Raw genomic sequence first — 57,671 nt, 5'->3', positions numbered from 1 at the left:
GGTCAGAGCGTCAGCTCTGGCCGCCGGCCAGCTTCTCGCGGAGCGCGGCCAGGGCCTCGTCCGACGCCAGGGCGCCGGAGTTGTCCGCCGACTCCGAGGAGTAGGAGCCGCCGCCACCGCTGCCGCCGGAGGCAGCCGGGGTGCTGCCGGCCGGGGCGGCAGCGCCCTCGGCAGCAGCGGCCTCGTCGGCCTCGCGGGACTTGATGACCTGGGCCTGGTGCTGCTCGAAGCGCTGCTGCGCCTCGGCGTACTGGGTCTCCCAGGCCTCGCGCTGGGTCTCGTAGCCCTCGAGCCAGTCGTTGGTCTCGGGGTCGAAGCCCTCGGGGTAGATGTAGTTCCCCTGGTCGTCGTACGACGCGGCCATGCCGTACAGCGTCGGGTCGAACTCGACCGAGGCCGGGTCGGTACCGAAGGACTCGTTGGCCTGCTTCAGCGAGAGGCTGATGCGACGGCGCTCGAGGTCGATGTCGATGACCTTGACGAAGATCTCGTCGTTGACCTGGACGACCTGCTCCGGGATCTCCACGTGGCGCTCGGCCAGCTCGGAGATGTGGACCAGACCCTCGATGCCCTCGTCGACGCGCACGAACGCACCGAACGGAACGAGCTTCGTGACCTTACCGGGAACGACCTGCCCGATCTGGTGCGTGCGGGCGAACTGCTGCCACGGGTCTTCCTGCGTCGCCTTGAGCGACAGCGAGACGCGCTCGCGGTCCATGTCGACGTCGAGGACCTCGACGGTGACTTCCTGGCCGACCTCGACAACCTCGGAGGGGTGGTCGATGTGCTTCCAGGAGAGCTCGGAGACGTGCACGAGACCGTCGACGCCACCGAGGTCCACGAACGCACCGAAGTTGACGATCGAGGAAACGACGCCGGAGCGGACCTGGCCCTTCTGCAGGGTCGTGAGGAAGGTCTGACGGACCTCGCTCTGGGTCTGCTCGAGCCAGGCACGGCGGGACAGGACCACGTTGTTGCGGTTCTTGTCCAGCTCGATGATCTTGGCTTCGAGCTCCTTGCCCACGTAGGGCTGGAGGTCGCGGACGCGGCGCATCTCGACGAGGGACGCCGGCAGGAAGCCACGGAGGCCGATGTCGAGGATGAGACCACCCTTGACCACCTCGATGACGGTGCCGGTGACGATGCCGTCCTCTTCCTTGATCTTCTCGATCGTGCCCCAGGCGCGCTCGTACTGTGCGCGCTTCTTGGACAGGATGAGACGACCTTCCTTGTCCTCCTTCTGGAGAACCAGGGCCTCGATCTCGTCGCCGACCTTGACGACCTCATTGGGGTCGACGTCGTGCTTGATCGAAAGCTCGCGGGAAGGGATGACGCCTTCGGTCTTGTAACCGATGTCGAGCAGGACCTCGTCCCGGTCGACCTTCACGATGACGCCGTCGACGATGTCGCCGTCGTTGAAGTACTTGATCGTCTCGTCGATCGCGGCGAGGAAGGCTTCCTCGTTACCGATGTCGTTGACCGCTACCTGCGGGGTGGTGGAAGCGGTGGTCTCGGTGCTGCTCGTCATGTGGGTAAGGGCTCCGGTACGGACAGTAAGTCGTAGGTACTGCTACGCCGGGAGCCCGTATCGGCACCTGCTGACGCCGGGCAGCCTAGGAGGCGCGATTCCGCGTGACGGAAACGCCTCGACAACCGAGGGGACATACAACCGGTGCAAGCGCAGCCTGCTCTGTCTGAGGTGCGCAGGCTCGCAGCGCAACTTGTAGCATACGGGGGCAGCCGGGCAGGGTCAATGCGCGAAGGCGCACACCCGGGGCGGAACGACCCATACCTGGCACAACTAAGGTTCGGCGAGGCCACAACGGCCGCACCGCACTCTGCAGCTACCGGTTCGACGGAGCCTACGCAGACGAGACAGACGGGCGCAATGAGCCACAGCAAAGACGCCACAGACGCTTTCGAGGCCCTCGACACCTACGTCCCGGACGGTGCGGACGAGGGGGAGGCGACCCGTCGCGAGGCATCGGAGGCGGAGAGCAGCCGGGCCAGCCGGGGCTGGTGGGACCGCAACGCCGACGCGTACCAGAGCGAACACGGGGCGTTCCTCGGTGACGACCGTTTCGTATGGGGCCCCGAAGGGCTCGACGAGGCCGAGGCGGGTCTCCTGGGGCCCTCGGCGTCCCTGAAGGGACTCGACGTCCTGGAGATCGGCGCGGGCGCGGCGCAGTGCTCGCGCTGGCTCGCCGCGCAGGGCGCGCGTCCGGTGGCCCTGGACCTCTCGCACCGCCAGCTCCAGCACGCCCTGCGGATCGGCGGCGGCGTTCCCGGCGTACCCCTGGTGCAGGCGGACGCCGCGACGCTGCCCTTCAGGGACGCGTCCTTCGACCTCGCGTGCTCGGCGTACGGAGCGGTGCCCTTCGTCGCCGATCCGGTGGAGGTCTTCCGCGAGGTACGGCGTGTCCTGCGGCCCGGCGGGCGGTGGGTCTTCTCCGTCACGCACCCCATCCGCTGGGCCTTCCCCGACGAGCCCGGCCCCGAGGGCCTGTCGGTCGCCGCCTCCTACTTCGACCGCACGCCCTACGTCGAGCAGGACGACCAGGGGCGCGCGGTCTACGTGGAGCACCACAGAACGATCGGTGACCGGGTACGGGACGTGGTGGCGGCCGGCTTCCGTCTGGCCGATCTCGTCGAGCCGGAGTGGCCCTCCTGGAACAGCCAGGAGTGGGGCGGCTGGTCCCCGCTGCGGGGAAACCTGATCCCGGGAACGGCGATTTTCGTGTGCGTACGAGACTAGGGGCGTGATCCGCACCGACGCTCTGGGGCAGCTGCCCGTACGTACCGTTGTGCCCGACCTGGAGCGTGCTCTGGACGCGCACGGGACGGCGGTGCTGTGCGCGCCGCCGGGGACGGGCAAGACGACACTGGTGCCGCTGGTGCTGGCCGGGCTGCTCGACGGGGGCCGGCCCGTGCGGAGGGTCGTCGTCGCGGAGCCCCGGCGGATCGCGGCGCGGGCCGCGGCCCGGCGGATGGCCTGGCTGCTGGGCGAGAGCGTCGGGGGGCGCGTGGGCTTCACCGTGCGCGGGGAGCGCGTGGTGGGGCGCGACACGGTGGTGGAGGTCGTGACCACCGGCGTACTGCTCCAACGACTCCAGCGCGACCAGGAGCTCGCCGGGGTCGATGTCGTCGTCCTGGACGAGTGCCACGAGCGGCACCTGGACGCGGACACCGTCGCCGCGTTCCTCCTCGACGTACGGGCCGCCCTGCGGCCGGAGCTGCGGCTCCTCGCCGCCTCCGCGACGACGGACGCCGAGGGCTGGGCGCGGCTGCTGGGCGACGCGCCGGTGGTGGAGGCGCAGGGGGTCTCCCACCCCGTGGAGACGGTGTGGGCGCCGCCCGCCCGTCCGGTGCGGCCGCCGCACGGCACGCGCGTGGATCCGGCGCTGCTGACGCATGTGGCCGCCGTGGTGCGCAGGGCGCTCGCCGAGCGGGAGGGCGACGTGCTGTGCTTCCTGCCCGGCGTGGGCGAGATCGCGCGGGTGGCCGGACAGCTGTCCGGGACCGGCGCCGAGGTGCTCCAGGTGCACGGGCGGGCTCCGGCCGCGGTGCAGGACGCCGTACTGGCCGGTTCCGCGGGTACGCGCAGGGTGGTGCTGGCGACCTCGGTGGCCGAGTCGAGCCTGACCGTGCCCGGTGTACGGGTCGTCGTGGACTCCGGGCTCGCGCGTGAGCCCCGGACGGACCATGCGCGGGGGCTGAGCGCGCTCACGACCGTACGGGCCTCGCAGGCGGCCTCGCGGCAGCGCGCGGGGCGGGCGGGGCGGGAGGCGCCGGGTGCGGTCTACCGGTGCTGGGACCGGGCCGACGACGTACGGCTGCCGCGCTTCCCCTCCCCCGAGATCAAGGTGGCGGACCTGACGGCGTTCGCCCTCCAGGCGGCGTGCTGGGGCGACCCCGACGCGAGCGGCCTCGCCCTGCTGGACCCGCCGCCGGGCGGGGCCATGGCGGCGGCCCGTGCGGTACTGGCCGCGATCGGCGCGGTGGACGGTGCCGGCCGCGCGACCGGACGGGGCGTGCGGATGGCCCGTCTCGGCCTGCACCCCCGGCTCGCGCGGGCCCTCGTCGACGGCGCGCGGGAGGTCGGCGCGCGCCGGGCGGCGGAGGTGGTCGCCCTGCTGAGCGAGGAGCCCCCGAGGGAGTACGGCGACGACCTGGCCGCGGCCTGGCGCGCGGCCCGCCGCGGCAACGACGCGTACGGGGCCCGGTGGCGCCAGGAGGCACGGCGGCTGGCTTCGGCGGCGGGTGGTTCTGGAGGTTCCGGGGGTTCTGGAGGTTCTGGGGGTTCTGGGAGGACGGGCGCAGCCGGGGCTTCCGGTACGTCCGGCGCGGAGGCAGGGAACCCCGGAGCCGGTGGTGACGACGCCGTTGCCGGGGTGGTGGCCGCCTTCGCGTTTCCCGAACGGGTCGCCAGGGGCCGGGGCGAGGGGACCTTCCTCATGGCCTCCGGAACCGGGGCCGAACTCGGCGACGGGTCCCGGCTGCGCACCGCTCCATGGCTGGCGGTCGCCGTCGCCGACCGTCCCGTCCACGCCGCCTCCGCGCGCGTACGCCTCGCCGCCGTCATCGACGAGGACACCGCGAAACTGGCCGCCGAGCATCTGCTCGTGTCCGGCGAGGAGGTGCGCTGGGAGGACGGGGACGTCGTCGCGCGGCACGTGGAGCGACTGGGTGCGGTCGAACTGACCGTACGGGCGCTCACAAGGCCGGATCCGGAGCGGGTACGGGAAGCGCTGCTCGACGGCCTGCGGCGCGAGGGCCTCGGCCTGCTGCGCTGGACACGGGACGCGCGGGGGCTGCGCGAGCGCCTCGCCTTCCTGCACCGGGTGCTGGGCGCTCCGTGGCCGGACGTCTCGGACGCGGCGCTCACGGACCGTGCCGACGCATGGCTGGAGCCGGAGCTGTCACGGGCGCGCAGGAGAGCCGACCTCGGCCGGATCGAGGCGGGGCAGGCGCTGAACCGGCTGCTGCCGTGGGCGTCCGGCGACGCGGCCCGGCTGGACGAGCTGGCGCCGGAGCGGATCGAGGTGCCGAGCGGGTCGCGGATCCGGGTGGAGTACGGCGGTGAGCAGCCCGTACTGGCGGTGAAGCTCCAGGAGATGTTCGGGCTGGCCGAGACGCCGCGGGTGGCCGGCGTGCCGGTGCTGGTGCACCTGCTGTCCCCGGCGGGGCGTCCGGCGGCCGTCACCGCCGATCTGGTGTCCTTCTGGCGGGACGGGTACCGCGCGGTGCGGGCCGAACTGCGCGGCCGCTACCCGAAGCACCCGTGGCCGGAGGACCCCGCGACGACGGCGCCTACGCGTCATACGAAGGCGCGGCCCGGGCGGAGCTGAGTCCGGGGAAGCCGAGGCAGAAGACCCCGGTGTCCGTGACGGCCGCGATGCGCCCGTCCGGCAGGGGGGTCAGGCACTGCACTGGTGAGCCCATGAAGATCCGGCACACCTCACGGTCGTCCCTCATGTCGAAGAGCGTCACGTAGTCGTCGAAGCCGACCGTCACAGCCACCGGACACGCGCCCACGTGGTGCAGCTGGAGCGTTCTGAAGTGCCGGGCGAGGGCCGGCCCGGGCTTCCAGCTCCACAGCAGTGCGCCGTCGCGGATCCGGTGCACCCTGATGCCGTCGCCCGAGAACAGGTGTCCGACGACCGGTTCGCCGTCCCAGTCGCCGAGAGCGAAACCGACGGCCTGTCCCCGCCACGACATCCCCGGATCGACAGTGAAACCGGGCCTCTGCTCCAGGTGCAGTGCTGTCGTTCCGGCCGGAAGTTCGAGGACGCGCAGCCCGTCCTCCCTGGTGCAGTACGCGGCGAAAAGGCGGTCCCCGACGGCTGCGCACACCAGATCGCGCACTTTCCCGACCGGACCGTCGGGGCCATCGGGACGGTCGGGGCGGTCGGGACGGTCCGGACCGCCCCGACCGTTCAGACCCACCGTGCACAGCTTCCGGCCGTGCCACGACCAGAGCACCAACTGCTGGTCGATCAGGGCGAGAACGGCGCCCCGTCCGGGCTCGCCGACCACATGCAGTACGGCCGGCTTGCCGGGCGGGCAGTTCCGCAGGCGCATACGACGCCGTGCCGCACCCAGCAGCCTCACCGGCCAGTGGTCACCACGGCGCGGCCGCCAGTCGTGCGTCACCAGCGGAAGGCCGCGCGCGCCCACGACGCGGTCGTCGCGCCGCTTCGGCGTCCACGTGATCACCTGTCCGGTGCCGGGGTCCAGCAGGCACAGGGCGTTGTCGTCGGCGAGCGCCAGTACTTCCCGCCGGGCCACCCGCGCCGGGCTCAGCGTCATGCCGAAGAGCGCGGAGAACCTCCGGGGTTTCGCCGTGCCCGCCCGGGAACCGTCGAGCCGGAAGACCCGCATCGACACCGGGCCCCGCAGGTGCGTTCCTGTCACGAGCAGCACCTCGTCCGTACCGACGGCCACCGCGTCGAAGTTGCCCAGCGTCTCCATCCGGCCGTGCAGGACCGTCTGCCGGTGCCCCTGAGCGTCCACCACTTCGGCGGAGTCCACGCCGATGGCGAGGCGGACCATTCCCCGGCCGCAGAGGACGAAGCGGTCCTCGTCCACCAGCCCCGTGCTCGAACGGCAGGTCCACTCCTGATAGCCCCCGTCGTACTCGACCAGGGTGTCCACCGGCGTCGGCGGGTGCTCCGGCCGGGGATCCAGGGTCGCGGCGAGCACCTGCCCCCGGTGGGCGACGAGGTCCATGACGTACTTGCCCCGCACGCACCAGGAGCGCGCGTCCGCCGGACGCCATCCGTCGTCCGGGCGCACAGTCCACTTCCACACCCTGCCGTCGGACTCCCGGCCGCCCACGAATTCGCCGAACACGGCGGCGACCACCAGGTCGCCCTCGTGCACGTCCAGGGCGACCCAGCTGCGGAGCTGGATGCGCGGCTGCGTCTCCTCGGGGGCCGGTGGCTGCTCCGCCTGTTCCACGGTCAGCCTGCACAGCTCGGTCCCGTCCCGCATGTCGACGAGCAGGACGACCCCCTCGAGGGTCACCAGCGCTGCCACCAGGGTGTCGCCGACGCCCGCCAGGGCGATGGCCTCGGCGGCGGTCTCCACCGTGCTTCCCCAGGGGGCGCGCCGGCCGACGTCCCACACCGTGACCTGCCCCGACGGCCCTTCGGACACCGCGATCAGCAGCCATCCCCCGTGGCCCCCGGGGCACGTCGCCATCGCGGAGACGTACCGGTTGTACGTCTGCGGTGCCTGCGGAAGGTGGCCCAGGAACGCGCAGGTCTCCGTGTCCCAGACCCTGAGGTCCAGGTTTCCCTCCTGGGTCACCAGCGTCCTGCGGCCCGCGCAGTCGAGGAGCACAAGCCGGTTGACGCCTCCGGGGAAGTCCCCGACCGAGCGGTGCGGATACGGCGCGCTGGGTACGAAGGCCCACTCCGCCACCCACGGCTGGGCGGGAAACCGGGACAGCGCGGCGTCGGCGAGCTCCCTGTTGTGGGCCTCCAGCGCCGTGAGCCGGAGCAGGGCGGCCCGCGCCCCCGCGTCCGGTTCCGCCGCGAGGCGCGGGGCGATGCGCTCGTAGGCGCTGCGTACGGCGTCGGCCCGCGGCGTACGGACCCGGGGCAGCGCCCGGCGCAGCGTGTCCTGGTCCACCGTGACGAGGAACAGCGGGTCGGGCACGAGCTCGTCGAGCAGGCCGCCGTCGGCTGCGTGCGTCGGCAGATGGTCGAGGAGGTAGGGGTCGGCGGCGGGCCAGTTCCGGCCGCTGCCGTCCGCGTCCGCCGGCACGAGGTCCAGGAGCGCCCGGGCCACTCGCCCGGCGGTGACTTGGACGGTCTTCGTACCCGGTGCGTCGTGTGGTGTCCCATGGGGCGCCACACGCCACTCCTCGCGCAACTCGTCGGCGAACGACTCGTGGTAGAGCCGGTAGACGGAGCGGCCCGTGCGGTCCACGTCCTCGACGAGGTGCGCGTTCGCGGCTCCGAGGATCCAGCCGATGTCGTCGGCGCTCACGTCGTCACCGGTGAGCGCCGAGGCCATGGCCCGCCAGACCGCGCCGGCCGGCAGCCCGGGGCCCTCGGCGAGCGCGAGCGCGCCGAGCAGGGCCCGGCCCCGCTGTTCCCGCTCTCCCAGCTGTTCGTGCAGGGCCCAGCGGAAGACCGGGCCGGCCGGGCGGGCGGACGACCCGGCGAGCGGGGGCAGCCGGCGCCGCCAGTCGTCGGCGCCCGCACCGGCACCGGCACCGGCACCCGTCAGCTGCGCGCCGTGGGCCAGCGCACGTGCGGTCAGCCGCGCCACGAGGAAGTTGCGCCCGGCCCGGTGCGCGACCTCCCGGGCGATGGCGGCCGTCTCTTCTTCGCGGTAGGGGCCGGTGCTGCCCGGGCCGTCCGGCGCGAGGAGGAGCTTGCGCGCGTAGTGCTCGATGTCGTGGAGGCCGATCCAGCGGGAGTCGTCCAGGTCGAGCACCGTGAGCTCCGGTCCGAGGGCTCCGACGACATGCGGCCGGGTGCCGACGAGAAGACGTACGCAGGGAATCCGTGACAGCGGGTGCAGGAGGGCCCCTGCGATACGGAGGGGCTCGGTGCCTCCTGCGGCGGGCCCGGCCTCGTCGAGGGCGTCGATGACGAGGGTCAGCGGCTCGGTTCTTCCAGCGAGTGCTTCGAGGACGTACTGCGGGTGGGCGTCGTCGAGCCCGGCAGCGTCCGCGATGCCCGCCGCGATCTCTTCGAGCACGTGGTGGCGGGCGTGGATCGCGGCATCGATCCTGGTGCGCGGCGGGGGCACGGCGGGCGGCACGTCGGTCAGGGCCTGCCGGTGCACCGGGTCCGCGAGCAGCACCGTACGGCCCAGGAGCGAAGACTTGCCGACGCCCGCGCTCCCGGTCACGACGACGCAGCGGCCCAGTTCCGCGGAGTCGCCGTCGAGCCAGGACGACAGTGCGCCGAGGGCCGCGAGACGGCCTGTGAAGTAGGAACCACGGCCACCGATGCCGTCCGTTCCCCGGCCCCGGGGGGCGAAGTGGGACTGGAGTTCGGCGCGGCGGCGGCGCCCCTCGGCGCTGGACCACGTGCTCTGCTCGGCGAGATCCATCACCGCGTGCGGAAGGTCCGGTACGTGACGCGGATTGGGGAAGAAGGGGTAGCCCTCCCCCGTCGGCAGGATTCCGAGAGCCGCGTACTGGTGCGGACTGTGCCTGCGCAGGCTTTCGTTGACGCGGTCGACGACCTGCTCCAGGTAGAGCTTGGGCTGACGGGGCCCGCCGACCGTCAGGTCGTCGACCGCTTCGGTCAGTGCCCGGGTGAACGCGCCGTCGGCTGCCTCGTCCCGGGACCGGGCCGCCGCGATGACGCAGAAGGCGGTGAGGCGTTCCGCTTCGGCGGCCCGGGTGGTACTGAGACGCCTGCCGAGGTCGGTCGCGACGCGGCGGGCGGCATCGAGGCCGCCCTGCCCTGCGTAGCAGGTGTCGACGATCAGCAGGAGCCGTTCGAATCCGCACTCCGTGACCGTACGGGCGATGTCTTCGGTGGCGAGGGCGGTGCCGGTGAGACGGTCGGTGCGGCTGTCGCGGAACAGAAGGTAATGCCGGTCGTGGTCATGGTCTCCGTGGCCGCTGTAGTACAGGACGAGAGCGTCATCGGTACGGTCCTGCGAGGCGGCCCAGTCGGAGAGTTCGCGCCGGAAGCCGTCCGCGCTGCGGTCGTGCAGCCGGCCGCCGGGCTCGTAGCCGAGACCCTCGAAGAGGGCGGTGACGGCGTCGAGATCGCCGGGCACGGCCGGGAGTTCCTCGTGGTGTTCGTACCGGGACGTACCACCGACCACGATCAGTCTGCGGACCTTCTCCTCCCCCGCCGCACCCATGGCTTCAGCCCGCCGCCCCGGCTGCCTCTGCCTCTGCTCCCGGTGTTTCCGCTGTCCCCGCTGTCCCCGCTCCCTGCGTCCCCGCTGTCCCTGCTTCCCCGGCCCCGGCTGCCAGCCCTGCCGCCAGCGCCGCGCCCGTTTCGACGGCGGTGAGGTGGTGCTCGATGGAGTGGGCCTGCCAGCCGTTGTCCACGAGGACGTCCTGGACGGGGCGAGGGCCGCCCGGGAACAGTGGAGCAAGGCGTTTGGCGAGAGCGACCACGTCCCGGCGGTCGCAGACGTTGGTCCAGTCGCGGACCCCGGCGGGCCAGTGCCCCTCCCCCGAGGCCGGCCCGGGGAGCAGCCGGTCGAAGACGAGGCGGGGGATGCCCAGCGGCGAACCGATCGTCACCAGCGTCGGGATCTGCCACTCCGGATGCGCACACAGCGCTTCGTACGCGACGACCGAACCGAGGGAGTGCCCCACAAGGACTCGGGTGCCGGGCGTGACGGCCGCCTCGATCTCGCGCTGGACACGCTCCCGTACGCCGGGCTCGGTGAGGTAGCGGCGGACCTGGGAGAGGACCCCGACGAGGAAACGATCGGCGGTGCGGGCGAGGAAACGCGAGCGGCTGAGCGCGTGCAGCGCGCGCTGCACGGTGACCGGGGTGGCGGCCTTCCCTGGGCGGGCGGCGTTGCGCGATGCCGCCGGCGGCGGGGGCACCCGGTCCGGTTCCAGGCGGGCCGCCTCCGCCCACCAGGCGAGCAGCAGCTCCGTCTCCAGCGGATCGGTGACGTCACGTGCGCGCGACGCGGGTTCGCCTTTCACGGCCGTCGCACCGGGGGGCCGGAAGCAGTGGCCGTAGAAAGCGACGCCGACGTCCTCGGGGGTCAGTTCCGGTCCGTCGGCGAGGCTCAGGCCGTCGAGCACCGCGGAGGCGATGCCGCGATGCAGGGTGTGGGCCCCCAGATACTGCTTTCCGATGCCGTGTACGACGACGATGGCAGCCATGCCCCTCCCCCGGGTCCGTTGCCGCGATCGTACAACTCGGCGAGAGGACAGAGGCGTTGACGGAGCCCCCACTCCAGGGGCGACTCCGCCGGCCGGGTCGCCCGGCGGATCCGGGTGACATGCCGCCGCCCCGTCCGGAACACGGTCCGGACGGGGCGGCGGCGGCAGGCCGAGAAGCGGTTACGCGGCGGGGGTGGTGGGGGAAGAGGGAGCGGAGGGGGCCGAAGGGGTCTTCGACGGGTCCGTCGTCGATCCGGTCGGCGGGTCGGTCGACGGGTCGGTCGGCGGCGCGGTGGCGGCCGCGGTGACGGTCAGTTCGACCGTGAGGACCACACCGTCGGCGGTGGTGAGACGCAGCTTGTACGTCCCCGCGTTGCCGTCGGTGTAGATCTTCGGAAGGGCCACCAGGCCGTTGGCGTCCGTCTTGAGAGCGGTCAGGGTACGGACCGCCTTGCCGTCGGCGCCCTTGAAGTACGGGCCCTTGTCGTTCTCCGCGGACGTGCCGGCGCCACCCGTGACCATCGTCGCGGTCACCGCGACACCCGCTGCGGCCCTGCCCTTGTACGTCGCCTTCACCTCGACCGGGTCGGCGAAGGAGCCACCGGCCTCGGCCTTCAGCACCTTGTCGGAGGTACGGACCAGGGCGTCGGACCGCGGCGCCGGCGCCGGCCTGGCCTTGACCTCGGCGGTGAAGTCCGCGGCGGGGGCGCTGGTGCCCAGCGCCTCGGCGCGCACGGTGAACGTGCCCGTCTGCCTGCCCGCGCCGAGCGTGGGGGCGGTGGCGATGCCGTCGGCGCCGGCGGTGACGGTGAAGCGGGTCCGGGCGCCGGGGAAGCGCGCGTCCGTGTCGCCGACGATCCGGAACTGGATCCGGGCGCCCACCGCCACCTTGCCCGCGGAGGTCTTGGCCCGTACGCGCAGCCGGTCGGCGAACTTCTCGCCCTCGGTGGCGGTCACGGTCGCGGTGCCGAGCCGCTCCAGGGCGGTGACGGGCGCCGGGGGCTGCGTGGGCGGAGGCGGAGTCGTCGAGGGCGGCGGCGTCGGCGGGTTCGTCGGCGGGTTCGTCGGCGGGTTCGTCACCGGGGGCGGAGTCGTCGGCGGAATGGTCGCCGGCGGGGTCGGGGTCGGGGTGCCGCTGCCGGCTCCCCGAGTGCCCGGGCCGGCCGGCGGAGTCGTCCCGCCGGGAGCTCCGGGGAGGCTGCCGCCGCTGCCGTTGTGGTGGCTGTCGGGTTCGCCGCTGCCCGGCAGGACTCCGGAGCCGTCCGGCACCTCGTGGCTGCCGCGCCGGTAGTAGTCGAACCAGGACATGACCGTACGCAGGTACTCCCGCGAGCGGTTGTAGCCGAGTATCGCCCGGTCGAGATCAGCCTGGACGGACAGGTCGCGGTCGTGGGCGCAGAGGTAGCGGCCGGCGGCGAGGGCCGCGTCGTAGATGTTGTTCGGATCCTTGCGGCCGTCGGCGTTGCCGTCCTGGCCCCAGGTCGCCCAGGTGGACGGGATGAACTGCATCGGACCGACCGCGCGGTCGTGCGTCGAATCGCCGTCGTACGCGCCGTTGTCGGTGTCGGAGATGTTGGCGAAGCCGACGCCGTTGAGCTGCGGGCCGAGGATCGGTGTCAACGTCGTTCCGTCGTCGCCGACCCGGCCGCCGCGCGCCTGGCCCGACTCGACCTTGCCGATCGCGGCGAGCAGCTGCCACGGGAGGCGGCAGCCGGGGTCGGTGCCCTTGACGGTCCCTTCCGCCCGCTTGTACGCGGCCAGGACCGTGGCGGGTATGCCTGCTTCCGCCGGGCCGGTGACGACGGGCAGATCGATCGAAGTGTCCGGTTTGTTCGGAGTGTTCAAGGGCGGGAGGTCGGTGAAGTACGGCGAATTGCCCGTCACCGGGGTGCCGGGGGGTTCGGTCGCCTTCGCGGCCCTCTCGTCGGCGGACCCCACAGTGGAGCCCGGCGCCTGCGAGGCGGAGAGCGCCGCCACTACGAGCGCCGCCACCGTGGTGGCTGTCGCCCCTTTGCGCAGCCTGCGACCGAATTGTGCTGCCATACGTCTGGCCCCTCCCGTCAACGGCTGTTCGCGCTCCCCAGCGCGAGGACTCAGGCGACACTACGACAACTCCCCACGCCGGAACACCGGCCGCCCGCGCCTTATTACCGGTTGTTCACCGAAATTCACCTCGGAACACAGGACGGCATACTGATCTTCACCGATCAGAAGCGGACCAAGGGGGACTTTTGCCGTTCACACTGAGTCATGCCGCAGCCGTGCTGCCGGGCATTCGACGGAACGGTACCGCGCGCGGACCGTTGCTCGCATCGGTGCTCGTTGCCGGGTCGTTCGCGCCCGACATGACCTACTTCGCGGCCACCGCCGCCCCGGCCGCGATGGCCTTCGGAGACGTCACCCACTCGCTGCCGGGCCTGGTCACTGTCGACGTGTTCATCACGGCGGCACTCGTGGGCCTGTGGCTGCTGCTGCGGGAACCCCTGCTGGCCCTGGTGCCGCGTCACCGGCAGGCCCGCTTCCACGGCTTCGTGCGCGGCCAGGACTGGACCGGGATGCAACTCCCTTCGCTGGCCTGGCGGTTCTTCCTCTCGGCGGTCATCGGCGCGTGCACGCACGTCTTCTGGGACAGCTTCACGCATCTCGACCGGTGGGGCACGGAGGTCCTGCCGGTGCTCGGTGGGGTCGTCGCCGGCTTCCCGGTGTACTGGTACGCACAGTACGGCGGCTCGGCCGTCGCCCTCGCGGTGATCGTGTGGTTCACGGCCTCGGCGCTGCGGCGCCGCCCGGACGGGCCCGCCCCCTCCTGCGTACCGTTGCTGGACGCGCGCGGGAGGTGGGCGGCCGGGGTGCTGCTCGCGCTGTGCGTGCTGACGGGCGTCGTACACCGCTGCCTGCGCTGGTACGGCGCGCAGACCGTGCAGCTGAAGCCGCTCGACTACGTCCCGACCGTATGCTTCGGCGCCGGCTCGGGACTCGCCGTGGGGCTGGTGCTGTACACCGTGGGAGTGCGGCTGTGGCTGCGCGGCGCACCGGCCCGGGGACCGGAACAGGGTGCGGCCCCGGGCCCCGGGCCCCGGTCGCCGGACGGGCCGGGTGTTCCGGCCCGGGCAGGCACGTCAAGCCCGTCCGGCGACTGAGGGCACACCCGCGGGGCGTCCCGGGGGCAGCGTGCGTCAGTGTGCGGCGGACTCCCAGTCGGGACCCACACCCACCGACACGTCGAGCGGCGCGCGCAGCGTGACGGCGCCGGCCATCTCGCGGCGGACGATCTCCTCCACCGGCTCACGCTCGCCCGGCGCGATCTCCAGCACGATTTCGTCATGCACCTGGAGGAGCATCCGGGAGGTCATCCCGGCCTCCTCCAGGGCCCGGTCGACGTTGAGCATGGCAACCTTGACGATGTCCGCGGCCGTGCCCTGGATCGGGGCGTTGAGCGCCATCCGCTCGGCCATCTCACGGCGCTGGCGGTTGTCGCTGTTGAGGTCGGGAAGGTAGCGGCGGCGGCCGAGCATCGTCTCGGTGTAGCCCGTGGCGCGGGCCTCCTCGACGGCGCGCTGGAGGTAGTCCCGTACGCCGCCGAACCGCTGGAAGAAGGTGTCCATCAGGCCGCGGGCCTCACCGGCGTCGATGTTCAGCTGCTGGGACAGGCCGAACGCCGAGAGGCCGTACGCCAGTCCGTACGACATGGCCTTGATCTTGCGGCGCATCTCCGGGTCGACCTGGGACTTCTCCACGCCGAACACCTGGGAGGCGACGGTGGTGTGCAGGTCCTCGCCGGACAGGAACGCCTCGATCAGGCCCTCGTCCTCCGACAGGTGGGCCATCACCCGCAATTCGATCTGGCTGTAGTCGGCGGTCATCAGCGATTCGTAGCCCTCGCCGACGACGAAGCCCCGGCGAATGGCCCGGCCCTCATCCGTACGCACCGGAATGTTCTGGAGGTTGGGGTCGGTGGAGGAGAGTCGTCCGGTGGCCGCCACCGTCTGGTTGTAGGTGGTGTGGATCCGGCCGTCCGTCGCGATGGACTTGACGAGGCCCTCGACGGTGACGCGCAGCTTCGCCTGCTCGCGGTGGCGCAGCATGATCACCGGCAGCTCGTGCTCGGTCTGCGCCGCCAGCCACGCCAGGGCGTCGGCGTCCGTGGTGTAACCCGTCTTGGTCTTCTTCGTTCTGGGCAGCGCGAGCTCGCCGAAGAGGATCTCCTGGAGCTGCTTGGGCGAGCCGAGGTTGAACTCCCGCCCCGCCGCGTCGTGCGCCTCCTTCACCGCCTGCTGCACGGCCGCCGCGAACTGCTGCTCCAGGGCTTCCAGGTGGGCGCGGCCGGCGGCGATGCCGTGCCGCTCCAGGCGGGCCAGCAGGACGGAGGTGGGCAGCTCCACACTGTGCAGCAGGTCGGTGGCGCCGACCTCGTCGAGACGCTCGCCGAAGACCTCGCCGAGGTCGAGGACCGCGCGGGCCTGCGTCATCAGGGCGTCGGCCTCGGCCCGCTCGTCCGCACCGAACGCGAGCTGCCCGTCCGCGGCGGCCGCGGGGGCCAGCTCACGGTGGAGGTACTCCACGGACAGGGCGTCCAGCGCGAAGGAACGGCGGCCCGGCTTGACCAGGTAGGCGGCGAGCGCGGTGTCCATGGTGACGCCGTCGACCTGCCAGCCGTGCTCGGGGAAGACCCGCATGGCGCCCTTGGCGTTGTGCATGACCTTGGGCTTCGTGGGGTCGGCGATCCAGGCGGCGAACGCCTTGTCGTCGGCCTCGTCGAGCTGGGAGGTGTCGAACCAGGCCGCCGCACCGCCGGCCGCGGCCAGCGCGATCTCGCTGACACTGCCGGAGCCCAGCGCCCACGCGTCGACGGTGGCGACACCCAGCGGCTGCCCGCCGTGCTGCTCCAGCCAGGGCGCGACCTCACCGGAGCCGAGCACCGTGCCGTCGATCTCCACACCGGCGGCCGGGGCCGGGGCCTCTTCCTCACCGGCACCCGGGTCGACGGCGAGCAGGCGCTCGCGCAGGCTCGGGTTGCGGATCTCCAGTACGTCGAGGACACCCGTCAGCGCCGCACGGTCGTACGGAGCGCGCTCCAGGTCGAGCGGCCCCTTGGGCAGCTCGACGTCACGCACCATCTCGGTCAGGCGGCGGTTGAGCTTCACGGCCTCCAGGTGGTCCCGGAAGTTCTGCCCGGCCTTGCCCTTGACCTCGTCGGCGCGGGCCACCAGCTCCTCGAACGAACCGAACTGGTTGATCCACTTCGCCGCCGTCTTCTCACCGACCCCCGGGATGCCCGGCAGGTTGTCGGACGGGTCGCCGCGCAGCGCCGCGAAGTCCGGGTACTGCTGCGGGGTCAGCCCGTACTTCTCCTGGACCTTCTCCGGGGTGAAGCGGGTCAGCTCGGAGACGCCCTTGGTCGGGTACAGCACGGTGACGCGGTCGCTGATGAGCTGGAACGAATCCCGGTCACCCGTGACGATCAGCACGTCGAAGCCGGCCGCCTCGGCCTGGGTGGCGAGCGTCGCGATGACGTCGTCCGCCTCGAACCCGTCGACCGCGAACCGGTCCGCGTGCATCGCGTCGAGCAGCTCGCCGATCAGCTCGACCTGCCCCTTGAACTCGTCGGGCGTCTTCGAACGGGTCGCCTTGTACTCGGGGAACTCCTCGGAGCGCCACGTCTTGCGCGACACGTCGAAGGCCACCGCGAAATGCGTGGGCGCCTCGTCGCGCAGCGTGTTCGCCAGCATCGACGCGAAGCCGTAGACGGCGTTCGTCGGCTGGCCGCCCGCGGTCGTGAAGTTCTCCGCGGGCAGCGCGAAGAACGCCCGGTACGCCAGGGAGTGCCCGTCCATGAGGAGCAGGCGGGGACGGTTGTCTGCGGTCTTCTTCGATGCTGTCTCTGACACGTCCCCGATCCTAGGCGCCGCCACTGACAATCCGGCCCCACGCCCTCGCACGGTGTCAGTGGAGCGTGACAGGATCGAAGACATACGGAACAGAACCGCCCGCTCGAAGGGGAGCGCCATGGCTGCCAAGCCGCCCGCAGATGACCCGGTCCAGGACGCTCCGCAGGTCGCGGCGGTCCAGCACGCCGCCGCAGGGCTTCCCGCCATCGGGCACACGCTGAAGATGGCCCAGCAGCAGATGGGAATCCGCCGCACCGCGCAGACGCTCCTCAAGGTCAACCAGAAGGACGGCTTCGACTGTCCCGGCTGCGCCTGGCCCGAGGAGGACAAGCGGCACAGGGCGGAGTTCTGCGAGAACGGCGCCAAGGCCGTCGCCGAGGAGGCGACGCTGCGCCGCGTCACACCCGACTTCTTCGCCGCGCACCCCGTCGCCGACCTGGCCACGCGCAGCGGGTACTGGCTGGGCCAGCAGGGCCGCATCACCCAGCCGATGTACTTGGCGGAAGGCGCCGACCGGTACGACGCGGTGACCTGGGAACGGGCCTTCGAGATCATCGCGGAGGAGCTCAAGGCACTCGGCTCCCCCGACGAGGCCGTCTTCTACACCTCGGGCCGCACCAGCAACGAAGCGGCGTTCCTGCTCCAGCTCTTCGCCCGCGAATTCGGCACGAACAACCTGCCGGACTGCTCCAACATGTGCCACGAGTCGTCGGGCTCGGCCCTGACGGAGACCATCGGCATCGGCAAGGGCAGCGTCTCCCTGGAGGACCTGCACCGGGCCGACCTGATCGTCGTCGCCGGGCAGAACCCGGGCACCAACCACCCTCGGATGCTCAGCGCCCTGGAGAAGGCCAAGGCCGCCGGCGCGAAGATCATTTCGGTGAATCCGCTGCCCGAAGCCGGGCTCGAACGGTTCAAGAACCCGCAGACCCCGCGGGGCATGATCAAGGGCACGGCCCTCACCGACCTCTTCCTCCAGATCCGCCTCGGCGGCGACCAGGCGCTCTTCCGCCTGCTCAACAAACTGATCATCGAGGCGGAAGGCGCCGTCGACGAGGAGTTCGTACGCGAACACACCCATGGGTACGAGGAGTTCGCGGCCGCCGCCCGCGACGCCGACTGGGACGAGACCCTCGCCGCCACCGGCCTGGAGCGCACGAAGATCGAGCAGGCCCTCGCCATGGTCCTCGCCTCCCGGCGCACCATCGTGTGCTGGGCCATGGGCCTGACCCAGCACAAGCACTCCGTGCCGACCATCCGCGAAGTCGTCAACTTCCTGCTGCTGCGCGGCAACATCGGCCGCCCCGGCGCCGGCGTGTGCCCCGTGCGCGGACACTCCAACGTGCAGGGCGACCGCACCATGGGCATCTTCGAACGCCCCGCCCCCGCCTTCCTCGACGCCCTCGACAAGGAATTCGGGATCAGCTCGCCCCGCCACCACGGATACGACGTCGTACGGTCCATCCGGGCGCTGCGCGACGGCGACGCCAAGGTCTTCTTCGCCATGGGCGGCAACTTCGTCGGCGCCACCCCCGACACCGCCGTCACCGAAGCCGCGATGCGCAAGGCGCGCCTGACCGTCCACGTGTCGACGAAGCTCAACCGCTCGCACGCCGTCACCGGCGCCCGCGCGCTGATCCTGCCCACCCTCGGGCGCACCGACAAGGACGTACAGGCCGCGGGCAGGCAGTTCGTCACCGTCGAGGACTCCATGGGCATGGTGCACGCCTCCCGAGGCAACCTCACCCCGGCGAGCCCGCACCTGCTGTCCGAGCCGGCCATCGTCGCCCGGCTGGCACGCGCCGTCCTCGGCCCCGCCTCCACCACCCCCTGGGAAGACTTCGAGAAGGACTACGGCAGCATCCGCGACCGGATCTCCCGCGTCGTCCCCGGCTTCGAGGACTTCAACGCGCGCGTCGCCCTTCCCCGGGCTCTCGACTCCGTTCGAGCAGGGGAGACCCCAACCGGCGGCTTCACCCTGCCGCACGGCCCGCGCGACGAACGGCGCTTCAACACCCCCACCGGCAAGGCGAACTTCACCGCCGCGCCCGTCGAGTACCCCACACTCCCCAAGGGCCGGCTGCTGCTCCAGACGCTGCGCTCCCACGACCAGTACAACACCACCATCTACGGCCTCGACGACCGCTACCGGGGCATCAGGGGCGGCCGCCGCGTCGTCCTCGTCAACCCGGACGACGCCCGCGAACTCGGCCTCCCCGACGGGGCCTACACCGACCTCGTCAGCGAGTGGAAGGACGGCGTCGAGCGGCGCGCGCCCGGCTTCCGCGTGGTGCACTACCCGACCGCGCGCGGCTGCGCCGCCGCCTACTACCCCGAGACCAACGTGCTGGTGCCCCTCGACGCCACCGCGGACACCAGCAACACCCCCGCGAGCAAGTCCGTGATCGTACGTCTGGAACAATCACCCAACGCCTAAGCGTTCGCTTAAGGACGATGGACGCCGTACGACGATCGGAGCCGGGCCCCATGGGCGAGCAGACGACTGTGAAGTTCCCGCAAGAGGTCATCGACGAGTACGCCCGGCTGGGCGTCGACCTGCCCGCCCTCTTCTCCGCCGGAGACCTCGGCACCCGTATGGGCGTGCAGATCGTCGAGGCGTCCGCCGAGCGCGTCGTCGGCACCATGCCCGTCGAAGGCAACACCCAGCCCTACGGCCTGCTGCACGGAGGGGCCTCTGCCGTGCTCGCCGAGACCCTCGGCTCCGTGGGCTCCATGCTGCACGGCGGCTCCTCCAAGCTCGCCGTCGGCGTGGACCTCAACTGCACGCACCACCGGGGCGCCCGCAGCGGCCTGGTGACCGGCGTGGCCACCCCCGTCCACCGCGGACGCTCCACCGCGACGTACGAAATCGTCATCACCGACGAGCAGGACAAGCGCGTCTGCACGGCCCGCCTGACCTGCATGCTGCGCGACATGGGCGACAACCGCACCCAGCGCTGACCACCGGGCGGCCGCCGGCTCCACACACCGCACACCGCCGGCCCCGGCCCGGACGCTCTTCGCGTCCGGGCCGGGGCCGGCGTGGCAATCAGGCGCGACAGCGTGCACCGGCACGAGCAGGCCACACGGCCCGCCCCCACCAGCAACCACCTCACGCAGCTACCTCACGCGGCGCCCTCACCCAGGTACGCCGCCCGGATCCGCGGGTCCGCCAGCAGATCCTGCGCCGGCCCCGAGACCGCCACCGAACCCGTCTCCAGCACATAACCGCGCTGCGCCAGCCCCAGCGCCTGGGTGGCGTTCTGCTCCACCAGGAGCACCGTCGTGCCCTGCTCGTTGATCTCCCGGATGATCTCGAAGATCTGCTCCACGATCAGCGGCGCCAGACCCATCGACGGCTCGTCGAGCAGCAACAGCTCCGGCCGGCTCATCAGCGCGCGGCCGATCGCCAGCATCTGCTGCTCACCGCCCGACAGCGTGCCCGCGAGCTGGCTCCTGCGCTCCGCGAGCCGCGGGAAGAGCGTGTACACCCGGTCCATGTCGGCCGAGTCCACACCCTTGAAGCGGTACGCGCCCATCTCCAGGTTCTCGCGCACACTCATCCGCGCGAACACCCGGCGCCCCTCGGGCACATGACCGATCCCGAAGTTGACCAGCTCGTGCGACTTGATGCCGTCGATCCGCTCCCCGCGCAGACGCACCTCGCCCTGACGCGGCGTCAGCATCCCCGACACCGTACGCAGCGTCGTCGTCTTGCCCGCGCCGTTGCCACCGAGCAGGGCCACGATCTCGCCCTCACCGACCGTCAGGTCGATCCCCTTCAGGGCCTCGATCGCCCCGTAGGCCACCCGCAGCCCGCTCAGCTCCAGCAGCGGCACCGCGACCGGCCCGCCGGACTCCTTCTGCAGCTCGGTCGTCGTGCTCACTGAGTGCTCTCCTCGTCCGGCGCCGAACGCTGCTCGGCAATGATGTTCCGCACCGCGTCCGCGTCGGCGGCCGACGTACCCAGGTACGCCTCCACCACCGCCGGATGCTGCTGCACCTCACTCGGCGTCCCCTCGGCGATCTTCTTGCCGAAGTTCAGGACCATCACCCGGTCCGCCACCGACATCACCAGCCGCATGTCGTGCTCGATCAGCAGCACACTGACGCCCAGTTCGGTGTTGATGCGCCGGATCAGCCGCTCGAGCTCCAGCTTCTCCGTCGGGTTGGTGCCCGCCGCCGGCTCGTCCAGGAGCAGCACCTGCGGCTCCGTGGCCAACGCCCGCGCGATCTCCAGGCTGCGCTGATCGCCGTAACACAGCGACCCCGCCACCTCGTTGAGCTTGTCATGGAGCCCCACGAACTTCAGCAGCCGGATCGAGCGCTCGTCGCTCTCCCGCTCCGCCTTCCGCGCGCTCGGCAGCCCCAGCATGATCGACACCGGACCGGCCTTCAGCCGCGTCTCCGCCGCGATCTTCACGTTCTCCAGAGCCGTCAGCGCACCGAACAGCCGGATGTTCTGGAACGTACGCGCCAGACCGTACCGGTTGACCAGATGCGGCTTACTGCCCAGCAGGGACTTCTCCCCGCCGCCCATCGGCAGGAAGACGATCCGCCCCTCCTGCGGGGTGTACGCCCCCGTCAGCGAGTTGAAGAACGACGTCTTGCCCGCACCGTTCGGCCCGATCACCGCGAGGATCTCACCCCGCCGCATCTGCATCTCGACCTTGTCGAGCACCGTCAGACCGCCGAACCGCAACGTCACGTCCGACGTCCGGAGGACGAGATCCTCCTCGGCGGCCACAGCCGCCCCGGAACCACCCGCACCATGTGTCACATCGGTGGACATCAGACCTTGCCTCCCACCGGCTCGGACATCGCATCCGCGTCGCCCAAGCCCTCTTCCGCCATCTTCAGCTCCCGCTGACGACGCCTGGACGGCCACACACCCTGCGGCCGGTAGATCATCATGACCACCAGCAGCGCACCCAGGTACATGTACCGGTCCGACGGATCCACGTAGTCACGCAGCACCTCCGGCAGCCACACCAGGATCGCCGCGCCGATCAGCACACCCGGGATCGACCCCATACCACCGAAGATCACGTACGCCAGAACCAGGATCGAGTTCAGGATGACGAAGTTCTCCGGATTGAAGTAACCCACCTTGCTCGCGTACACCACACCCGCGATGCCCGACGTCGACGCACCGATCGCGAACGCCATCAGCTTGAACCGCACCGTGTCCACACCATTGGCGGCGGCCGCCACCTCGTCCTCACGGATCGCCGTCCACGCCCGGCCCACCCGCGAGTGCTCGAGACGCACGAAGACGATGATCAGAACGACGATGACCGTCACCAGCAGATACCAGTACGGCATCCGCTCCAGACTCCACTCGTACCCGAACGCCGAGAACTTCGGAATCTGCCGCGCACCGGCCGAACCACCCGTGAAACCGTCCGCGTTCTTCGCCACGATGTACACGATCTCGTGGAAGCCCAGCGTCACGATCGCCAGATAGTCACCACGCAACCGCAGCGTCGGCGCACCCAGCAGCACACCCGCGATCAGACAGGTGAGCACCGCGACCGGAATCACCAGAAAGTTGTTCAACACCACCGGCGGATCCACCGGCAGCGCACCGGTCCAGAACGCCGCGCTGTACGCACCCACCGCGAAGAACGCCACGAACCCCAGATCCAGCAGACCCGCCCAGCCGATCACCACGTTCAACCCGATGGCCAGCAGCGCGTACGTCGCCACCTGGTCCACCAGCACCGTCTGCCAGTAACCCGTCAGGTTGTACGGGGCGAACAACGCCAGCAGCAGCCCCGCCACCGCCAGCCCCCACTTCAGCTTCGGCTGCGTACGCAACAGCGTCCGCACCCGGTCCACCGGCAGCGCACGGCCAGCCGCCACCGCAGAACCCGCCACCTTCGACACGGACGCGCCCGCGAACTCACGCACCGCCCAGATCACCACCGCCAGACCCACGCACACCCACAGGTTCACACCCGTGAAGCTGGTCCCCAGCGAGTAGAAGATGTCACGCGTGTTGCCCTGCTCGCCCACCATCATCGTGAGCACCACACCCAGCGCCAGCATCGCACCGAGCCGCTTCACCCGAGGCTGCTGGTACCACGCCACACGGCGCAGCCGCGCAGCCCTGGCCGCCGGATCCTTCACCGACACATCAGCGCTCATGCCGTCCTCCCCACTCGCTCACCGAGGATGCCGGTCGGCCGGAACATCAGCACACCGATCAGCACGACGAACGCGCCCACATGCCGCCACTCGCCACCGAACACCGGCACCGTCAGCGTCTCCACGACGCCCAGCATCATCCCGCCGAGCATCGCCCCGCGGATGTTGCCGATACCGCCGACCACCGCCGCCGCGAACGCCGTGATACCCGGAATGAAGCCCATGTCGAACTTGACCTGCGTGAACGTGCCGTACAGATAACCCGCCGCACCACCGAGCACACCACCGATGACGAACGTCCGCGAGATCACCTTGTCGATGTCCACACCCATCAGACCGGCCACCTCCGCATCCTGCGACACCGCGCGGATACCGGAACCGAGCTTGGTGCGGTTCACCATCAGATCGAGACCGATCATCATGACCACAGCCGCCCCGAGCAGCAGCAGCTGCGTGACGTTCAGGTCCGCCCCGAAGAGCGAGAAGACCTTCTTGTTCTCGTACGCGTCGGGCATCGGCAACGGGTCACGGCCGAAGAGCTTGCCCGCCAGGTTGTAGAGGAAGAACGAAGCACCGATCGCGGTGATCAGGAAGATCAGCCGCGGCGCGCCGCGCCGGCGCAGCGGCCGGTACGCCACCTTCTCCAGGCCGTACGCGGTGACCGCTCCGAAGAGCCCGCCCGCCGCGAGACCGAGCGCCACATAACCGACCGAGGCGAGCGCCGAGGGACTGTCACCCGGCGCGATGACCGTGAGGGATATCAGGCCGCCGTACGCACCGAGCATGAAAACCTCGCTGTGCGCGAAGTTGATCAGCTGGAGCACACCGTAGACCAGGGTGTAACCGATGGCGATGACGGCGTAGATCGAGCCGAGCACCACCCCTAGGACCAAATAGTCCCAGAACTCATTGAGGGACATCGAGCTGACTTCCTTGTGGGAGCTGTACCAGACCGGCCGACCGATGCGATCGGCACCGGAACCGGCCGTGCTGAGCAGATAGGTGCGGTGGGTAACAACGGGCCGCGTCCCCCGACAGGAAGGACGCGGCCCCCTGCCGGATCAGCTTCCGGCCAGCTCCTCGACGGCGCCCTGGTACTCGATCTTGCCGTCCTTGACCTGGTACAGGTACACGCTCTGGATCTTCAGTTCACCCTTGTCGTCGAAGGAGAACTCCTTGGTCAGACCCTTGTACGTGGCCTTCTGCAGCGCCTGGTGCAGACCCTCCCGGTCGACCTTGTCACCCAGCTTCTTCATCTCCTGGATGATCATGTTCGCCAGGTCGTACGCCTCGGCCGAGTACGTACCCGGGTTCACCTTGAACTTCTTCTTGTACTCCGTGGCGAATTCCTTGGTCGCCGACTCGACATTGGCGTCGGTGCACGGGCACGTCAGGTACCATCCCTCGGTGGCCTTGCCCGCAAGCTCGATGAACTTCTCGTCCTTCGTGCCGTCACCGGAGATCGCCGCGCCCTTGTAGCCGGCCTCGTCCAGCTTCTTCGCGAACGGCGCGCCGTCCTGGTAGTAACCCGCGTAAATCAGCGCGTCCGCCTTGGAGTTGACAACCTCCTTGGCCGCCGCGCTGTAGTCCGGGGTCTTCGCCGGAACGGACTTCTTGATGACCTTGACGCCCGCGGCCTTCAGTTCCTTCTCGGCGACGGTGGCCAGACCCACGCCGTAGTCCGACTTGTCGTCGAGCAGGTAGACCGACTTCGCCTTCAGCTTCTTGGCGTAGTACGTCGCCATGCCGGCGCCCTGGGCGCTGTCGTTCGGCACACCGCGCAGGAAGGTCTTGAAGCCCTGCTCGGTCAGGGTCGGGTTGGTGGCCGACGCCGACAGCGCGGTCAGCCCGGCGTCACCGAAGAGCGGAGCGGCCGAGTTCGTCGGACCCGAGAACGCCGGACCCACGACCGCCATCACGTCCGGGTCGTCGATGGCCTTCTGAGCGGCGGCGGTCGCCTTCTCCGGCAGCCCCTGGTCGTCGACCGGCAGGTACTCCAGCTTGAACGGCAGATCACCCTTGGCGTTCGCCTGCTCGATGGCCAGCCGGACACCCTTGTCCTCGTTCTCACCCAGCGCGGTGTTGTCACCGGAGAGCGGACCCTGGAAAGCGATCTTGTACGAGCCGCCGTCCCCGGCCTCGGAGTCCCCAGCGCAACCAGTCAGCGCCAACGCGCCGATGACCACCGGAACAGCCACCTTGACGATAGTTTTATTCAGCACTACGAACCCCCTGGGGCAGCCACAGCGATCTTGTAAAACAAGGGGGGTTGACCCCCCATGTGCACGCGTCGGCACAACACCGCGTGATGTGCGGGGAATCTACTCAGCCTCCACGTCACCCGCATAGGTGACGAACGGATGTGTGATCGCCCTGTGACCTCGGTCATGCGCCGGAAAGAGAACACTCCTTACCCGTGAGCGGACATGTCGCTCATGCAGTACAAGATCAGGACGTCTCGGATCCGGATCCCCCCGAGGGCCGGACGCGACGGAAACGGCCTGTTCACCCCCGGTCCGCACCCCACACGAAAAGGGCCCGCACCGCCCACCGGGCGGTACGGGCCCCGACGCACGGGCGCCGCGGAACGCGGAACTACGAGGACTGCTCCTTGGCGGCCTTCTTCTCCTCGGCATCCTGGATGACCGCCTCGGCCACCTGCTGCATGGACAGACGACGATCCATGGACGTCTTCTGAATCCACCGGAACGCGGCCGGCTCCGTCAGCCCGTACTGCGTCTGCAGCACCGACTTCGCCCGGTCCACCAGCTTCCGCGTCTCCAGCCGCTGCGTGAGGTCCGCGACCTCGTTCTCCAGCGCCCTCAGCTCCGTGAACCGCGACACCGCCATCTCGATGGCCGGTACGACGTCACTCTTGCTGAACGGCTTCACCAGGTACGCCATCGCCCCGGCGTCCCGCGCCCGCTCCACCAGATCGCGCTGGGAGAACGCGGTCAGCATGAGGACGGGAGCGATGGACTCCTCGGTGATCTTCTCGGCGGCGGAGATCCCGTCCAGCACGGGCATCTTCACGTCGAGGATCACGAGGTCGGGCCGGTGCTCGCGGGCGAGCTCGATGGCCTGCTGCCCGTCACCGGCCTCGCCCACGACCGCGTAGCCCTCCTCCTCGAGCATCTCTTTGAGATCGAGACGGATGAGGGCTTCGTCCTCGGCGATGACGACGCGGGTCGTCAGCGGCGGGACGTGCGACTTGTCGTCGTCGTCGGCGACGGGCTGGGGCGACTCGGGGGTGGTCACGGGGCTCCTCGTTCCACGGCAGGTACAGCTCCCCAAGAGCCTACCTAGCTCCTGTAAGGTAGGTACGCGCAGGGCGTCACCAACCCTTCCTTTCTAAGGCCCCAGTACTCCAATCGGTCAGAGAGGCCGCTCTCAAACAGCGGACAGTGTGGGTTCGAATCCCACCTGGGGCACTTTTCCTTAGCTTCGAAGGTCACGGGACAATCGGCGAAGTTCACGTGAATGCGTGAACGGATCGCGGTTCCGTCCTCGATTCGTCGAGATCGAGCGAATCTCGACCACATGTACGACATTGGCACCCGCAAGGACGCACTGGCCCTTGTCGCCCAAGGTCTCAGCCTCAACTCCGTGAGCAAGCGGACCGGCATATCCCGGTCCGCCATCCGGGAGTGGCAGACCCGTGCCGAGCCACTGCCGCGCATATCCAGACAAGCCGCACCGTGTCCTCGATGCCTGCCCGTACCAGGAGTTCCGGCCGACACCGCCGCGTACGCATACCTCCTGGGCCTCTACCTCGGCGACGGCTGCATCAGCCCGCACCGTCGCGGCGGCTACTACTTGCGCATCGCGTGCGCCGATGCCTGGCCGGGCCTGATCGGCCTGTGCTGGAACGCCATCACGGCCGTCCGTCCCGAAGATTCCGTATACGTCCTCCAGCTGGAGGGCTGTGTGATGGTCACCAGTTACGGCCGCCATTGGCCGTGCCTCTTCCCTCAGCACGGTCCGGGCAAGAAGCATGAGCGGGCGATCGCGCTCGAAGCATGGCAGCAGGCCATCGTCAACGACTGCCCATGGGAGTTCATCCGTGGGCTCGTCCACTCGGACGGGTGCCGGATCACCAACTGGACCGAAAAGATCATCGGCGGCGAACGGAAGCGCTACCAGTACCCGCGGTATTTCTTCACCAACACATCCGTCGACATCCTGCGCCTCTTCACCGACACCCTCGACGCACTCGGCGTCGAATGGAAGCCGTCGCGCCAGAGCCGTGCAGCCCAAAGCATCTCGGTCGCCAAGCGCGCGTCCGTCGCGCTGATGGACTCGCACATCGGGCCGAAGCACTGACCCCGCGACACCCACGGCACAAGGAAGGGCCCCTCCCCGGAGGGGCCCTTTGCGGTGGTTACGCCGGGGCGGTGTCGTTCTCGCCGATGTGGTGGACGCGGACGAGGTTGGTGGAGCCCGCGACGCCGGGCGGGGAGCCGGCGGTGATGATCACGACGTCGCCCTTCTGGCAGCGGCCGATGCGCAGGAGGTGCTCGTCGACCTGGGCGACCATGGCGTCGGTGGAGTCGACGTGGGGGCCGAGGAAGGTCTCGACGCCCCAGGTGAGGTTGAGCTGGGAGCGGGTCGCCGGGTCGGGTGTGAAGGCGAGCAGCGGAATGGGTGAGCGGTAGCGGGAGAGGCGTTTGACGGTGTCGCCGGACTGGGTGAAGGCGACGAGGAACTTGGCGCCGAGGAAGTCGCCGATGTCGGCGGCGGCGCGGGCGACGGCTCCGCCCTGGGTGCGGGGTTTGTTGCGTTCGGTGAGTGGCGGGAGCCCCTTGGCGAGGAGGTCCTCCTCTGCGGCTTCGACGATGCGGCCCATGGTCCTGACCGTCTCGATGGGGTATTTGCCGACGCTGGTCTCGCCGGAGAGCATGACGGCGTCGGTGCCGTCGATGACGGCGTTGGCGACGTCGGAGGCTTCGGCGCGGGTGGGGCGGGAGTTCTCGATCATCGAGTCGAGCATCTGGGTGGCGACGATGACCGGCTTGGCGTTGCGCTTGGCGAGTTTGATGGCGCGCTTCTGGACGATCGGGACGTGTTCGAGTGGCATTTCGACGCCGAGGTCGCCGCGGGCGACCATGATGCCGTCGAAGGCGGCGACGATGTCGTCGATGTTCTCGACGGCCTGGGGCTTTTCGATTTTGGCGATGACGGGGAGGCGGCGGCCTTCTTCCTTCATGATGCGGTGGACGTCTTCGATGTCGCGTCCGCTGCGTACGAAGGAGAGGGCGACGATGTCGGCTCCGGTGCGCAGGGCCCAGCGGAGGTCTTCGATGTCTTTTTCGGAGAGTGCGGGTACGGAGACGGCGACGCCGGGGAGGTTGAGGCCCTTGTGGTCGGAGACCATGCCTCCTTCGATGACGAGGGTGCGGACGCGGGGTCCGTCGACGCCGGTGACTTCGAGGGTGACTTTTCCGTCGTCGACGAGGATGCGTTCGCCCGTGCTGACGTCGGTGGCGAGGCCCGGGTAGGTGGTGCCGCAGGTGTGGCGGTCGCCTTCCATGGGTTCGACGGTGATGGTGAACTCGTCGCCTCGTTCAAGGAGTACGGGGCCTTCGCGGAAGCGTCCGAGGCGGATCTTCGGGCCTTGAAGGTCGGCGAGTACGCCGACGCTGCGGCCAGTTTCGTCGGAGGCTTTGCGTACGCGCTGGTAGCGCTCTTCGTGTTCGGCGTAGGTGCCGTGGCTGAGGTTGAAGCGGGCTACGTCCATTCCGGCTTCGACCAGTGCCTTGATCTGGTCGTACGTGTCGGTGGCGGGCCCTAGGGTGCAAACGATTTTGGCTCGGCGCATGGTACGAGCCTAGGGCTTACCAGTCAGTAGACAATTAGGCACTCATGACTGCTCAACAACCTTTGCGTGAAAGGTCGTTGACAATTGTTGAATGTGCAGGGGGGTGCTCCGATGAGCATACGGAGAGGGGGTGTTCCGGAGTCTCAGAGCTGGGGCGGGGTCATGATGAAGCGGGCGTGCACGAGGGCGTGGAGGGTCTGGCGCTGGGGTTCGAGGTCGAGGGCGGGGGCAGGGGTGTCTTCCGCCCTTTCGAGTACGGCGGAGCGCATGCGGCCGGCGAAAGCGGGTGGTGCGGGGCGGGGTGCTTCGGTGCCGGGGTCGGCCAGTTCGACGAGGGCGGTGAGGTCTGTGTCGAGGGCCTGGGCGTATTCGCGGGCGCGTTTGACGGCTTCGTGTACGGCGTGGCGGCGTACTTCGGCGTATGCGGGTGAGTCGGGGCGCATGGTCCACCAGGGGCCGTCGACCTGGGTGAGTTCGAGGTCGGCGAGGCGGGTGGTGAGTTCGCCGAGCGCGGTGAAGTCGGTGAGGGCGGCGGTGATGCGGACGCTTCCGTGGTAGGCGCGGACGCGTTCGCCGCGGCCGCGCCGGGTGAGTTCGGGGCTGATGGAGAAGGCGCCGGTTTCGAGTTCTTCGACGGTGTCGCCGTAGGTCTTGAGGAGGTCGAGGGCGAGGTTGTTGCGGCGGGTGAGGTCTTCGAGTGCGGTGCGGCGGTCCGTGCCGCGGGCGTTGACGGTGATGGCGATGCGGGCGATTTCGGGGTCGAATTCGAGGTGGGCTTCGCCCTGGACGGCGAGGCGGGGTGCTTCGGGGGTGCCGTATGGGGGGTGTGGTGCGTGCGGGGTCGGGGGGCTCGGTTCGTCGGTCACGTTTTCCACTGTCGCATCCGGGGGTGACGACGGGTGGTCATCAGATCGAAATGTGAAAGGGGTGTTGCCGGTGTGACGGGCTGGGCCAGAATCTACGCGCGTCACACAGCGCAACGGAACGAGGAGACGACAAGATGCCGCTGAACCGTAGGACGTTCCTGGGCCGGTCGGCCGCCGCAGGAGCCGGTGTTGCCGTGGCCGGCGGGACCGTCGCCGCCCCCGCCACCGCCGCCGAAGCGCGCGGGAAGGGGCGGGGGCCGAAGCGGTACTCCTTCACCGTGATGGGCACGACGGACCTGCACGGCAATGTCTTCAACTGGGACTACTTCACGGACAAGGAGTTCGACGACAAGGCGCACAACGATGTGGGCCTGGCGAAGATCTCCACCCTGGTGAACCGGATCCGTGAGGAGAAGGGCCGCGGCAACACGCTGCTCATCGACGCGGGTGACACCATCCAGGGGACGCAGTTGTCGTACTACTACGCCAAGGTCGACCCGATCACGGCGGCCCACGGCCCCGTGCACCCGATGGCGCAGTCGATGAACGCCATCGGCTACGACGCGGCCGCTCTCGGGAACCACGAGTTCAACTACGGCATACCGGTGCTGCGGAAGTTCGAGGAGCAGTGCGACTTCCCGCTCCTCGGTGCGAACGCCCTGGACGCGAAGACGCTGCGCCCGGCCTTCCCCCCGTACGTCATGAAGAGGTTGCGTACGCCGCACGGCCGTGATGTGCGGGTGGCGGTGCTCGGTCTGACGAACCCGGGCATCGCGATCTGGGACAAGCAGAACGTGCAGGGGAAGATGACGTTCCCGGGTCTGGAGGAGCAGGCGGCGAAGTGGGTGCCGAAGCTGCGTTCCATGGGTGCGGACGTGGTCGTCGTGTCGGCGCACTCGGGTTCCAGCGGCACGTCGTCGTACGGTGACCAGCTTCCGTACGTCGAGAACGCGGCGGCTCTGGTGGCCGAGCAGGTCCCCGGGATCGACGCGATCCTGGTGGGGCACGCGCACACGGAGATTCCCGAGTACTTCGTGGAGAACAAGGAGACGGGGAAGAAGGTCGTCCTGTCGGAGCCGCTCAAGTGGGGGCAGCGGTTGACGCTGTTCGACTTCGATCTGGTGTGGGTGAGGGGCCGCTGGACGGTGGAGCAGGTGGGGGCGAGGGTCCTCAACTCCAATACGGTCGCCGAGGACCCGAAGATCGTGAAGCTGCTCGGTGACGAGCACCGGAAGGTCGTGGGGTACGTGAATCAGGTCATCGGTACGTCGACGGTCGCGATGACGACGGCGCAGGCGGCGTGGAAGGACGAGCCGCTGATCGACCTGATCAACCACGTGCAGGTGGAGACGGTGCGGGCGGCGCTGGCGGGCGGGGCGTACGCGGCGCTGCCGGTGCTGTCGCAGGCGTCGTGTTTCTCGCGGACGGCGGCGGTTCCGGCGGGTGAGGTGACGATCAGGGACGCGGCGGGTCTGTATCCGTTCGAGAACACGCTGGAGGCGCGGGTGCTGACCGGCGCGCAGCTGAAGGAGTACCTGGAGTTCTCGGCGAAGTACTACGTGCAGACGGCGGCGGGGGCCGCGGTGGACACGTCGAAGCTGACGAACGCGGGGAACACGCCGGACTACAACTACGACGTGGTGTCGGGTGTGACGTACGAGGTCGACATCGCGAAGCCGGTCGGTTCGCGGATCGTGAATCTCGCGTTCGGGGGCGGGCCGGTGGACGCGGCGGCGGAGTTCGTGCTGGCGGTCAACAACTACCGGGCGAGTGGTGGCGGGGCGTTTCCGCACATCGCGGGTGCGAAGCAGGTGTGGGTGAATTCGGAGGAGATCCGGAACACGATCATCACGTGGGTGCAGGCGAAGGGTGTGCTGGATCCGGCGGAGTTCGCTTCGGTGGGCTGGAGGCTGACGCGGGACGGTGTGCCGGTGTTCTAGGGGCGGTGGGCGCGGTCTGCCCTGCGGGGCTCCGCTCCGTACCCCGGTCCCTGAACGGCGGACGGCGGACGGCGGATGACGGACGGGCCGGGCGTTCTCGCTCAGCGGGAGGGGCCAGCCCGTCCGGCGTCTCTAGCGGCCCTGGGTCAGCGGGGTGAGGGCCGGTTGCTGTGCGGGGATCCTGGGTGCCTCGCGGCGTTCGAGGCCGAAGCTGGTGAACGCGGTGCGCCTCGGCAGCGGGTAGGGGTCGGTGCCGGTGAGGGAGTTGAGGATCGTCGCGCTGCGCCATGCGGCGAGGCCGAGGTCGGGTGCGCCGACGCCGTGGCTGTGCCGTTCGGCGTTCTGTACGTAGACGGATCCGGTGACGGCGGGGTCGAGGACGATGCGGAACTGGTCGTCGATGCGGGGGCGTTCGGAGGCGTCGCGGCGGATGTAGGGGTCGAGTCCGGTGAGGAGCCGTCCGAGGGGGCGTTCGCGGTAGCCGGTGGCGAGGACGACGGCGTCGGTGGTGAGGCGGGAGCGGGTGCCCTGCTGGAGGTGTTCGAGGTGGAGTTCGACCTTGGTGGTGCCGACGCGGCCGGCGGTGCGTACGGAGACTCCGGGGGTGAGGACCGCGTCGGGCCAGCCGCCGTGGAGGCTGCGCCGGTAGAGCTCTTCGTGGATGGCGGCGATGGTGTCGGCGTCGATGCCTTTGTGGAGTTGCCACTGGCGGGGGCCGAGGTCGTCGCGTACGGACTCGGGGAGGGCGTGGAAGTAGCGGCTGTAGTCGGGGGTGAAGTGCTCCAGACCGAGCTTGGAGTACTCCATGGGGGCGAAGGCTTCGGTTCTGGCCAGCCAGGTGATCTTCTCGCGGCCCGCGGGGCGGGCGCGGAGCAGGTCGAGGAAGATCTCGGCGCCGGACTGTCCTGATCCGATGACGGTGATGTGTTCGGCGGCCAGGAGCCGTTCGCGGTGGTCGAGGTAGTCGGCGGAGTGGATGACGGGGACGGTGGGGGCTTCGGCGAGTGGTCTGAGGGGTTCGGGGATGTGGGGCTGGGTGCCGACGCCGAGGGCGACGTTGCGGGTGTAGGCGCGGCCGAGGGCTTCGGCTTCGCCGTCGGTGTCGAGTTGGGTGAAGTCGATTTCGAAGGCGTCGCGCTCGGCGTTCCAGCGGACGGCGTCGACCTGGTGGCTGAAGTGGAGTCCGGGGAGGTGGGTGCTGACCCAGCGGCAGTAGGCGTCGTATTCGGCGCGTTGGATGTGGAAGCGCTCGGCGAAGTAGAAGGGGAAGAGCCGGTCGCGGGTGCGCAGGTAGTTGAGGAAGGACCAGGGGCTGGCGGGGTCGGCGAGGGTGACGAGGTCGGCCAGGAAGGGGACTTGGAGGGTGGCGCCTTCGATGAGGAGGCCGGGGTGCCAGTGGAAGGCGGGGCGCTGTTCGTAGAAGGCGGTGGTGAGGCCGCCGTGTACGCCGTCGGCGAGGGCGGCGAGGGAGAGGTTGAACGGGCCGATGCCGATGCCGACCAGGTCGTGGGGCTGGTCGGGTGCTTGGGGCTGGGGGGCGGCGGTCATCGGTGGGTACTGCCTTCCGGGAGTGACAGGGGTGAGAGGAGCGAGAGGAGTGCTTCGAGGTCGCTGGGGGTGGTGTGGGGGTTGAGGAGGGTGGCTTTGAGCCAGAGGCGGTCGTCGGCGCGGGCGCGGCCGAGGGCGGCGCGTCCTTCGGTGAGGAGGGTGCGGCGGATGGTGGCGATGTCGTCGTCGGTGGCGCGGGTGGGGCGGAAGAGGACGGTGCTGATGGTGGGGCGGTCGTGGAGTTCGAGGCCGGGGGTGTTCTCGATGAGGTCGGCGAGGTGCTGGGCGGCGGCGCAGGTGCGGTCGACGAGGTCGGCGAGTCCTCGGCGGCCGAGGGCGCGGAGGGTGACGGCGATTTTGAGGACGTCGGGGCGCCGGGACGTACGCAGGGAGCGGCCGAGGAGGTCGGGGAGGCCGGCTTCGGTGTCGTCGTCGGCGTTGAGGTAGTCGGCCTGGTGGCCGAGGGGGGCCAGGGTGGTGGCGTCGGGGACGGCGAGGAGTCCCGCGGCAACGGGCTGCCAGCCGAGTTTGTGCAGGTCGAGGGTGACGGTGTGGGCGCGGGAGAGACCGTGGAGGCGGGTTCTGTGTACGTCGCTGAAGAGCAGGGGGCCGCCGTACGCGGCGTCGATGTGGAGTTCCGCGTGGTGGCGTGCGCAGAGGTCGGCGATGTCGGGGAGGGGGTCGATGCTGCCGGTGTCGGTGGTGCCCGCGGTGGCGGTGACGAGGAGGGGGTGGTGGAGGTCGGTGAGGGCTTCGTCGAGTGCGGCGGGGTCGATGACGCCGGTGGGGGCGGGGACGGCCACCGGCTCGGGGAGGCCGAGGAGCCAGGCGGCGCGGTGCAGTGAGTGGTGGGCGTTGGCGCCGCAGACGAGTTGTACGGGGCCGTGGCGTTCGCGGGCGAGGAGGAGGGCGAGCTGGTTGGCTTCGGTGCCGCCGGTGGTGAGGAGGGCGTCGGGTGCGGGTTCCTGGGGGTAGACCTCGGCGGCGAGCGCACGGGCGACGTGGGTTTCCAGGGCGGAGGCCGCGGGTGCCTGGTCCCAGGAGTCCATGGACGGGTTGAGTGCGGACGCGGCGAGGTCGGCGGCGGTGGCGACGGCGAGCGGCGGGCAGTGCAGGTGGGCGGTGCACCGGGGGTCCGCGGGGTCGGCGGCGCCTTCGGCCAGGGCGCGGACGAGGGTGTGGAGGGCTTCCTCGGCTCCGGTGCCGGTGGCGGGCAGCGCGGGTCCGACGGCGTCGAGGAGCCGCTCGGTGACGGGGCCGGGGCCGCCGGCGGGAAACGGTCCGCCGCGGGCGAGGGCGCCCTGGTGGAGGGCGTCGAGGACGGTGTCGAGCAGGGGCCGCAGGGCGGCGGGTCCTCCTGTGCCGCCGGCGAGGGGCGGGAGGGGGGTGCCGGGGGGCGGCGTACTCATGCGTGGTCCTTCGGGTGCGCTGGGCTGACACACCAGCGTGTACAGGCATGAGCCGGTGCGTCCGGAGTGCTCAACGATTTCAACCCGAAAGTGGTACTGCCGCGTGGGAGAGGAGAGGCGGCCGCGTGCAGCTGGTATGGGGCCCGGTCCGGTGGTGCTGGGAGGCGGTGGCGGTGGGTGGGCGGTGGCGTGGTGCCGGACCGGGCCCCGGTGGGTCAGCTTTCCCGTACGGCGATGGCGCGGCGAAGGTCGTCGAGCTGGTCGACGAGTTTGCGGCGCAGGGCCGGGATCATCTCGGTGTCGCGCAGGAAGTCCTCGCCGAGGCGCAGGGACTCCGTGTCGACGGCGAAGTGGGGGAAGGCGTGGCGCCCCGCGGCTTCGGCGATGGCGGGTCCGCGGCGGTCGGCGACGGCTTTGGCGTCGCGGTAGTAGCGGGGGATGTAGTCGCTTACGAGGGTGGCCTGTTCGGGTTGCCAGAAGCCTTGGGCGGTGGCGGTGAAGAGGTAGTTGGAGAGGGTGTCGTCCTCGAACATGCGGGACCAGGCGGCGGCTTTGGCCTCGGGGGCGGGGAGGGCGGCGCGGCAGCGGGCGGCGCCTTCCTGGCCGGTGGCGCTGGGGTCGCGGTCGAGTTCGGCGACGATGGCGGTTTCGTCGGTGGCGCCGAGTACGGCGAGGCGGCGCAGGATGCGCCAGCGCAGGGCGGGGTCGAGTTCGGGGCCGCCGGGGACGCCGCCGCTGTGGAGCCAGTCCTGGATGCCGTCGGGCTGGGTAGCGGCGTCGATGAGGTGGCGTACGGCGGTGAGGCGCAGGCCGGGGCTGCTGCCGTCCTCGGTGCGGCGGATGAGGTCGCGGCACAGGGAGGTGAGGGTGGCGAGGCCGGTGGGGCGTTCGGCCGGGGAGAGGTAGCGGTCGGTGATGTGGGTGGCGGCGAAGGCGAGTACGCCCTGGACGATGGCGAGGTCGGTTTCGTCCGGGAGGTGGGCGCGGGCCGTCTCCAGGTAGGCGACGGATTCGAGCTCGCCGTCGCGGACCATGTCGCGCAGGCAGTTCCACACGACGGCGCGGGTGAGGGGGTCCGGGATGCCGGAGAGGGTGCGCAGTGCGCGTTCCTCGGACTCCTTGTCGAGGCGGATCTTGGCGTAGGTGAGGTCGCTGTCGTTGAGGACGACGAGGGCGGGGCGGCGGCCGGCTCGTACGGTCACGGACTCGGACCCCGGCCCCGACTCGAACTGGGAGCCGGAGCCGGAGTCGCCGGACTGGGTCGGGGCCTGGGGCAGGTCGATTTCGAACCGCTCGCGCAGGACGAGGCTCCGGCTGTCGACCAGGTCGTGGTCGTAGGCGCCGACGGCGATGCGGTGGGGGCGGCTGCCGTTCTGGCCGACGGTCAGGTGCCACTGGCCCTCGGCCTCGGCGGGCTGGGGGGTGAGCGTGTCGACGCCGGTGGTGCGCAGCCACGCCTCGGCCCAGGCGTGGACGTCGCGGTCGGTGGCGGAGGCGAGGTTGTCGATGAAGTCGGCGAGGGTGGCGTTGGCGAATTTGTGGCGGGCGAAGTGGGTGTTGATGCCGGTCAGGAAGTCCTTCTCGCCGAGCCAGGCGACGAGCTGGCGCAGGGCGGAGGCGCCCTTGGCGTAGGAGATGCCGTCGAAGTTGAGCATGGCGGACGCGGTGTCGGGGACGGCGTCCGGGTCGGGGGCGACGGGGTGGGTGGAGGGGCGTTGGTCGGCGTCGTATCCCCAGCCCTTGCGGGCGACGGCGAAGTCGGTCCAGGTGTCGGTGAAGCGGGTGGCTTCGGTGAGGGTCTGGTAGCCCATGTACTCGGCGAAGGACTCGTTGAGCCAGATGTCGTCCCACCACTGGAGGGTGACGAGGTCACCGAACCACATGTGGGCCATTTCGTGGGCGATGACCATGGCGCGGGTCTGTCGTTCGGTGTCGGTGACGGCGGAGCGGTAGACGAACTCGTCGCGGAAGGTGACGAGACCGGGGTTCTCCATGGCTCCGGCGTTGAATTCGGGGACGAACGCCTGGTCGTAGGAGTCGAAGGGGTAGGGCTCTTCGAACTTCTCGTGGTAGCGGTCGTAGCAGGCGCGGGTGATGCCGAGGATTTCCTCGGCGTCGGCGCTCAGGTACGGCGCGAGGGAGCGGCGGCAGTGGATGCCGAAGGGCAGGCCGGCGTGGTGGGTGCGTACGGAGTGCCAGGGGCCCGCGGCGACGGCGACGAGGTAGGTGGAGATGCGCGGGGTGGGGGCGATGGTCCAGCGGCCCGCGCCCTGGTGTTCGGCGATGCCGTTGCCGAGGACGGTCCAGTGGTCGGGGGCGGTGACGGTGAGGGCGAAGACGGCTTTGAGGTCGGGCTGGTCGAAGGCGGCGAAGACGCGCTGGACGTCGTCCATGAAGAGCTGGGTGTAGACGTACGTTTCGCCGTCGGTGGGGTCGGTGAAGCGGTGCATGCCTTCGCCGGTGCGGGAGTAGCGCATGGCGGCGTCGACGCGCAGTTCATGGTCTCCGGGGGTGAGGCCGGTGAGGGGGATGCGGTTTCCGTCGAGCGTTTCGGGGGCGAGGGGCTGTCCGTCGAGGGTGACGGTGCGCAGGGTGGCGGGCTTGATCTCGACGAAGGTGTTCCCGGCGGTGTGCGCGGTGAAGTGGATGACGGTGCGGGAGTCGAAGGTGTCTTCGCCGCGGGTCAGATCGAGGTCGATCGTGTACCGGTGGACGTCGAGGAGCTGGGCTCGGGTCTGCGCTTCGTCGCGCGTCAGTACGGACATGGGGACATGCTGCCCGATGGCGCGGGGGCGGCACAGCGGGCAGTGGTGCGCCGGACCCTGCTCCGGTCCTGCTCCGGTCCCGTTCTGGTCCTGCTCCGGCGGTGCGGTGCCGGACGCGGAACACGTGGTGTGTCCGTACCGCGTGCTCGTGTCTGACGCCTTGCCCTTGTGCTTGTGCTTTGTGTCTTGTGCTCGTGCCTTGTCCTTGTGCCTTGTGTCTTGTGCCCGCGGTCAGGACTTCGCGATTGTTTCGTGGTGGCGGATGACCTCCGCGATGATGAAGTTCAGCAGCTTCTCGGCGAAGGCCGGATCCAGCTTGGCTTTCTCCGCGAGTTCGCGCAGGCGGGCGATCTGGCGGGCCTCGCGGGCCGGGTCGGCGGGCGGGAGCTGGTGCTGTGCCTTGAGGTGGCCGACCTGCTGGGTGCACTTGAAGCGCTCGGCGAGCATGTGGACGACGGCGGCGTCGATGTTGTCGATGCTGTCGCGCAGCCGGCTCAGTTCGGCGACGACGGACTCGTCGATTTCGCTGGAGGTCATGGTCAGGGAGCTTACGTCGGCCGGGTCGCGATGGTCGGCGGGTGTTCGGGATCTGGGATCTGGTGGCTCCAGCCGCCGTGGACGGTGCGTCCCTGCTGTGCGCGGAAGCGCACGGGGGCCATGCCGACGCGGCGGGTGAAGAGGCGGGAGAAGTAGGCGGGGTCGTCGTAGCCGACGCGGCGGGCGACGGCGGCCACGGGGAGTTCGGTGGCGGCGAGGAGTTCCTTGGCGCGGCCGAGGCGGATGCCGAGGAGGTAGTCCTTGGGACTGCATCCGGCGCCGCGGCGTACGGCGGTGCGCAGTTCGGCGGGGGTCATGCCGTGGCGGGAGGCGTGTTCGGCGACGGTCAGGGGCTGGAAGGCGTCGCGGGCGAGGGACTGGAGCACGGGGTCTCCGTCGGTTCCGACGTCGGCGCGGGCGCGGCGCAGGGCGACGAGGAGTTCGTGGACGGCGGCGCCGGTCTCGACTTCCAGGAGGGGGTTCTCGCGGCGTGCGGCGCGCGTGATGCGGCCGACGGCGGCGCGGGCGGCCGCGGTGTCGGCGAGGGGGACGACGGGGCGGTCGGGCTCGATGTAACCGAGTTCGGTGTACGTCGTGGTGGCGGGTCCGGTGAAGTCGACGAAGCTTTCGTCCCAGCCGGTGGCCGGGTCGGGCCCGTAGTGGTGCGAAATGCCGGGTATGAGCCAGATCAGGGCGGGGGCGGTGACGGTGACGCGCCGCCCGTCGGGGCCGCGGTACCAGCCACTGCCCGCGTTGACGACGACGGCGACGTGGTGGTCGAGGGTGCGGGGGCCGACGGTGGGCAGTGTGCCGTGTTGCAGGCCGACTCCGAGGCAGACCAGTCCGAGCTTGTGGTGGGTGGGGCTGGGGGTGAAGTAGCGCATCCAGGTGTGGTACATCCGCTCCGCTTCCTCCCCGCCTGCTCAGGTGGCGTTCCGTTGTGTCCAATCAGCGCTGATCTTTGTCCATGGACCGTTCCGCCGCCAGAGGGTGAGGCTGGGGCGCGAACAGTGGAGCGAGAGGCGGGGACCGTGGCTGACTTCACGGTGGGTGAGACGGATTTCGAGCTGGACGGGCGGCCGGTGCGGCTGCTGTCGGGGGCTCTGCACTACTTCCGGGTGCATGAGGGACAGTGGGGGCACCGGCTGGCGATGCTGCGTGCCATGGGGCTCAACTGTGTCGAGACGTACGTTCCGTGGAACCTGCACGAGCCGGAGCCCGGGCGGCTGCGGGACGCGGGGGCGCTGGGCCGGTTCCTGGACGCGGCGCGGGAGGCGGGGCTGTGGGCGGTCGTGCGTCCGGGGCCGTACATCTGCGCCGAGTGGGAGAACGGCGGGCTGCCGCACTGGCTGACGGGTGCGCTGGGGGCGCGGGTGCGTACGCGCGACACGGAGTACCTGGGGCACGTGGAGCGGTGGTTCGGGCAGCTGCTGCCGCAGGTGGTGGAGCGGCAGGCCGACCGGGGCGGCCCGGTGATCATGGTGCAGGTCGAGAACGAGTACGGCAGTTACGGCTCGGACCAGGTGTACCTGCGGCATCTGACGGAGTTCCTGCGGGGATGCGGTGTGACGGTGCCGCTGTTCACTTCGGACGGGCCCGAGGACCACATGCTGACGGGCGGCTCCGTGCCCGGGGTGCTGGCGACGGTGAACTTCGGGTCGGGGGCGCGTGCGGGTTTCGAAGTCCTGCGGCGGTATCAGCCCTCGGGTCCTTTGATGTGCATGGAGTTCTGGTGCGGCTGGTTCGACCACTGGGGTGCGGAGCATGTCGTACGGGATCCCGCCGACGCGGCGGCGGCGCTGAAGGAGATTCTGGAGTGCGGTGCCTCGGTCAATGTCTACATGGCGCACGGGGGCACGAACTTCGCGGGCTGGTCGGGGGCGAACCGTTCCGGGCGGCGCCACGACGGGGAGCTCCAGCCGACGGTGACGTCGTACGACTACGACGCCCCCATTGACGAGTACGGCCGCCCGACGGAGAAGTTCTGGCTGTTCCGGGACGTCCTGGCGCCGTACCGGGGCGGCGGGACGCCCGTGCCGGACGTGCCGGACGCGCCTGCCGCGCTGGGTGCGCCGGTCCGGGCGGAGCTCACGGGGTGGGCGCCGCTCGGCGACGTACTGGAGGTGCTCGGGGGCGCGGAGACGGAGCGCGCGATGCCGCCGACGTTCGAGGAGCTGGGGATGGACCGGGGGCTGGTCCGCTACCGGGTGGACGTGCCGGGGCCCCGGCGGGCGTATCCGCTGGGCGTGACGGGGCTGCGGGACCGGGCCGTGGTGTACGTCGACGGGGTACGGGCCGGTGTGCTGAGCGGCGGGGCGGGTGATTACGCGGCGCTGGACGGGCCCGTGGCCGGGCCGGCCACCGTGGAGCTGTGGGTGGAGTCGCTGGGGCGGATCAACTACGGGCCGCGTGTCGCCGAACCGAAGGGCATCACGGGCGGTGTGCTGCACGAACGGCAGTATCTGCACGGTGTACGGGCGCGGGGGCTCTCCCTGGACGCGTTCGAGGACGCGGACGCGCTCGGGAAGGTTCCGTACCGTTCCCCGGAAGCGGGGGCGGGCACTTCGGGGCTGTTCCGGGGAACGTTCGAAGTCCGGGGTGCGGGTGACGCGTCGCTGCGGCTGCCGGGCTGGGAGCGGGGCTTCGTGTGGGTGAACGGCTTCTGTCTGGGCCGGTACTGGGCGGTGGGGCCCCAGGACGCGCTGTACGTTCCCGGGCCCGTGCTGCGGGAGGGCGCGAACGAGGTGTGGGTGCTGGAGCTGGAGAGCGCCGGCGAGCACGCTCCGGAGTTCGCCTGATCCGGGCGGAACGCCCTGGAGGGCCGGTCTCCTGGTAAGGACCGGCCCTCCAGGGCGTTGCCCCTTACACCGCCCGCACCTCGCGCACTTCGAAGGCGTCGAGGACGAACTCCGCCGTCCCGTCGTCGCCGGTCTTGCGCAGACCGACCCATGTCTCGCCCCTGGGGGGCGCCGTGAACTCGTAGCTCAGCACGGTCGGTCCGGTGGCGACGGGCAGCGCCTTGCGGTCGAGTTCGCGGGCGGCCGGTTCGTCGACACCGGTGATCCACGCGTACTGGCCGGCCTTCTCGTTCTCGTAGCGGAAGGAGACCCGGTAGCGCCTGCCCGCCTCGAAGCGGACGGTGTGCTGCACGGTCCGGTAGACCAGGCCGGTGTTCTCGCCGCGCGACTTGAGGGATTCCGAGCCGTCGATGACGTCGTCGATCGCCTTGCCGTTCCAGCCGCGCTGCGTGAAGGGGGCGTGCCGCTGCGCGATGTGGGTGCGCGGGTCGGTGGAGCCGCCCGCGTCGCCCTTGACGAAGACACCCCACCCCTGCGGCACGTGTCGGAAGTCCTCGAAGGCGAGCGTTGCGGGCTTGGTGCTGCGCTTCGCGGGAACGATCCGTACGTTGTCGAAGCGCACCCGTGCGTCGCCCGCGTCGGCCCGCAGGGCGAGGTCCACCCCGCCCCCGCCCTCGGGCACCGTGAAGTACGTGAACATCCGCTGGAAGCGGGTGTCGTGCTTGCGGTCGGCGGCGACGAGGTTGACGGCCGTGGACGAGTCGGTCCAGTTCTCGGCCGCGGCCCCGTCTGCGGTCCGTACGGTGAGCGCGGCGCGCCGCCGCTCCCCCGCCTCGGCCCCCACTTCGACCTGTACGGACGCGGCGTACGTCCCGGGTGCCAGGCGGGCGGGCCGCTGCCCGACGGAGGCGGCCCCGCCCGCTCCGACGACCAGCTCGTAGTCGCCGGTCGCGCTCAGTTCCACGGAGGCCGGCCCGGTGACGGTCCAGCCGTCCAGGGAGCCCGAGTCGAAGCCCGGGTCGTGCAGCGGTGTGGCCTGTCCCCAGTCCGGGTCGGCGGTGGCCGGTTCCCGGGTGCGGCAGACGACGTACGGCTGCTTCGCCTCGGCGTCGAGGGTGACCTTTCCGGCGCGTACGGGAACGTCGTGTACGTACTGCCGCCCCTGGTCGGTGAGCTTGTAGAGGGCCACCTCCGACGCGCCCGCCCAGCCGCGCGGGAGCTGCCAGCCGCTGCTGCCGCCCGCCGGGTTGTAGTGGTAGAGCTTCCCGGGGTCGGTGGCCTCGCGCGGCTCCCAGGGCAGCAGGTAGCGCCCGGCGTCGTACACGGTCCGTCCGTCGGTGGTGATGCGGCGCGTGCCGTCCGCGTCGCTCACGGACGTCTTCGTGGGGCCGAAGAAGGTGATCTCGTGCGCGTCCCAGGTCCTGACCGGGTACGCCTGGAGGTACTTGGCGGGCAGGCTGTCGGTCCAGATCAGGTGGTAGAAGGTGTTCCAGTCGGTCTTGTTGGCCCAGCCCTCGAAGTTGCCGGTGCGCGGGATGCCGAGGAGCGTCGGCCACTTGTCGGCGAAGACGTCCTTCTGGTGGTTGCGGATGAAGCGGATCAGCTGGGAGTTGATGCCGCGGGAGGTGTCGCCGCCGTAGTCGGTCTCGGTGGCCCAGTGCGCCCACAGGGCCGAGCGCTCCAGGCCGTGTCCCCATTCGGTGGTGATCTGCCAGCCCTGCTCGCGCAGGGCGCGCTGCAGACGGTCGGAGGTCCAGCCGGACTCCCGGAAGACGTCGATGTAGAGCATGTTCAGGGCGGGGTCGGTCTCGTCGCGCAGGTCCTGGAAGCGCTTGACGATGTCGCCGGACACGAGGTCGCGCCGCTGGTCGATGCGGTAGCTCTGGTCGAGCCAGTCCCACTGTTCATCGGTCTTGTCGACGAGCGTTTCGGAGAAGGCGTTCGCGACGGGGTACGACTCGGTGGCGTTCACGTGAACGCCGAAGTCGCTTCCCCAGGCGCGGCCTTCCCGTACGAGGGTGTTGAGGTCGCCGAGGCCGCCGGCGCGCTTGTTGTAGTTGCCCGCGTAGTCCGGGTGGGCCGAGTCGTGGCCCTCCGACTGGTAGCCCTTGAGGAGCGTGTACTGGCGCAGGCCGTCCGTCGCGAGGGAGATGCGCTTGACGTTGTCGAGCGTGGCGAGGAACGGGTTGGTGGCCTGGCTGGCGAAGTTGAAGGGGATGTGCGGGACGACGCGCAGGTGCTGTGCGTCCGCGCCCAGCGGGTTCACCATGATGTCGCGGAAGGCGATCGCGGCGTCCTGCCAGTCCACGACGCCGTCGCCGTTGCGGTCCCGGGTGACGATCACGGTGGCGTACGGGAGCGGCTCGGTGGCGTCCACGGGAGCGGTCGCGGCACGGTGCGTCCACTGTCCGCAGGTGAGCCGCGCCTCGACGTAACCGGCCTTCCTGACGGTCCGGTGCCAGAGCCGTCCGTTCTCCCAGGTGGTGCCGGACGCGCTGTCGGGCCTGTCGTACGACGTGTTGGTCTCGACGGCGCCGCCGAGCCGGTCGTGGGCGACGACCGCGTAGGCGCAGCCGATCGGCGCCGTGTCGGGGGGCGTGTCCGGTGCGGGCTGTACGAGGGTGTCGCCGCTCCTGGCCTTGTCGAGCTGGATGCGGGCGGCGAGGAGCGTGGCGCCGGGCTGGTCGCTGCGTACCGACAGGAAGGCGAGCGAGGGGATCTGGAGGGTGCCGACGCGCAGGGCGGCGGTGTCGGCGATCTCTGTGACGCGCCAGTCGACCTGCCGGCCGGTGACCCGGATCTCCACCTGGATCTCGGTTCCGCCCTCGAAGGCCAGGGTGTACGCCGCGCGGTCGCGGCCCGCGCGGGCGGTCACCTCGGGCGTACGGGCGGTCCCGTCGATCAGCACCGAGGTGACCGGGTCCTCCTGCCCGTACAGCCGCGCGCCGGTGCCGCGGTCGGTGTACGACACGATGCGCGGGAAGCGGGAGTCGACGCGCACCTCCAGTTCGCGGGAGCGCAGCACGGCCCCGCCCTCCGCCGCCGGGGCGGTGGAGGGGGCGGCGAGGGCCGGGCCCGCGCCGGCCAGTGCGGTGGCGGCGGTGGCGGCGCCCGCGGCCACCACGGTCCTGCGGCTCGGTCCGGGGTCCTGTGCGTGCACGCTCGCTCTCCTGTCGCTCGACGGCATGGTGTGCACGCCAACATGCGCCGCGAGGAGCAGGTGCGCCTATGGACAAAGGAGGGGCGGGTGTTGGACTAACGTGTCCGGCGCCCGCCCTCCCCGCCCACGGCGGGTGTCCGCTGCCCGCTGTCTGCTGTCCGCGTCACAGGCCGGTGCCGCCCTCCTCGACGAGGCCGGCGCGCAGTTCCCCGCGGAGGCCGCGGACGCGCCGGCGGGCTGGATGCCGGTCGCGGCGAGGATCACTGCGTCTGCGGCGGCACCTCGCCTGGGGCGGAGACCGTGGAGGCCCTTCTGGAGTACGGCGCCGACCCCGACCTCCCGGCGTCCGGCACCGAGCCGCCCCTGGTGCTCGCCGCGCGGCGCGGGTCCACCGAGACCGTACGGGCGCTTCGGCGACACGGCGCTTCGGCGCGGCGGGAGGCACTGGAGGAGGAGCGGCGGTGGCTCGGAGCGGACGTGGAACAAGAGCTCCGGACGGGGCTTCTGGAGACCTTCGCGGACGGCGGGGCGGAGCCCGAGACCGTCACCAGCCGCATCGAGGAGGGCGGCGGGGTGACCGTCGTCGTCGAGCTGCTGCGGGACGGCACACCGGTCGCCGGCACCGCGCAGCAGACCGGTCATGCCGCGATCGCGACTCTTCTGGAGGAGCGGCTGGGCATCCGTACTCCGTTCGCCGAGCTCGCCGAACGGGCTCTGAGCGGCGGTGATCCCGGCCGGGACGAGTGGATGGAGTCGGTGGCCGTGCTGTGGCGGCGCGGCGACGAGGAGACGTTCCTGGCGGCGTCCGAGTGGTGCGCGAGCGGTGACCTCCTGCGGCAGACCTTCGCCGCCGACGTCCTGGCGCAACTGAGGTTCGAACAGGGCGGAAAGCCGTTCGCGGCGCGCGCCCTGCCCCTGCTGCGGGAGCCGGCGCGCGAGGCTCAGGGGCCCGAGCTGCTCCAGGCCGCCGTGCTGGCGCTCGGGCACCACGGCGACCCTGCCGCCCTGCCCGAGATCCTGCGCCACGCCGGCCACCCCGAAACCGAGGTACGGCACCGGGTGGCCCTCTCCCTTCTCGGCCTCGTCCCCGCCGGTCACCAGGAGGGCGTGGCGGCGCTGATCGCGCTCAGCCGCGACCCCGACGACGAGGTGCGCGACTGGGCGACGCTGCGCTCGCCGGTTCCGGGGCCGACACCCCGGACATCCGCGACGCGCTGGCGGACCGGCTGGAGGACCACGACGCCGACACGGCGGCGGAGGCGGCGCGCGGCCCGGCGGCGCGCCGGGACCCCGGGGCGGTCGAGGCGCCGGCCCGTCTGCTGGGCGGCGAGGATCCCGAGGGGTACGCGTATGCGACGGCGGTGGAGGCGCTGGAGCACATCGAGGACACGACGGTACGGCGCCGACTGGAACGCACGCCGCCGCGCTACCGCTGAGAAGCACTTTCCGTTGCCGGGGCCCCGCCCCGGCAACGGTCCCACGGGCCTCGAGCGCCGGACGGGCTGAAGAACCCGGCCCGTCCGGCGCTCGAGGACGACGTCCGGACGCCGTCTAGGCGGCAGCGCTGCGGCTGCCCCGGCCCCTGCCACGGCTGCCGCTGCCGCTGCCGGGAGCACGCTCGCCCTGACCGCGGCCACCGCCGGTCTGAGCACCCTGCCCGCGGCCACCGCCCTGTGCACGGGCGGCGCCGCCGCGCTCACCCTGCGCGCGGCCGCCCGCCTGGGCACGCTCGCCCTGGCCGCGACCGGCGCCCTGGGCGCGCTCACCCTGCGTACGGCCGCCACCCTGCGTACGGGTTCCACCGGTGCCGCCGCCACTGCGGCCGGCACCGCCGCCACGACCGGCGCCACCACCGCGGCCGCCGCTCTGCGGACGCCGCTTCGGCTGCGCGGAAGCCTGCTGCTGCTGCGGGACCTCGATCACGATGGCGACGCCCGAGGGCTCCCGCGCACCGGTGATCCGGGCCAGCTCGTCATCGCTGGACTTGACCCGCGCCGTCTGCGGGACGATGCCGGCGGCCGACATCAGCTGCGTCATCTCGCGCTTCTCGTCGGGCAGCACCAGGGTGACGACACTGCCGGACTCGCCGGCGCGGGCGGTACGGCCGCCGCGGTGCAGGTAGTCCTTGTGGTCGGCCGGCGGGTCGACGTTGACCACGAGGTCGAGGTCGTCGACGTGGATGCCGCGCGCCGCCACGTTGGTCGCCACCAACGCGGTGACCTGCCCGGTCTTGAACTGGTCGAGCGTGCGGTTGCGCTGCGGCTGCGAACGGCCGCCGTGCAGCGCCGCGGCGTGCACACCGCTGGCGAGCAGCCGCTTGGCGAAGCGGTCCGCGGCACGCTTGGTGTCCACGAAGAGGATCACCCGCCCGTCACGGGCCGCGATGCGCATGGCGACGGCCTTCTTGTCGGTCTCGTCCGCGACGTACAGCACGTGGTGCTCCATCGTGGTCACCGCGCCCGCGGACGGGTCGACGGAGTGGACCACCGGGTCGGTCAGGAACATCCGCACGAGGCGGTCGACGTTGCGGTCCAGGGTCGCCGAGAACAGCATCCGCTGCCCGTCCGGCTCGACCTGCTTGAGCAGCGCCGTGACCTGGGGGAGGAAGCCCATGTCGGCCATCTGGTCGGCCTCGTCCAGGACGGTGATCGACACCTGCCCGAGCTCCGCGTCGCCGCGCTCGATGAGGTCCTTCAGACGGCCCGGGGTGGCGACGAGCACTTCGGCGCCGCGCCGCAGCGTGTTCACCTGCTTGGTGATCGACATGCCTCCGACGACCGTGGCCATCCGCAGGTTCACGGCCGTGGCGTACGGCGTGAGCGCGTCGGTGACCTGCTGTGCGAGCTCCCGGGTGGGCACCAGGACCAGCGCGAGCGGTGCGCGCGGCTCGCAGCGCCGGCCCGCGGTACGGGCCAGCAGGGCGAGGCCGAAGGCGAGGGTCTTGCCGGAACCGGTGCGTCCGCGGCCGAGGATGTCGCGGCCCGCGAGCGAGTTCGGCAGGGTCGCGCCCTGAATGGGGAAGGGCTCGGTCACACCCTGGGCCGCCAGGGTCTTGAGCAGGGCCGCGGGCATGTCGAGGTCGGCGAAGGCCTCGACGGCCGGCAGCGCCGGGGTGACGGTCTCCGGCATCGCGAATTCACCCTGCACGGGCACGGCCCTGCGGGCGGAACCCTTTGCGGGGGCCTTGCCGCGAGCGGCCTGCGAGGAGCGGTTGCGGACGGGACGGGCGGAGCGTGCGCTGGCGGCGGCGGGGCGTTCGGAGCGGGTCATTCAGGTTTTGCCTTCCTGGGAACAAGCACAAGCCGGGGCCCGCACCTTCACGGTGCGGGCCCCGGCTGGCGAGGTATCGCGTCGGCTAATTAGGCCGGGACGATGTTCTCCGCCTGCGGGCCCTTCTGGCCCTGCGTGACGTCGAAGGAGACCTTCTGGCCCTCCTGGAGCTCACGGAAGCCCTGGGTGGCGATGTTGGAGTAGTGGGCGAAGACGTCAGCGCCGCCGCCGTCCTGCTCGATGAAGCCGAAGCCCTTTTCCGAGTTGAACCACTTCACGGTTCCAGTAGCCATGTCATTCTCCTAAAAAACTGGGGCAGATCCGGAAATCCGCACTGCACGGATTCCACGTCGCCGCAATGAGCCCCATCCGGAGAACCGGAAAACAAAATGCGCCTGAGGAAGCATTCCCGTCAGGCGCACATAATGTTTATGGGTACCAAAACTGCAACTCGTCCACCCTAACACGATGCCGCCGGAGCACCACCCCCTCGCCCCGAGAAGATCGCGCCGCCGCCGGTGACGCGCCCCGCGGCCGGTCCTCGCGGTCAGTCCTCGCGGGCCTCTCCGTCGCCGTTGCCCCGGCGGACCGTCCGTACCGGGCCGCCCGGCCGCCAGGCCCGTACGACCAGGGCGTCGCCCTCGACGGAGGTTCCTACCTCCTCGGCCAGCTCCACCCGGAACAGGCGGAACGGCTCCGGCGGCCCGGCCTGTCCGGAGAACCGCGCGATGACATCACGGTCGGTGGCCTCCACCGCCCGGCCGCTGGTCCGCACGTCCCCGTCCCGCATTTCGCCGTCCGGCCCCGGGTTCGCCTGGACGGCGAAGCGCGGATCGCGCAGGACGTCCTGCGCCTTGCGCGAGTCCGCCATCACGCCCAGCCGCATCTCGCCGTCGAGGTAGGTCACTTCGGGCCCGGTCACGCGCGGCGACCCGTCCGCGCGGATCGTCGCGAGGACGTGGCGCTCGTACTGCCGGAACCGCCGCCGCGCGGCCTCGGCGAACTGCGGTTCGGCCGCCTGGAACTCTGCCCGACTGATGGCCATGACGCCATTGAAGCCCTCATACCCGACACCTTCTGCCGGGTATGAGGAATCCTCCGGCGGTGATGCGACTCCGGCAGCACACGCGTGCCAACGGCCGTTGACATCGGCGGGACGCGCGCCCTACATTCGCCAGCAGATGGTGACCAACAAGTGTTGTCCAACAGGCGTTGGCATCAGGAGACCACCATGAACGGCACGATCGGTACCCCTTCCCGGCGCCACGTCATCGTGGTCGGCGCCGGTCCCACCGGGCTGCTGCTGGCCGGCGATCTGGCCGCCGCGGGCGTCCCCGTCACGGTGGTGGAGCGGCGCCCGCGGGGCATCAGCAACCTGACCCGCGCCTTCGGCGTGCATGCCCGCACCCTGGAGCAGCTGGACGCCCGCGGCCTCGCCGACGAGCTGGTCCACACCGGCCGGCCCGTCACCGCGCTGCGGCTCTTCGGCTCCCTCTCCGTCGACCTCTCCGGCTTGCCGTCACGCTTCCCGTACGTACTGGTGACGCCGCAGTTCGAAGTGGAGAAGCTACTGCTGCGCCGGGCCGGGAGGAACGGCGCCAGGTTCCTGTACGGAACGGAGGTCACCGGGCTCGCGCAGGACGCGGCGGGTGTGACGCTCGACGTGCGGCACACGGACGGGACGGGCGGGCCGGACGGGCCGGACGGGCCGGGCAAGAAGGACGGGACACTGCGGGCGGCCTACGCGGTGGGCGCCGACGGAGTGCGCAGCGCCGTGCGCGCGGCTCTGGGGCTGCCCTTCCCCGGGCGCTCGGTCATCAAGTCGATCGTCCTGGCCGATGTGCTGCTGGCCCAGGAGCCCGGCCGTACGGTCGCGGTGGACGGCAGGGGCACGGCCTTCGGCTTCCTCGTTCCCTTCGGGGACGGGTACTGGCGCGTGGGCGGCTGGGACCGTACGCACCGCGAGGTCCCCGACACCGCGCCCGTCGAGCTGGAAGAGCTGCGCGCGATCACCGAACGGGTCTTCGGCAGCGACTTCGGCATGCACGGCGCCCGCTGGATGTCCCGCTTCCACAGCGACGAACGCCAGGTCCCGCGCTACCGGGTGGGCAGGGTCCTGCTCGCGGGCGACGCGGCGCACACCCACTCGCCGGCCGGCGGCCAGGGCATGAACACCGGCCTCCAGGACGCGGCCAACCTCGGCTGGAAGCTGGCCTCCGTGATGAACGGGCAGGCGCCGGAAGACCTGTTGGACTCGTACCACGCCGAGCGGTATCCGGTCGGCAGGGCCGTGCTGCGCAGCAGTGGCGCGCTCCTGCGCCTCGCCATGGCGCACAATCCGCCGCAGCGCGGGCTCCGCGCCCTGCTGACCGCGACCGTCGGCCACGTGCCCCCGGTGACCCGCCGGGCGGTCGGGCAGATCACCGGCATCGGTTACGCGTACGGGGCGCCGCGCGGCGCCCACCCGCTCACCGGCAGGCGCGTGCCGGACGTCCGGCTCCAGGAGGGCCGGCTGTACGAGGCGCTGCGCGCGGGCCGGTTCGTGCTGATCACACCGCGGGGCACGGAGGCCGGCCACGACGAGCGGCTCACCGTGGCGCACTGGGCGAGTGGGCGCCGCATGACTCTGCTCGTCCGCCCCGACGGTTACGCGGCCTGGGCCTCGGAGGAGCAGGAGGAGCGGGAGGAAGAGGAGGCGGCGTCGTGAACGCACGCCTTCGGCCTCCAGGCCGCCGAGGAGCCGTGAGGTCGCCCCGCCGCCGGTCCCCGCTCAGCCGGCCGGGAGGGTGACGACCGCCGTGTGGCCCCCGGTGGAGAGGGTGCCCGGTGATCCGGTCACCGCGGCGTCGTACCGGCCGAGGGTGACGCCCCCGAACGACGCGGCCCCCTCCAGCGCGACGATCACCACCGTCCCGCCGGGCGGAACCGTGACGTCCATGCCGCCGCGCGCCACCGCGACCCGCGCGGCCGTGCGGCCCCTGCGGTACATGACGTTGAAGTTCACCACCCGGCCGCCGAGCAGCCGGCAGTCGGTGGCGACGTCCCCGGGGAAGTCCTGCGGGACGTAACGCTCGTCGACGAGCCGCCGCTCCCCGCCCACCGTGAGGTCCATTCCCGCGCCCTCGGTCATCGTCAGGATGCGGTCCACCCCGGGGAACGCCGAGAACGGGCCGTCCCCCTCGACCTCCGCGAGGCTGATCCGCCAGTCGAAGCCGGCCGTCCCGGCGCCCTCGGGCCACGTCGCGATCTCCCGGGTGACCCCGCCGCCGTTCTTCCACGCCACGGCCGTACGGCCGGCCGCCCCCAGCACCCGGACCGTCATCGCACGACGCCCTGCGCCCGCGCGGCCGCCAGCCAGGCCGGGAACTCCCGGACCAACCGGTCGTACAGCTCCGCGTCCGAGACCTGACGCGGGTCCGGCCCGGCGTGGAAGTAACCCGCGTTGTCGACCGGGCGCCTCGCCGGGACGGCCAGCTCGTCCAGCTTGCGCAGGAAGTCGAACTGCGTGCTGCGCGTGTTGCCGAAGCCCACGAACTGCCAGAACAGCGGCAGCTTCGCGGCCTTGCAGACGTACCGCTCCGCCGCGAGCTTGTTGACCGGGCCGCCGTCGGTCTGGAAGACGACCAGGGCGGGCGCCGTCGACCCGCTGTCGAGGTAGTGGTCGATCACCGCGTCCATGGCCAGGTGGTAACTGGTCTTCCCCATGTGGCCGAGCCCGGCGACGACCGTGTCGATCCGCCCCCGGTGGTTGTCGAGGGCGATGTCCGTGACCGCGTCGACGTCCGTCGAGAAGAAGACGACGGGCACGCTGCCGTCGTCGTCGAGGTTGGCCGAGAGACCGAGCACCCGGTCGGCGAGCGCCTGCACACTGCCGTCCTGGTAGTACGGCTTCATGGAACCCGAGTAGTCGAGGACCAGGTAGACGGCCGCGCGCTGCCCGCTCAGCCCGTGCTCGCGCAGCGAGACCCCGGCGCTCTTGTAGAAGCTGACGAGTGCGGGCGCGGTCTCCTCGACCTTGTGGAGGCTTATCGCCACGTCGGGTCTCCGTTTCGTACGGGGCCGGCGGGAGGGGCGGGGCCGGCGGGTTTGGCAGGGCCGGTGGGTCCGGTAGGTCCGGCGGGTCCGGTGGGTCCGGTGGGTCCGGTGGGTCCGGTGGCATCGGCCGGGCCGGCGGGGCCGGGGAACTGCCGGACCCGTACGCTATCTTGATCGCCGCCGATCCCACCGGCTCTCCCCCGTTTACCCAGAAGGCCAAGGAGCCGGCTGTGGAAGCCGCTGTCACGACGTGTTACCGCCACCCCAAGTACGAGACGTATGTGAGCTGCGCGCGCTGCGAGCGGTTCATCTGCCCCGACTGCATGCGTGACGCGGCGGTCGGGCACCAGTGCCCCGAGTGCGTGAAGGAGGGCCACAAGTCCGTCCGGCAGGCGCGCACGGTGTTCGGCGGCGCGGTGGCCGGGACGGCGGCTCCCGTGGTGACGTACGCGCTGATCGCGCTGAACGTCCTCGCCTACCTCGGTGAACTGGCGCGCCCCGGTCTCCCCGACCGGTTCGGCATGCTCGGCCTGGGCCTGCTGGGCCCCGACGGCACGCTCTTCCTCCACGAGGGCGTGGTCCACCCCGGCCTGACCGCCGTCGGGGTGGCCGACGGCGAGTGGTACCGGCTGCTCACCGGCGCCTTTCTCCATCTGCCTCCGACCGGGGGCGGCTTCGGCATCATGCACATCGTCATGAACATGCTGTGCCTGTGGAACGTGGGCAGGACCGTCGAGGACCAGCTCGGCCGGGCGCGTTACGCCGGTCTCTACCTGCTGTCCGCGCTCGGCGGTTCGGTGGCGGTCTATCTGATCGCGCCGCAGGACACCGTCGTGGGCGCCTCGGGCGCGGTCTTCGGCATCTGCGCCTCGTACTACGTGATCTGCCGCCGCCTGGGCCGTGACATGCGGGCCGTGAACCGCTTCCTTACGGGACTCCTCATCTGGATGGTGGTCTCCGCGCTGTTCGCCTCCTGGGAAGCCCACTTGGGCGGCCTGCTCACCGGTGCGCTGGTCAGCCTGGCCTTCGCGTACACGCCCCGCAAGAACCGCACCGCGATCCAGGTGGCGGTGGGCGCCGGGGTGCTGGTGCTGCTGGTCGCGCTCGTGATGACGAAGACCTCGGCGCTGACGGCGGGCGTGGTCTGACGCCGCAGCCGCCGGCCGGGGGCGGCGGGCGGAGCTCGGCCTCGGCTTTCCTTGAGGTACGAGGCTTCGGCCATGAAACCGATACGTGTCTCCCGCCCCCCGGGCGACCTTGCTGACCGTCCTGCTCGGCCACCTCGCCTTTCCCGTGCCCAGGTCCGGCACGACGATCGCCTCCCGGGGGGCGGCCGGGACCTCGACGCCTCGGGCGCGTCCCTCCAGTGGGCCGTCACCGGCTACTTCCTCACCGCGTCCGCCTTCATGCTCGCCGCGGGTTCGCTCGGCGACTTCTTCGGGTGGCGGAAGGTGTACGCGATCGGGGCCACCGTCTACACCGCCGCCGCCCCCGCCGCTTCCGCCGCTTCCACCGCCCAGAGCGTCCTGGTGCTGGACACGGCCCGTACGCTCCCGGGCGCCGGCACCGCCGCTCCAGCGCCCCCCGCAGGGTCGCGGCGGCGGGTTCGCCGCGACCCACCGCGTGCCCCTGCGTCCAGGCCACGACGGGCCCCGCCCGGCCCGGGGTACACCCCCGTCGGGGCCGGTCAGCGGGCCCTTCGGACCGTGCGCGCCCCGCCCGGCCACCGCGTGCCGCTCGACCCGCAGGCGGCCAGGACGGTCGCGTACGACTCCTTGCGCACCCGGTCGGCGGTCCAGGCGGCGGCCGTGGCGGCGCTGCGCTGCCCGGCGGGCATCTGCCGGAAACGGGCGTACGCGGCGCAGGCCCGGCCGTCCGCCGGGTTGACGATGTCGATCTTCATATTGAGCTGGGAGCGCTGCTCCTTGGCGGCGGCCACGTCGATGTTCTTCGGAATCCGGGCAATGGACCGTTCGAACCGGCCCACGCGCGCTGCCATATGCGCAACCCCTCCCCCGTGGTGGTCCGATGGCAGGAGGCGCGCGTACGGACCCGCCGGACCATGCGTGGCCGGGAGGAATCAGGCCCGCCCGGGTGTTCCGGTCCCGGAACGCGCCGCGGCGCCCACCCAGTGTCCGGTCGGGGACAGGGCAGGCGCCGCGTTCAGTTCCGCACGCCGTTGTGCGGGACGTCTATGAGGGGAGCGTACGTCAGACGGTCAGGGCACGGTCCGTCGGCTTCACCGGGGCAGGCAGTTCGCTCGCCCCCGTCAGGTAACGGTCCACGCCGCGCGCCGCCGAGCGGCCCTCGGCGATCGCCCACACGATGAGCGACTGGCCGCGGCCCGCGTCACCGGCGACGAAGACGCCGTCGACGTTCGTGGCGTACTGCGCGTCGCGCGCGATGTTGCCGCGGGCGTCGAGCTCCAGGCCGAACTGCTGGACCAGGCCGTTGGACTGGTCGGTGCCGGTGAAACCCATGGCGAGGGTGACCAGCTGCGCGGGGATCTTCCGCTCGGTGCCGGGCTTCTGCTCCAGCTTGCCGTCCTTGAACTCCACCTCGACGAGGTGCAGGAACTGGACGTTGCCGTCCTCGTCGCCCTCGAAGTGGGTGGTGGAGACGGAGTAGACCCGCTCGCCGCCCTCCTCGTGCGCGGAGGTGACCTTGTAGAGCATCGGGAACGTCGGCCACGGCTGGTTGGCGCTGCGCTCCTCGCCCGGCTTCGGCATGATCTCCAGCTGGGTGACGGAGGCCGCGCCCTGGCGGTGGGCGGTGCCCACGCAGTCCGCGCCGGTGTCGCCGCCGCCGATGACCACGACGTGCTTGCCCTCGGCGGTGATCGGGGAGACCGTCAGGTCGCCCTCCTGCACCTTGTTGGCGAGCGGCAGGTACTCCATCGCGAAGTGGATGCCGCTGAGCTCGCGCCCCGGGACGGGCAGGTCGCGGGAGACCGTCGCGCCGGCGGCGATGACCACCGCGTCGTACCGGCGCCGCAGCTTCGCGGCGTCGACGTCGCGGCCGATCTCCACCTCGGTGCGGAACTTGGTGCCTTCCGCGCGCATCTGCTCGATGCGCCGGTTGATGTGCGACTTCTCCATCTTGAACTCGGGGATGCCGTAGCGCAGCAGGCCGCCGATGCGGTCGGCGCGCTCGTACACCGCGACCGTGTGACCCGCCCGGGTCAGCTGCTGGGCGGCGGCGAGACCCGCCGGGCCCGAGCCGATGACGGCGACGGTCTTGCCGGAGAGGCGCTCGGGCGGCTGCGGGGTGACGTCGCCGTTGCCCCACGCCTTGTCGATGATGGTGACTTCGACGTTCTTGATGGTGACGGCCGGCTGGTTGATGCCGAGCACGCACGCCGACTCGCAGGGAGCCGGGCACAGCCGCCCGGTGAACTCCGGGAAGTTGTTCGTGGCGTGCAGCCGCTCGGACGCCGCCGACCAGTCCTCGCGGTAGGCGTAGTCGTTCCACTCGGGGATGAGGTTCCCGAGCGGGCAGCCGTTGTGGCAGAACGGGATGCCGCAGTCCATGCAGCGGCCGGCCTGCTTGCTGATGATCGGCAGCAGGGAGCCGGGAACGTAGACCTCGTTCCAGTCCTTGACGCGCTCACCGGCGGGACGGGTCCTGGCGACCTCGCGTCCGGTGGTCAGGAAGCCCTTGGGGTCAGCCATGGGTCGCCGCCTCCATCATCTTCTCGGTGGTCTCCTGCTCGGAGAGACCGGCGAGCTCAGCGGCGTCCTTGGCGGCGAGCACTGCCTTGTACGTGGACGGGATGATCTTGCTGAAGCGGGTCACCGCGGTGTCCCACTCGGCCAGCAGCTTCGAGGCGACCGTGGACCCGGTCTCCTCCTCGTGGCGGCGCACCACATCGTGCAGCCACAGCTTGTCGGTGTCGTCGAGGGCCTCGACCGCCCCGGCGTTGCCGGAGTTGACGTTGTCCGGGTCGAGGTCGATGACGTACGCGACGCCGCCGGACATGCCGGCCGCGAAGTTGCGCCCGGTCTCGCCCAGCACCACCGCGCGGCCGCCGGTCATGTACTCGCAGCCGTGGTCGCCCACGCCCTCCGAGACGACCGTGGCGCCGGAGTTGCGGACGCAGAAGCGCTCGCCCGTCCTGCCGCGCAGGAAGAGCTCACCGCCGGTCGCGCCGTACGCGATGGTGTTGCCCGCGATCGTCGAGTACTCGGCGAGGTGGTCGGCGCCCCGGTCCGGGCGGACGATGATCCGGCCGCCCGAGAGCCCCTTGCCGACGTAGTCGTTGGCGTCGCCTTCGAGCCGCAGCGTCACACCGCGCGGCACGAACGCGCCGAACGACTGGCCCGCGGACCCGGTGAAGGTGATGTCGATGGTGTCGTCGGGCAGACCCGCACCGCCGAACTTCTTCGTCACCTCGTGGCCCAGCATGGTGCCGACGGTCCGGTTGATGTTGCGGATCGCGACCTGTGCGCGGACCGGCCCGGCGGCCTCGGCGCTGCCCACGGCCAGGGCGTCGGCGGCGAGCTTGATCAGCTCGTTGTCGAGCGCCTTCTCCAGCGCGTGGTCCTGGGTGGTGATCTGGTGGCGGACCGCGCCTTCCGGCAGCTCGGGAACGTAGAACAGGGGCTCCAGGTTCAGGCCCTGCGCCTTCCAGTGGGTCACGGCCGCGTCGGTGTCGAGCAGCTCGGCGTGGCCGACGGCCTCTTCGAGCGTACGGAAACCGAGCTCGGCCAGCAGCTCGCGCACTTCCTCGGCGATGAACTGGAAGAAGTTGACGATGTACTCGGCCTTGCCGGAGAAGCGCTCGCGCAGGACCGGGTTCTGGGTGGCGATGCCGACCGGGCACGTGTCGAGGTGGCAGACGCGCATCATGACGCAGCCGGAGACGACGAGCGGCGCGGTCGCGAAACCGAACTCCTCGGCGCCGAGCAGTGCGGCGATGACGACGTCGCGGCCGGTCTTGAGCTGGCCGTCGGCCTGGACGACGATACGGTCGCGCAACCCGTTGAGCAGCAGCGTCTGCTGGGTCTCGGCGAGGCCGAGCTCCCAGGGGCCGCCCGCGTGCTTCAGCGAGGTGAGCGGCGAAGCGCCCGTACCGCCGTCGTGTCCGGAGATCAGCACCACATCGGCGTGCGCCTTGGACACACCTGCGGCGACGGTGCCGACACCGACCTCCGACACCAGCTTCACGTGGATACGCGCCGCCGGGTTGGCGTTCTTGAGGTCGTGGATCAGCTGAGCCAGGTCCTCGATGGAGTAGATGTCGTGGTGCGGCGGCGGCGAGATGAGCCCCACGCCCGGCGTCGAGTGCCGGGTCTTGGCCACCCACGGGTACACCTTGTGGCCGGGCAGCTGGCCGCCCTCGCCGGGCTTCGCGCCCTGCGCCATCTTGATCTGGATGTCGTCGGCGTTGACCAGGTACTCGCTCGTCACACCGAAGCGGCCGGAGGCGACCTGCTTGATGCTGGAGCGCCGCGCCGGGTCGTACAGCCGCTCGGCGTCCTCGCCGCCCTCACCGGTGTTGGACTTGCCGCCCAGCTGGTTCATGGCGATGGCGAGGGTCTCGTGCGCCTCCTGGGAGATGGAGCCGTACGACATGGCGCCGGTGGAGAAGCGCTTGACGATCTCGGAAGCCGGCTCGACCTCGTCGATCGAGATGGCCTCGCGGTCGCTCTTGAAGCCGAAAAGCCCACGCAGCGTCATCAGCCGCTCGGACTGCTCGTTCACGCGGCCCGTGTACTGCTTGAAGATGTCGTACCGGCGGCCCCGCGTCGCGTGCTGGAGGCGGAAGACCGTCTCCGGGTCGAACAGGTGCGGCTCGCCCTCGCGGCGCCACTGGTACTCGCCGCCGATCTCCAGCGCGCGGTGCGTGGCGGCGATGCCGGAGGCGGGGTACGCCTTGGCGTGCCGGGCGGCGACCTCCTTGGCGATGACGTCGAGACCGGCGCCGCCGATCTTGGTCGCCGTACCGTTGAAGTACTTCTCGACGAAGGCCTCGTCCAGGCCGACGGCCTCGAAGACCTGCGCGCCCCGGTAGGAGGCGACCGTCGAGATGCCCATCTTGGACATGACCTTCAGGACGCCCTTGCCGAGCGCGTAGATCAGGTTCCGGATGGCCTGCTCGGGCTCGGCGCCCTCGATGAACGTCCCCGCGCGGACCAGGTCCTCGACGGACTCCATGGCCAGGTACGGGTTGACGGCGGCGGCGCCGTAGCCGATGAGCAGCGCGACGTGGTGCACCTCGCGCACATCGCCGGCCTCGACGAGCAGCCCCACCTGGGTGCGCTGCTTCGTACGGATGAGGTGGTGGTGCACGGTGGAGGTGAGCAGCAGCGACGGGATCGGCGCGTGCTCGGCGTCCGAGTGCCGGTCGGAGAGCACGATCAGCCGGGCGCCGGCCTCGATGGCGGCGTCGGCCTCGGCGCACATCTCCTCCAGACGGGCGGCCAGCGCGTCGCCGCCGCCGCCGACGCGGTAGAGGCCGGACAGGGTGGCGGCCGTCAGGCCCGGCATGTCGCCGTCGGCGTTGATGTGTATGAGCTTGGCCAGCTCGTCGTTGTCGATCACCGGGAACGGCAGCGTGACATTGCGGCAGGTCGCGGCGGTCGGCTCCAGGATGTTGCCCTGCGGGCCGAGCGAGGAGCGCAGCGAGGTGACGAGCTCCTCGCGGATGGCGTCCA

The 57,671-nt window shown here is 70.9% G+C and carries 38 protein-coding genes and 1 tRNA gene (1 of these 39 only partly in view); 12 read left to right on the top strand and 27 right to left on the bottom strand.

What is annotated here, in order from left to right; all coding sequences use genetic code 11:
• Nucleotides 1–10: 10 nt before the first annotated feature.
• Entirely contained in the window at nucleotides 11–1,528 is a 1,518-nt protein-coding gene (rpsA, locus tag ACWDZ4_RS00460) for a 30S ribosomal protein S1 (RefSeq protein WP_451506244.1), read from the bottom strand.
• 360 nt (nucleotides 1,529–1,888) lie between these two features.
• On the opposite strand from rpsA, the gene ACWDZ4_RS00455 reads away from it, so the two are divergent.
• Nucleotides 1,889–2,755, top strand: coding sequence for a class I SAM-dependent methyltransferase (locus ACWDZ4_RS00455; RefSeq protein ID WP_451506243.1), 867 nt, complete (start codon nucleotides 1,889–1,891; stop codon nucleotides 2,753–2,755).
• Nucleotides 2,756–2,759: 4 nt separating this feature from the next.
• Complete coding sequence (gene hrpB / locus ACWDZ4_RS00450) at nucleotides 2,760–5,348, top strand: ATP-dependent helicase HrpB (RefSeq protein ID WP_451506242.1); 2,589 nt, start codon at nucleotides 2,760–2,762, stop codon at nucleotides 5,346–5,348.
• Here the strand turns inward: hrpB and ACWDZ4_RS00445 are convergent.
• The 3 genes from ACWDZ4_RS00445 to ACWDZ4_RS00435 form a co-directional block, all read right to left on the bottom strand.
• Complete coding sequence (locus ACWDZ4_RS00445; RefSeq protein ID WP_451506241.1) at nucleotides 5,311–9,840, bottom strand: caspase family protein; 4,530 nt, start codon at nucleotides 9,838–9,840, stop codon at nucleotides 5,311–5,313. The genes hrpB and ACWDZ4_RS00445 overlap by 38 nt on opposite strands.
• Before the next feature lie 4 nt (nucleotides 9,841–9,844).
• A complete protein-coding gene (locus tag ACWDZ4_RS00440; protein WP_451506240.1) occupies nucleotides 9,845–10,831 on the bottom strand; it encodes a hypothetical protein in 987 nt (328 codons plus the stop codon).
• Between the two features lie 180 nt (nucleotides 10,832–11,011).
• Nucleotides 11,012–12,874: a lytic transglycosylase domain-containing protein gene (locus ACWDZ4_RS00435; protein WP_451506239.1), complete on the bottom strand. Its 1,863-nt coding sequence runs from the start codon at nucleotides 12,872–12,874 to the stop codon at nucleotides 11,012–11,014.
• Nucleotides 12,875–13,062: 188 nt separating this feature from the next.
• On the opposite strand from ACWDZ4_RS00435, the gene ACWDZ4_RS00430 reads away from it, so the two are divergent.
• Nucleotides 13,063–13,971, top strand: coding sequence for a DUF4184 family protein (locus ACWDZ4_RS00430; protein ID WP_451506238.1), 909 nt, complete (start codon nucleotides 13,063–13,065; stop codon nucleotides 13,969–13,971).
• Nucleotides 13,972–14,007: 36 nt separating this feature from the next.
• Here ACWDZ4_RS00430 and polA read toward each other — a convergent pair whose 3' ends face one another.
• Nucleotides 14,008–16,719: a DNA polymerase I gene (gene polA, locus ACWDZ4_RS00425; protein WP_451506237.1), complete on the bottom strand. Its 2,712-nt coding sequence runs from the start codon at nucleotides 16,717–16,719 to the stop codon at nucleotides 14,008–14,010.
• Nucleotides 16,720–16,837: 118 nt separating this feature from the next.
• Here polA and ACWDZ4_RS00420 point away from each other — a divergent pair, with 118 nt between their 5' ends.
• Both ACWDZ4_RS00420 and ACWDZ4_RS00415 read left to right on the top strand, forming a co-directional pair.
• Nucleotides 16,838–19,156 carry an FdhF/YdeP family oxidoreductase gene (locus ACWDZ4_RS00420; RefSeq protein ID WP_451506236.1) on the top strand — a complete coding sequence of 773 codons (2,319 nt, stop codon included), beginning with the start codon at nucleotides 16,838–16,840 and terminating at the stop codon, nucleotides 19,154–19,156.
• Nucleotides 19,157–19,206: 50 nt separating this feature from the next.
• On the top strand, nucleotides 19,207–19,680 hold the full coding sequence (locus tag ACWDZ4_RS00415; RefSeq protein ID WP_451506235.1) for a PaaI family thioesterase: 474 nt from the start codon (nucleotides 19,207–19,209) through the stop codon (nucleotides 19,678–19,680).
• Nucleotides 19,681–19,844: 164 nt separating this feature from the next.
• Here ACWDZ4_RS00415 and ACWDZ4_RS00410 read toward each other — a convergent pair whose 3' ends face one another.
• From ACWDZ4_RS00410 to ACWDZ4_RS00385, 6 genes are all read right to left on the bottom strand, one after another.
• Nucleotides 19,845–20,606: an ABC transporter ATP-binding protein gene (locus ACWDZ4_RS00410; RefSeq protein WP_451506234.1), complete on the bottom strand. Its 762-nt coding sequence runs from the start codon at nucleotides 20,604–20,606 to the stop codon at nucleotides 19,845–19,847.
• A complete protein-coding gene (locus ACWDZ4_RS00405; RefSeq protein WP_451506233.1) occupies nucleotides 20,603–21,511 on the bottom strand; it encodes an ABC transporter ATP-binding protein in 909 nt (302 codons plus the stop codon). Before ACWDZ4_RS00405 ends, ACWDZ4_RS00410 begins: the two co-directional genes overlap by 4 nt.
• Nucleotides 21,511–22,869 carry a branched-chain amino acid ABC transporter permease gene (locus ACWDZ4_RS00400; protein ID WP_451506232.1) on the bottom strand — a complete coding sequence of 453 codons (1,359 nt, stop codon included), beginning with the start codon at nucleotides 22,867–22,869 and terminating at the stop codon, nucleotides 21,511–21,513. Before ACWDZ4_RS00400 ends, ACWDZ4_RS00405 begins: the two co-directional genes overlap by 1 nt.
• Entirely contained in the window at nucleotides 22,866–23,789 is a 924-nt protein-coding gene (locus ACWDZ4_RS00395) for a branched-chain amino acid ABC transporter permease (RefSeq protein WP_451506231.1), read from the bottom strand. Before ACWDZ4_RS00395 ends, ACWDZ4_RS00400 begins: the two co-directional genes overlap by 4 nt.
• A gap of 141 nt (nucleotides 23,790–23,930) precedes the next feature.
• Complete coding sequence (locus ACWDZ4_RS00390) at nucleotides 23,931–25,067, bottom strand: branched-chain amino acid ABC transporter substrate-binding protein (RefSeq protein WP_451506230.1); 1,137 nt, start codon at nucleotides 25,065–25,067, stop codon at nucleotides 23,931–23,933.
• Nucleotides 25,068–25,464: 397 nt separating this feature from the next.
• Nucleotides 25,465–26,127, bottom strand: coding sequence for an ANTAR domain-containing response regulator (locus ACWDZ4_RS00385; RefSeq protein WP_451506229.1), 663 nt, complete (start codon nucleotides 26,125–26,127; stop codon nucleotides 25,465–25,467).
• 98 nt (nucleotides 26,128–26,225) lie between these two features.
• Between ACWDZ4_RS00385 and ACWDZ4_RS00380 the strand changes: the two genes are divergently transcribed.
• Together ACWDZ4_RS00380 and ACWDZ4_RS00375 are read left to right on the top strand one after the other, a co-directional pair.
• Nucleotides 26,226–26,300: transfer RNA gene (locus ACWDZ4_RS00380), tRNA-Leu, on the top strand.
• Nucleotides 26,301–26,409: 109 nt separating this feature from the next.
• Complete coding sequence (locus ACWDZ4_RS00375) at nucleotides 26,410–27,192, top strand: transcriptional regulator (RefSeq protein WP_451506228.1); 783 nt, start codon at nucleotides 26,410–26,412, stop codon at nucleotides 27,190–27,192.
• Nucleotides 27,193–27,250: 58 nt separating this feature from the next.
• On the opposite strand, the gene pyk is transcribed toward ACWDZ4_RS00375, so the two are convergent.
• The gene (gene pyk, locus ACWDZ4_RS00370; RefSeq protein ID WP_451506227.1) at nucleotides 27,251–28,687 is read right to left on the bottom strand and encodes a pyruvate kinase; all 1,437 of its coding nucleotides are present in this window, start codon (nucleotides 28,685–28,687) and stop codon (nucleotides 27,251–27,253) included.
• Between the two features lie 143 nt (nucleotides 28,688–28,830).
• Nucleotides 28,831–29,553 (bottom strand): SIMPL domain-containing protein, encoded by a 723-nt coding sequence (locus ACWDZ4_RS00365; protein ID WP_451506226.1) that lies wholly within the window; start codon nucleotides 29,551–29,553, stop codon nucleotides 28,831–28,833.
• Nucleotides 29,554–29,687: 134 nt separating this feature from the next.
• Between ACWDZ4_RS00365 and ACWDZ4_RS00360 the strand changes: the two genes are divergently transcribed.
• Entirely contained in the window at nucleotides 29,688–31,493 is a 1,806-nt protein-coding gene (locus ACWDZ4_RS00360) for a bifunctional metallophosphatase/5'-nucleotidase (RefSeq protein WP_451506225.1), read from the top strand.
• 132 nt (nucleotides 31,494–31,625) lie between these two features.
• Here the strand turns inward: ACWDZ4_RS00360 and ACWDZ4_RS00355 are convergent, their stop codons facing one another.
• The 5 genes from ACWDZ4_RS00355 to ACWDZ4_RS00335 all read right to left on the bottom strand — a co-directional run bounded on the left by ACWDZ4_RS00355 (nucleotide 31,626) and on the right by ACWDZ4_RS00335 (nucleotide 38,651).
• On the bottom strand, nucleotides 31,626–33,041 hold the full coding sequence (locus tag ACWDZ4_RS00355) for a lysine N(6)-hydroxylase/L-ornithine N(5)-oxygenase family protein (protein WP_451506224.1): 1,416 nt from the start codon (nucleotides 33,039–33,041) through the stop codon (nucleotides 31,626–31,628).
• Nucleotides 33,038–34,450, bottom strand: a complete 1,413-nt coding sequence (locus tag ACWDZ4_RS00350) for a pyridoxal phosphate-dependent decarboxylase family protein (protein WP_451506223.1) — start codon at nucleotides 34,448–34,450, stop codon at nucleotides 33,038–33,040. Before ACWDZ4_RS00350 ends, ACWDZ4_RS00355 begins: the two co-directional genes overlap by 4 nt.
• Before the next feature lie 215 nt (nucleotides 34,451–34,665).
• Complete coding sequence (gene pepN, locus ACWDZ4_RS00345) at nucleotides 34,666–37,215, bottom strand: aminopeptidase N (protein ID WP_451506222.1); 2,550 nt, start codon at nucleotides 37,213–37,215, stop codon at nucleotides 34,666–34,668.
• A gap of 231 nt (nucleotides 37,216–37,446) precedes the next feature.
• Complete coding sequence (locus tag ACWDZ4_RS00340) at nucleotides 37,447–37,752, bottom strand: chorismate mutase (protein WP_344498124.1); 306 nt, start codon at nucleotides 37,750–37,752, stop codon at nucleotides 37,447–37,449.
• Between the two features lie 11 nt (nucleotides 37,753–37,763).
• On the bottom strand, nucleotides 37,764–38,651 hold the full coding sequence (locus ACWDZ4_RS00335; RefSeq protein WP_451506221.1) for a helix-turn-helix domain-containing protein: 888 nt from the start codon (nucleotides 38,649–38,651) through the stop codon (nucleotides 37,764–37,766).
• 132 nt (nucleotides 38,652–38,783) lie between these two features.
• Between ACWDZ4_RS00335 and ACWDZ4_RS00330 the strand changes: the two genes are divergently transcribed.
• On the top strand, nucleotides 38,784–40,550 hold the full coding sequence (locus ACWDZ4_RS00330; RefSeq protein WP_451506220.1) for a glycoside hydrolase family 35 protein: 1,767 nt from the start codon (nucleotides 38,784–38,786) through the stop codon (nucleotides 40,548–40,550).
• 64 nt (nucleotides 40,551–40,614) lie between these two features.
• Here ACWDZ4_RS00330 and ACWDZ4_RS00325 read toward each other — a convergent pair whose 3' ends face one another.
• Complete coding sequence (locus ACWDZ4_RS00325; protein WP_451506219.1) at nucleotides 40,615–43,737, bottom strand: endo-alpha-N-acetylgalactosaminidase family protein; 3,123 nt, start codon at nucleotides 43,735–43,737, stop codon at nucleotides 40,615–40,617.
• 273 nt (nucleotides 43,738–44,010) lie between these two features.
• On the opposite strand from ACWDZ4_RS00325, the gene ACWDZ4_RS00320 reads away from it, so the two are divergent.
• On the top strand, nucleotides 44,011–45,216 hold the full coding sequence (locus ACWDZ4_RS00320; RefSeq protein WP_451506218.1) for a HEAT repeat domain-containing protein: 1,206 nt from the start codon (nucleotides 44,011–44,013) through the stop codon (nucleotides 45,214–45,216).
• Between the two features lie 45 nt (nucleotides 45,217–45,261).
• Here ACWDZ4_RS00320 and ACWDZ4_RS00315 read toward each other — a convergent pair whose 3' ends face one another.
• The 3 genes from ACWDZ4_RS00315 to ACWDZ4_RS00305 all read right to left on the bottom strand — a co-directional run bounded on the left by ACWDZ4_RS00315 (nucleotide 45,262) and on the right by ACWDZ4_RS00305 (nucleotide 48,025).
• Complete coding sequence (locus ACWDZ4_RS00315) at nucleotides 45,262–46,980, bottom strand: DEAD/DEAH box helicase (RefSeq protein WP_451506217.1); 1,719 nt, start codon at nucleotides 46,978–46,980, stop codon at nucleotides 45,262–45,264.
• An 89-nt stretch (nucleotides 46,981–47,069) separates the two neighbouring features.
• Nucleotides 47,070–47,273, bottom strand: a complete 204-nt coding sequence (locus ACWDZ4_RS00310) for a cold-shock protein (protein ID WP_015607926.1) — start codon at nucleotides 47,271–47,273, stop codon at nucleotides 47,070–47,072.
• Nucleotides 47,274–47,527: 254 nt separating this feature from the next.
• A complete protein-coding gene (locus tag ACWDZ4_RS00305) occupies nucleotides 47,528–48,025 on the bottom strand; it encodes a pyridoxamine 5'-phosphate oxidase family protein (RefSeq protein WP_451506216.1) in 498 nt (165 codons plus the stop codon).
• Nucleotides 48,026–48,175: 150 nt separating this feature from the next.
• Here ACWDZ4_RS00305 and ACWDZ4_RS00300 point away from each other — a divergent pair, with 150 nt between their 5' ends.
• A complete protein-coding gene (locus ACWDZ4_RS00300; protein WP_451506215.1) occupies nucleotides 48,176–49,687 on the top strand; it encodes an FAD-dependent monooxygenase in 1,512 nt (503 codons plus the stop codon).
• Nucleotides 49,688–49,750: 63 nt separating this feature from the next.
• Here the strand turns inward: ACWDZ4_RS00300 and ACWDZ4_RS00295 are convergent, their stop codons facing one another.
• Entirely contained in the window at nucleotides 49,751–50,302 is a 552-nt protein-coding gene (locus ACWDZ4_RS00295) for a HutD/Ves family protein (protein ID WP_451506214.1), read from the bottom strand.
• Nucleotides 50,299–51,015 (bottom strand): VWA domain-containing protein, encoded by a 717-nt coding sequence (locus tag ACWDZ4_RS00290; protein WP_451506213.1) that lies wholly within the window; start codon nucleotides 51,013–51,015, stop codon nucleotides 50,299–50,301. The genes ACWDZ4_RS00295 and ACWDZ4_RS00290 overlap by 4 nt, the downstream gene beginning before the upstream one ends.
• Before the next feature lie 230 nt (nucleotides 51,016–51,245).
• Here ACWDZ4_RS00290 and ACWDZ4_RS00285 point away from each other — a divergent pair, with 230 nt between their 5' ends.
• Nucleotides 51,246–52,163: a rhomboid family intramembrane serine protease gene (locus tag ACWDZ4_RS00285; protein WP_451506212.1), complete on the top strand. Its 918-nt coding sequence runs from the start codon at nucleotides 51,246–51,248 to the stop codon at nucleotides 52,161–52,163.
• A 539-nt stretch (nucleotides 52,164–52,702) separates the two neighbouring features.
• Here ACWDZ4_RS00285 and ACWDZ4_RS00280 read toward each other — a convergent pair.
• From ACWDZ4_RS00280 to gltB, 3 genes are all read right to left on the bottom strand, one after another.
• Complete coding sequence (locus tag ACWDZ4_RS00280; protein ID WP_451506211.1) at nucleotides 52,703–53,014, bottom strand: hypothetical protein; 312 nt, start codon at nucleotides 53,012–53,014, stop codon at nucleotides 52,703–52,705.
• Nucleotides 53,015–53,225: 211 nt separating this feature from the next.
• On the bottom strand, nucleotides 53,226–54,686 hold the full coding sequence (locus ACWDZ4_RS00275; RefSeq protein ID WP_451506210.1) for a glutamate synthase subunit beta: 1,461 nt from the start codon (nucleotides 54,684–54,686) through the stop codon (nucleotides 53,226–53,228).
• On the bottom strand, nucleotides 54,679–57,671 hold the 3' portion of the coding sequence (gltB, locus tag ACWDZ4_RS00270; protein ID WP_451506209.1) for a glutamate synthase large subunit. The gene runs 1,594 nt beyond the window's last position; the window shows 2,993 of its 4,587 coding nt (coding positions 1,595–4,587); its start codon lies beyond the right edge, outside the window; its stop codon occupies nucleotides 54,679–54,681. The genes ACWDZ4_RS00275 and gltB overlap by 8 nt, the downstream gene beginning before the upstream one ends.

It is taken from the genome of Streptomyces sp. NPDC003016 (assembly GCF_053591455.1).
The sequence above is the reverse complement of the archived record's forward strand: the minus strand, read 5'-3'. Positions and strand labels throughout refer to the sequence as shown.

What these genes read in the sequence shown, in the direction of transcription:
- rpsA (WP_451506244.1), bottom strand. Translation starts at nt 1,528, where the DNA reads ATGACGAGCAGCACCGAGACCACCGCTTCCACCACCCCGCAGGTAGCG.
- ACWDZ4_RS00455 (WP_451506243.1), top strand. Translation starts at nt 1,889, where the DNA reads ATGAGCCACAGCAAAGACGCCACAGACGCTTTCGAGGCCCTCGACACC.
- ACWDZ4_RS00445 (WP_451506241.1), bottom strand. Translation starts at nt 9,840, where the DNA reads ATGGGTGCGGCGGGGGAGGAGAAGGTCCGCAGACTGATCGTGGTCGGT.
- ACWDZ4_RS00440 (WP_451506240.1), bottom strand. Translation starts at nt 10,831, where the DNA reads ATGGCTGCCATCGTCGTCGTACACGGCATCGGAAAGCAGTATCTGGGG.
- ACWDZ4_RS00435 (WP_451506239.1), bottom strand. Translation starts at nt 12,874, where the DNA reads ATGGCAGCACAATTCGGTCGCAGGCTGCGCAAAGGGGCGACAGCCACC.
- ACWDZ4_RS00420 (WP_451506236.1), top strand. Translation starts at nt 16,838, where the DNA reads ATGGCTGCCAAGCCGCCCGCAGATGACCCGGTCCAGGACGCTCCGCAG.
- ACWDZ4_RS00415 (WP_451506235.1), top strand. Translation starts at nt 19,207, where the DNA reads ATGGGCGAGCAGACGACTGTGAAGTTCCCGCAAGAGGTCATCGACGAG.
- ACWDZ4_RS00405 (WP_451506233.1), bottom strand. Translation starts at nt 21,511, where the DNA reads ATGTCCACCGATGTGACACATGGTGCGGGTGGTTCCGGGGCGGCTGTG.
- ACWDZ4_RS00400 (WP_451506232.1), bottom strand. Translation starts at nt 22,869, where the DNA reads ATGAGCGCTGATGTGTCGGTGAAGGATCCGGCGGCCAGGGCTGCGCGG.
- ACWDZ4_RS00395 (WP_451506231.1), bottom strand. Translation starts at nt 23,789, where the DNA reads ATGTCCCTCAATGAGTTCTGGGACTATTTGGTCCTAGGGGTGGTGCTC.
- ACWDZ4_RS00375 (WP_451506228.1), top strand. Translation starts at nt 26,410, where the DNA reads ATGTACGACATTGGCACCCGCAAGGACGCACTGGCCCTTGTCGCCCAA.
- pyk (WP_451506227.1), bottom strand. Translation starts at nt 28,687, where the DNA reads ATGCGCCGAGCCAAAATCGTTTGCACCCTAGGGCCCGCCACCGACACG.
- ACWDZ4_RS00360 (WP_451506225.1), top strand. Translation starts at nt 29,688, where the DNA reads ATGCCGCTGAACCGTAGGACGTTCCTGGGCCGGTCGGCCGCCGCAGGA.
- ACWDZ4_RS00355 (WP_451506224.1), bottom strand. Translation starts at nt 33,041, where the DNA reads ATGACCGCCGCCCCCCAGCCCCAAGCACCCGACCAGCCCCACGACCTG.
- ACWDZ4_RS00350 (WP_451506223.1), bottom strand. Translation starts at nt 34,450, where the DNA reads ATGAGTACGCCGCCCCCCGGCACCCCCCTCCCGCCCCTCGCCGGCGGC.
- pepN (WP_451506222.1), bottom strand. Translation starts at nt 37,215, where the DNA reads ATGTCCGTACTGACGCGCGACGAAGCGCAGACCCGAGCCCAGCTCCTC.
- ACWDZ4_RS00340 (WP_344498124.1), bottom strand. Translation starts at nt 37,752, where the DNA reads ATGACCTCCAGCGAAATCGACGAGTCCGTCGTCGCCGAACTGAGCCGG.
- ACWDZ4_RS00335 (WP_451506221.1), bottom strand. Translation starts at nt 38,651, where the DNA reads ATGTACCACACCTGGATGCGCTACTTCACCCCCAGCCCCACCCACCAC.
- ACWDZ4_RS00325 (WP_451506219.1), bottom strand. Translation starts at nt 43,737, where the DNA reads ATGCCGTCGAGCGACAGGAGAGCGAGCGTGCACGCACAGGACCCCGGA.
- ACWDZ4_RS00315 (WP_451506217.1), bottom strand. Translation starts at nt 46,980, where the DNA reads ATGACCCGCTCCGAACGCCCCGCCGCCGCCAGCGCACGCTCCGCCCGT.
- ACWDZ4_RS00310 (WP_015607926.1), bottom strand. Translation starts at nt 47,273, where the DNA reads ATGGCTACTGGAACCGTGAAGTGGTTCAACTCGGAAAAGGGCTTCGGC.
- ACWDZ4_RS00305 (WP_451506216.1), bottom strand. Translation starts at nt 48,025, where the DNA reads ATGGCCATCAGTCGGGCAGAGTTCCAGGCGGCCGAACCGCAGTTCGCC.
- ACWDZ4_RS00295 (WP_451506214.1), bottom strand. Translation starts at nt 50,302, where the DNA reads ATGACGGTCCGGGTGCTGGGGGCGGCCGGCCGTACGGCCGTGGCGTGG.
- ACWDZ4_RS00280 (WP_451506211.1), bottom strand. Translation starts at nt 53,014, where the DNA reads ATGGCAGCGCGCGTGGGCCGGTTCGAACGGTCCATTGCCCGGATTCCG.
- ACWDZ4_RS00275 (WP_451506210.1), bottom strand. Translation starts at nt 54,686, where the DNA reads ATGGCTGACCCCAAGGGCTTCCTGACCACCGGACGCGAGGTCGCCAGG.